This is a genomic window from Acinetobacter sp. YH12027, assembly GCF_013420085.1.
Classification (GTDB): Bacteria; Pseudomonadota; Gammaproteobacteria; order Pseudomonadales; family Moraxellaceae; genus Acinetobacter; species Acinetobacter amyesii.
This window is the reverse complement of the sequence record NZ_VOYW01000018.1, coordinates 1-57,671: the sequence shown is the minus strand read 5'-3', so window position 1 is coordinate 57,671 and position 57,671 is coordinate 1. Positions and strand designations below refer to the sequence as shown.

At 40.3% G+C, this 57,671-nt stretch carries 46 protein-coding genes, 3 tRNA genes and 8 pseudogenes (1 of these 57 running past the window's edge); 25 read left to right on the top strand and 32 right to left on the bottom strand.

The window, feature by feature from the left end; all coding sequences use genetic code 11:
- Positions 1–2,421, bottom strand: partial view of a type VI secretion system Vgr family protein gene (locus FTT94_RS08500; RefSeq protein WP_180170602.1) — the 5' portion only. The gene continues 888 nt to the left of window position 1, outside the view; 2,421 of the gene's 3,309 nt are visible here — the first part of the coding sequence; it begins with the start codon at positions 2,419–2,421; the stop codon falls past the left edge of the window.
- A gap of 230 nt (positions 2,422–2,651) precedes the next feature.
- Between FTT94_RS08500 and FTT94_RS08495 the strand changes: the two genes are divergently transcribed.
- The 4 genes and pseudogenes from FTT94_RS08495 (at position 2,652) to FTT94_RS08480 (ending at position 8,601) form a co-directional block, all read left to right on the top strand.
- Positions 2,652–3,806, top strand: coding sequence for a methionine aminotransferase (locus FTT94_RS08495; protein WP_180170601.1), 1,155 nt, complete (start codon positions 2,652–2,654; stop codon positions 3,804–3,806).
- Between the two features lie 147 nt (positions 3,807–3,953).
- The gene (locus FTT94_RS08490; protein ID WP_180170600.1) at positions 3,954–5,321 is read left to right on the top strand and encodes an MATE family efflux transporter; all 1,368 of its coding nucleotides are present in this window, start codon (positions 3,954–3,956) and stop codon (positions 5,319–5,321) included.
- A 254-nt stretch (positions 5,322–5,575) separates the two neighbouring features.
- Positions 5,576–6,937: pseudogene (locus FTT94_RS08485) on the top strand (LLM class flavin-dependent oxidoreductase).
- Between the two features lie 296 nt (positions 6,938–7,233).
- On the top strand, positions 7,234–8,601 hold the full coding sequence (locus FTT94_RS08480; protein ID WP_180109306.1) for an LLM class flavin-dependent oxidoreductase: 1,368 nt from the start codon (positions 7,234–7,236) through the stop codon (positions 8,599–8,601).
- 162 nt (positions 8,602–8,763) lie between these two features.
- On the opposite strand, the gene FTT94_RS08475 is transcribed toward FTT94_RS08480, so the two are convergent.
- Both FTT94_RS08475 and FTT94_RS08470 read right to left on the bottom strand, forming a co-directional pair.
- Positions 8,764–9,588, bottom strand: coding sequence for an ABC transporter ATP-binding protein (locus FTT94_RS08475; RefSeq protein WP_180170599.1), 825 nt, complete (start codon positions 9,586–9,588; stop codon positions 8,764–8,766).
- A gap of 45 nt (positions 9,589–9,633) precedes the next feature.
- A complete protein-coding gene (locus FTT94_RS08470; protein ID WP_067765474.1) occupies positions 9,634–9,849 on the bottom strand; it encodes a molybdopterin-binding protein in 216 nt (71 codons plus the stop codon).
- A 230-nt stretch (positions 9,850–10,079) separates the two neighbouring features.
- On the opposite strand from FTT94_RS08470, the gene FTT94_RS08465 reads away from it, so the two are divergent.
- The gene (locus tag FTT94_RS08465; RefSeq protein ID WP_180124155.1) at positions 10,080–11,174 is read left to right on the top strand and encodes a sigma-54-dependent Fis family transcriptional regulator; all 1,095 of its coding nucleotides are present in this window, start codon (positions 10,080–10,082) and stop codon (positions 11,172–11,174) included.
- A 173-nt stretch (positions 11,175–11,347) separates the two neighbouring features.
- Here FTT94_RS08465 and FTT94_RS08460 read toward each other — a convergent pair whose 3' ends face one another.
- From FTT94_RS08460 to FTT94_RS08420, 9 genes are all read right to left on the bottom strand, one after another.
- Positions 11,348–12,178 (bottom strand): ABC transporter permease, encoded by an 831-nt coding sequence (locus FTT94_RS08460; protein ID WP_078194039.1) that lies wholly within the window; start codon positions 12,176–12,178, stop codon positions 11,348–11,350.
- A gap of 20 nt (positions 12,179–12,198) precedes the next feature.
- Positions 12,199–13,032, bottom strand: a complete 834-nt coding sequence (locus FTT94_RS08455) for an ABC transporter ATP-binding protein (RefSeq protein WP_180170598.1) — start codon at positions 13,030–13,032, stop codon at positions 12,199–12,201.
- Between the two features lie 2 nt (positions 13,033–13,034).
- Positions 13,035–14,090, bottom strand: coding sequence for an ABC transporter substrate-binding protein (locus FTT94_RS08450; RefSeq protein ID WP_257231344.1), 1,056 nt, complete (start codon positions 14,088–14,090; stop codon positions 13,035–13,037).
- A gap of 12 nt (positions 14,091–14,102) precedes the next feature.
- On the bottom strand, positions 14,103–14,897 hold the full coding sequence (locus FTT94_RS08445; protein ID WP_180170597.1) for an ABC transporter permease: 795 nt from the start codon (positions 14,895–14,897) through the stop codon (positions 14,103–14,105).
- Positions 14,894–15,742, bottom strand: coding sequence for an ABC transporter permease (locus FTT94_RS08440; protein ID WP_180170596.1), 849 nt, complete (start codon positions 15,740–15,742; stop codon positions 14,894–14,896). The genes FTT94_RS08445 and FTT94_RS08440 overlap by 4 nt, the downstream gene beginning before the upstream one ends.
- Positions 15,739–16,992 carry an MFS transporter gene (locus FTT94_RS08435; RefSeq protein ID WP_180007968.1) on the bottom strand — a complete coding sequence of 418 codons (1,254 nt, stop codon included), beginning with the start codon at positions 16,990–16,992 and terminating at the stop codon, positions 15,739–15,741. The genes FTT94_RS08440 and FTT94_RS08435 overlap by 4 nt, the downstream gene beginning before the upstream one ends.
- A 9-nt stretch (positions 16,993–17,001) precedes the next feature.
- The gene (locus FTT94_RS08430; protein WP_180157269.1) at positions 17,002–18,057 is read right to left on the bottom strand and encodes an ABC transporter substrate-binding protein; all 1,056 of its coding nucleotides are present in this window, start codon (positions 18,055–18,057) and stop codon (positions 17,002–17,004) included.
- A gap of 33 nt (positions 18,058–18,090) precedes the next feature.
- Positions 18,091–19,572 (bottom strand): carbohydrate porin, encoded by a 1,482-nt coding sequence (locus tag FTT94_RS08425; RefSeq protein WP_180170595.1) that lies wholly within the window; start codon positions 19,570–19,572, stop codon positions 18,091–18,093.
- Positions 19,573–20,452: 880 nt separating this feature from the next.
- Positions 20,453–21,283: an SDR family oxidoreductase gene (locus FTT94_RS08420; protein ID WP_180007971.1), complete on the bottom strand. Its 831-nt coding sequence runs from the start codon at positions 21,281–21,283 to the stop codon at positions 20,453–20,455.
- A gap of 224 nt (positions 21,284–21,507) precedes the next feature.
- Between FTT94_RS08420 and FTT94_RS08415 the strand changes: the two genes are divergently transcribed.
- The 3 genes from FTT94_RS08415 (at position 21,508) to phoR (ending at position 24,513) form a co-directional block, all read left to right on the top strand.
- The gene (locus FTT94_RS08415; protein ID WP_180105963.1) at positions 21,508–22,191 is read left to right on the top strand and encodes a TetR/AcrR family transcriptional regulator; all 684 of its coding nucleotides are present in this window, start codon (positions 21,508–21,510) and stop codon (positions 22,189–22,191) included.
- Positions 22,192–22,420: 229 nt separating this feature from the next.
- Positions 22,421–23,131: a phosphate regulon transcriptional regulator PhoB gene (phoB, locus tag FTT94_RS08410; RefSeq protein WP_078191504.1), complete on the top strand. Its 711-nt coding sequence runs from the start codon at positions 22,421–22,423 to the stop codon at positions 23,129–23,131.
- Positions 23,132–23,154: 23 nt separating this feature from the next.
- Positions 23,155–24,513, top strand: a complete 1,359-nt coding sequence (phoR, locus tag FTT94_RS08405) for a phosphate regulon sensor histidine kinase PhoR (RefSeq protein WP_180170594.1) — start codon at positions 23,155–23,157, stop codon at positions 24,511–24,513.
- On the opposite strand, the gene FTT94_RS08400 is transcribed toward phoR, so the two are convergent.
- The 3 genes from FTT94_RS08400 to FTT94_RS08390 all read right to left on the bottom strand — a co-directional run bounded on the left by FTT94_RS08400 (position 24,510) and on the right by FTT94_RS08390 (position 26,753).
- Positions 24,510–25,187: a glutathione S-transferase family protein gene (locus FTT94_RS08400; protein ID WP_180003539.1), complete on the bottom strand. Its 678-nt coding sequence runs from the start codon at positions 25,185–25,187 to the stop codon at positions 24,510–24,512. The genes phoR and FTT94_RS08400 overlap by 4 nt on opposite strands.
- Before the next feature lie 151 nt (positions 25,188–25,338).
- Positions 25,339–25,737 (bottom strand): OsmC family protein, encoded by a 399-nt coding sequence (locus FTT94_RS08395; protein WP_180133304.1) that lies wholly within the window; start codon positions 25,735–25,737, stop codon positions 25,339–25,341.
- Positions 25,738–25,805: 68 nt separating this feature from the next.
- Positions 25,806–26,753 carry a pirin family protein gene (locus FTT94_RS08390; protein ID WP_180118179.1) on the bottom strand — a complete coding sequence of 316 codons (948 nt, stop codon included), beginning with the start codon at positions 26,751–26,753 and terminating at the stop codon, positions 25,806–25,808.
- A 393-nt stretch (positions 26,754–27,146) separates the two neighbouring features.
- On the opposite strand from FTT94_RS08390, the gene FTT94_RS08385 reads away from it, so the two are divergent.
- A complete protein-coding gene (locus FTT94_RS08385; protein WP_180170593.1) occupies positions 27,147–28,322 on the top strand; it encodes a diguanylate cyclase in 1,176 nt (391 codons plus the stop codon).
- Positions 28,323–28,466: 144 nt separating this feature from the next.
- Positions 28,467–29,801 (top strand): GGDEF domain-containing protein, encoded by a 1,335-nt coding sequence (locus FTT94_RS08380; RefSeq protein ID WP_180170608.1) that lies wholly within the window; start codon positions 28,467–28,469, stop codon positions 29,799–29,801.
- Between the two features lie 47 nt (positions 29,802–29,848).
- Here FTT94_RS08380 and FTT94_RS08375 read toward each other — a convergent pair whose 3' ends face one another.
- The 3 genes from FTT94_RS08375 to FTT94_RS08365 all read right to left on the bottom strand — a co-directional run bounded on the left by FTT94_RS08375 (position 29,849) and on the right by FTT94_RS08365 (position 33,214).
- Positions 29,849–30,784, bottom strand: coding sequence for a restriction endonuclease (locus FTT94_RS08375; protein WP_180114380.1), 936 nt, complete (start codon positions 30,782–30,784; stop codon positions 29,849–29,851).
- Positions 30,785–31,009: 225 nt separating this feature from the next.
- Positions 31,010–32,578, bottom strand: coding sequence for a glutamine-hydrolyzing GMP synthase (gene guaA / locus FTT94_RS08370; protein ID WP_180085648.1), 1,569 nt, complete (start codon positions 32,576–32,578; stop codon positions 31,010–31,012).
- Positions 32,579–32,791: 213 nt separating this feature from the next.
- Positions 32,792–33,214 carry a DoxX family protein gene (locus tag FTT94_RS08365; protein ID WP_078191513.1) on the bottom strand — a complete coding sequence of 141 codons (423 nt, stop codon included), beginning with the start codon at positions 33,212–33,214 and terminating at the stop codon, positions 32,792–32,794.
- A 194-nt stretch (positions 33,215–33,408) separates the two neighbouring features.
- Between FTT94_RS08365 and FTT94_RS08360 the strand changes: the two genes are divergently transcribed.
- A complete protein-coding gene (locus tag FTT94_RS08360) occupies positions 33,409–34,035 on the top strand; it encodes a DedA family protein (protein WP_078191514.1) in 627 nt (208 codons plus the stop codon).
- A gap of 19 nt (positions 34,036–34,054) precedes the next feature.
- Here FTT94_RS08360 and FTT94_RS08355 read toward each other — a convergent pair whose 3' ends face one another.
- From FTT94_RS08355 to FTT94_RS08335, 5 genes are all read right to left on the bottom strand, one after another.
- Positions 34,055–34,648, bottom strand: coding sequence for a LysE family translocator (locus FTT94_RS08355; RefSeq protein WP_168378830.1), 594 nt, complete (start codon positions 34,646–34,648; stop codon positions 34,055–34,057).
- Between the two features lie 307 nt (positions 34,649–34,955).
- Positions 34,956–35,360 carry a hypothetical protein gene (locus tag FTT94_RS08350; RefSeq protein WP_180170592.1) on the bottom strand — a complete coding sequence of 135 codons (405 nt, stop codon included), beginning with the start codon at positions 35,358–35,360 and terminating at the stop codon, positions 34,956–34,958.
- A 13-nt stretch (positions 35,361–35,373) separates the two neighbouring features.
- Positions 35,374–36,210, bottom strand: a complete 837-nt coding sequence (locus tag FTT94_RS08345) for a ParA family protein (RefSeq protein WP_180003554.1) — start codon at positions 36,208–36,210, stop codon at positions 35,374–35,376.
- A gap of 63 nt (positions 36,211–36,273) precedes the next feature.
- Complete coding sequence (locus tag FTT94_RS08340) at positions 36,274–36,666, bottom strand: SirB2 family protein (protein WP_180163216.1); 393 nt, start codon at positions 36,664–36,666, stop codon at positions 36,274–36,276.
- An 8-nt stretch (positions 36,667–36,674) separates the two neighbouring features.
- Positions 36,675–36,986, bottom strand: coding sequence for a BolA family transcriptional regulator (locus tag FTT94_RS08335; RefSeq protein WP_078191519.1), 312 nt, complete (start codon positions 36,984–36,986; stop codon positions 36,675–36,677).
- A gap of 242 nt (positions 36,987–37,228) precedes the next feature.
- Between FTT94_RS08335 and FTT94_RS08330 the strand changes: the two genes are divergently transcribed.
- The 8 genes and pseudogenes from FTT94_RS08330 (at position 37,229) to FTT94_RS08295 (ending at position 44,356) form a co-directional block, all read left to right on the top strand.
- Positions 37,229–37,301: transfer RNA gene (locus FTT94_RS08330), tRNA-Gly, on the top strand.
- Positions 37,302–37,348: 47 nt separating this feature from the next.
- Positions 37,349–37,424 (top strand) — tRNA-Gly (locus tag FTT94_RS08325).
- A gap of 46 nt (positions 37,425–37,470) precedes the next feature.
- Positions 37,471–37,546, top strand: a tRNA-Gly gene (locus FTT94_RS08320).
- Positions 37,547–37,824: 278 nt separating this feature from the next.
- Positions 37,825–39,498, top strand: a pseudogene (locus tag FTT94_RS08315) (site-specific integrase); the annotation flags it as partial.
- Between the two features lie 130 nt (positions 39,499–39,628).
- Positions 39,629–39,991: an antitoxin Xre/MbcA/ParS toxin-binding domain-containing protein gene (locus FTT94_RS08310; RefSeq protein ID WP_180164531.1), complete on the top strand. Its 363-nt coding sequence runs from the start codon at positions 39,629–39,631 to the stop codon at positions 39,989–39,991.
- A 123-nt stretch (positions 39,992–40,114) separates the two neighbouring features.
- Positions 40,115–42,475 (top strand): DEAD/DEAH box helicase family protein, encoded by a 2,361-nt coding sequence (locus tag FTT94_RS16655; protein WP_001060549.1) that lies wholly within the window; start codon positions 40,115–40,117, stop codon positions 42,473–42,475.
- A 286-nt stretch (positions 42,476–42,761) separates the two neighbouring features.
- Positions 42,762–43,070: a helix-turn-helix transcriptional regulator gene (locus FTT94_RS08300; RefSeq protein WP_034582588.1), complete on the top strand. Its 309-nt coding sequence runs from the start codon at positions 42,762–42,764 to the stop codon at positions 43,068–43,070.
- Complete coding sequence (locus tag FTT94_RS08295) at positions 43,067–44,356, top strand: type II toxin-antitoxin system HipA family toxin (protein WP_180170591.1); 1,290 nt, start codon at positions 43,067–43,069, stop codon at positions 44,354–44,356. The genes FTT94_RS08300 and FTT94_RS08295 overlap by 4 nt, the downstream gene beginning before the upstream one ends.
- A 17-nt stretch (positions 44,357–44,373) precedes the next feature.
- Here FTT94_RS08295 and FTT94_RS08290 read toward each other — a convergent pair whose 3' ends face one another.
- Positions 44,374–47,721: a DEAD/DEAH box helicase gene (locus FTT94_RS08290; RefSeq protein ID WP_180170590.1), complete on the bottom strand. Its 3,348-nt coding sequence runs from the start codon at positions 47,719–47,721 to the stop codon at positions 44,374–44,376.
- Positions 47,722–47,968: 247 nt separating this feature from the next.
- Here FTT94_RS08290 and FTT94_RS08285 point away from each other — a divergent pair.
- Positions 47,969–48,205: pseudogene (locus tag FTT94_RS08285) on the top strand (hypothetical protein); the annotation flags it as partial.
- A 29-nt stretch (positions 48,206–48,234) separates the two neighbouring features.
- Here the strand turns inward: FTT94_RS08285 and FTT94_RS08280 are convergent.
- A pseudogene (locus tag FTT94_RS08280) lies at positions 48,235–49,584 on the bottom strand (fructose-specific PTS transporter subunit EIIC); the annotation flags it as partial.
- A 12-nt stretch (positions 49,585–49,596) separates the two neighbouring features.
- Here FTT94_RS08280 and FTT94_RS08275 point away from each other — a divergent pair.
- Positions 49,597–49,740, top strand: a pseudogene (locus FTT94_RS08275) (IS4 family transposase); the annotation flags it as partial.
- 420 nt (positions 49,741–50,160) lie between these two features.
- Here the strand turns inward: FTT94_RS08275 and FTT94_RS08270 are convergent.
- Entirely contained in the window at positions 50,161–51,780 is a 1,620-nt protein-coding gene (locus tag FTT94_RS08270) for an oleate hydratase (RefSeq protein ID WP_180164537.1), read from the bottom strand.
- Positions 51,781–52,163: 383 nt separating this feature from the next.
- Here FTT94_RS08270 and FTT94_RS08265 point away from each other — a divergent pair.
- Together FTT94_RS08265 and FTT94_RS08260 are read left to right on the top strand one after the other, a co-directional pair.
- Positions 52,164–53,254 (top strand): annotated as a pseudogene (locus FTT94_RS08265) (IS4-like element ISAba33 family transposase).
- A gap of 119 nt (positions 53,255–53,373) precedes the next feature.
- A pseudogene (locus tag FTT94_RS08260) lies at positions 53,374–53,508 on the top strand (IS3 family transposase); the annotation flags it as partial.
- A gap of 108 nt (positions 53,509–53,616) precedes the next feature.
- On the opposite strand, the gene FTT94_RS08255 reads toward FTT94_RS08260, so the two are convergent.
- Positions 53,617–54,153, bottom strand: coding sequence for a hypothetical protein (locus FTT94_RS08255; protein WP_180166167.1), 537 nt, complete (start codon positions 54,151–54,153; stop codon positions 53,617–53,619).
- A 143-nt stretch (positions 54,154–54,296) separates the two neighbouring features.
- On the opposite strand from FTT94_RS08255, the gene FTT94_RS08250 reads away from it, so the two are divergent.
- Both FTT94_RS08250 and FTT94_RS08245 read left to right on the top strand, forming a co-directional pair.
- Positions 54,297–54,554 (top strand): helix-turn-helix domain-containing protein, encoded by a 258-nt coding sequence (locus tag FTT94_RS08250; protein WP_120368469.1) that lies wholly within the window; start codon positions 54,297–54,299, stop codon positions 54,552–54,554.
- A 225-nt stretch (positions 54,555–54,779) separates the two neighbouring features.
- A complete protein-coding gene (locus FTT94_RS08245; protein WP_180170589.1) occupies positions 54,780–55,058 on the top strand; it encodes an antitoxin Xre-like helix-turn-helix domain-containing protein in 279 nt (92 codons plus the stop codon).
- A 419-nt stretch (positions 55,059–55,477) separates the two neighbouring features.
- On the opposite strand, the gene FTT94_RS08240 is transcribed toward FTT94_RS08245, so the two are convergent.
- The 5 genes and pseudogenes from FTT94_RS08240 to FTT94_RS08220 form a co-directional block, all read right to left on the bottom strand.
- On the bottom strand, positions 55,478–55,981 hold the full coding sequence (locus FTT94_RS08240; protein WP_180109898.1) for a hypothetical protein: 504 nt from the start codon (positions 55,979–55,981) through the stop codon (positions 55,478–55,480).
- Between the two features lie 152 nt (positions 55,982–56,133).
- A complete protein-coding gene (locus tag FTT94_RS08235) occupies positions 56,134–56,694 on the bottom strand; it encodes a hypothetical protein (RefSeq protein ID WP_257230146.1) in 561 nt (186 codons plus the stop codon).
- Positions 56,685–57,110, bottom strand: a complete 426-nt coding sequence (locus FTT94_RS08230) for a hypothetical protein (RefSeq protein WP_180116212.1) — start codon at positions 57,108–57,110, stop codon at positions 56,685–56,687. Before FTT94_RS08230 ends, FTT94_RS08235 begins: the two co-directional genes overlap by 10 nt.
- 1 nt (position 57,111) lies before the next feature.
- Complete coding sequence (locus tag FTT94_RS08225; protein WP_373685334.1) at positions 57,112–57,408, bottom strand: DUF4123 domain-containing protein; 297 nt, start codon at positions 57,406–57,408, stop codon at positions 57,112–57,114.
- Positions 57,409–57,447: 39 nt separating this feature from the next.
- Positions 57,448–57,671: pseudogene (locus FTT94_RS08220) on the bottom strand (IS5/IS1182 family transposase); the annotation flags it as partial.

Below are 57,671 nucleotides of genomic sequence, written 5' to 3'. Positions count from 1 at the left end.
ACCACCATTATTCAATAAATCATCAGGGTTAAATTTGATGTCTTCGATCAATTTGCCCACATCTTTTAATGCTTTTAATGGATCTTCTTTTAGGTTGCTTTTCAGACTTGCGACCCGCCCTTGAATCACATCTTTACCATTTTCTTCAATATGATCTATGACAGACTTTAAGTTATCAAAGGCATCTTCAGCATCATTAAAAAATGCTTTAAATTCTTTTACTGTACTTTTGACATCATGTGCGATTGAGCCCATTTCTTTGACAAAACTTTTGCAGTTTTTTAACGCTGCCAATGGGTCTCGACTTAAATCCTCTTTGAACAAATTTAAAGTCGCTTTGACACCTTCGGCAGTACTTTTGATTTCTAAAGAGTTTATTAACTTCGGCAAACGATTAATCACATTTAATGCATCGGTCTGCTGCTTTACGGCTACGCCGCTCAGCATATTCATGCTCTGATGCCCTTGATTTAAAAGCGACTGAGCTTCAGCAGCAGCAAGATGATCGGCAACTGCTTTATCCTGCGCATAGGTACTAATGAGTAAACCTTTACCTGCACGCATTGCCCCCCACGCATCCGTTCGCAGCTCAAACCCCTCACCACGGCCATGGCTACTGTCTTGTTCTTTAGGATGGCTGAGATTACCTAAATTCAGCTGTGTCGCCGCATGACTACTTTGTAATTGGGTACTGATCTGCCCCGTCGTGTCATCAAAGCGCAGTTGGTTAAAGCCTGCTCCTGCAACTTCTTGCGAGCGGATACCACTGAGTTTTTTGGTTTCAGGAAGCTGACCTTTGAGGTCAAACATGGTCTGAGATCGCTCAGCCTCATGTATACGTCCTACTACAAAGGGACGATCCACATCTCCCTCAAAAAAGTCGATCACCACAATTTCGCCAATACGAGGATGGAAACGTGCCCCATAACCTTCACCCGCCCATGGAGTCAGTACATCGACCCAAGCCGAGTCACTGTCATTATCATTACTCCCTGCTCCACCATCATGACTATGGTCATCGCTGCGGGTGAACGTAAACCTAACTTTGATACGCCCCCAAGCATCGACATAAATACTTTCACCTTCTGGACCGACCACTTTAGCCCGCTGTGGAAACGCAGGTGGCCGGTGTAATAAAGGATCATATTCAGGCACCACAGAAATTTGCCGACGGACCACATAGAGCTCATTGGCCTGCCGTTCATCCCCTAAAGATAGCCAACGGCTCGCGGCAAGTAACTTTTCTAATTGAACCAAAATATCTTTGGGTAAATTATTTTGGTTATAAAATGCTTTGCCCAATATGAGAAATTCACGATCTGTCGTTTGATGTTGATCGATTTCAGGATGATTTTCTAATTCAAACCAATACCCAACTTGTGCATCCCTTACGCTACTGCTGGCGGTAAAATATTTGGCTTGTAATTCCTGATATTGATTGAGTTGCCGATTCAACTGATCCAATTGCTGTGTATTTGAAGTGGTCGCCTGATCTGCACCTTTAAGGTCAGTTGTCCAAGCCGAACTTACGGTCCAAGCCTGCTCTAAACTTAAGGTTTCATTGTGCTGTTGCTCACTCTGTGCATGGGCGCTTAAGAGCGGATTACTTTGGTCTTGTGCCAAATGTTGAGCTTGCCAACGCTGCGTTTGAATGGTGGTCGATTGTAAAAAGCGTTCTGCCACAAAACTGGTGATCGTGTCTAAACGTTCCGTGGCATGACTCCGATGAAAGCGAATTTTTTTCCGCTCTAAAGCACTATAAGCCTGATTGGTATCAATTAAACGCAGCTGCTGTGCTTGCATCGGTGCAGCCGAAAATGCGACAAATAACTCCGCTTCATCAATTAACCAATTGATCCCTTCACTGCGCCAAAGGCGGGTCAAAAATGCATAATCACTTTCATTCGCCTGCATGGTGAATGGACGCACATCATAGGTACGTGCCAGTCCCTCTAAGTTCAAGCTTAAACTGGCAGCAAACAGCGCACTTTTTTTCTGCCATTCACTAAAAATAATCTCGGTCATCTCCCCTACCGATTTATTCATAAAGACACGGCTGTTACGACGCTTATGCCAGAGTGCTGTGGCATCCTCAATCACCAGTTTATAAACGGTCAGTGCACCATCACTTTGACCTTGGCTAGCCCCAGTAATCACACCAGTCAGGCGACTGAGTTGTCCCAAATCTGTCACTTGATCGACAGCCACTCGGCCACCGATAAACTGCTTTAAAGCAAGATGAGCATTGGTCGAGAGACAAATAATTTCCGCACGAAAGCCTTGATTGATACGGTGTTGACCTTCAATCCGTTGAATAAAAACTTCAGAATTTAGGTGTTCATTTGAGAAATGAATGTGTAGCGCACGTTTCTGTACGCTAAAGCCAAAGTTTTCCACCATGGCGTGAATATTTTTAAGCATTGTTATTATGTATTTAATTTTTTTAATGACGGCATTTTAGGAAATGATTGTTTTTTCGTCTACCCCATTTTGCAAATAATTTGTTGAATTCTTCTTTTTGGCTTTTGCAACACTTTAGTATTCAAGTGAATAGGATCATCAATGCAGGATCAATTTTACGGATCTAACTTTTCGCAGCCGCTGAGATGCTGCTACACTCAAAATGCAATCTATAAAAAATTTTAAGCTCCATGATCACAATTGAATCAAAACTCCCTGCGCAAGGCGTGACTATTTTTAGCGTCATGAGTGCAATGGCTCAGCGTCTAAATGCACTGAATTTATCTCAAGGTTTTCCTGATTTTCCAGCACCTCCAGCGCTGTTAAATGCGCTAAGTGATGCAACGCAACAGGGTTTTAACCAATATGCGCCCGGCGATGGACTGATGCATTTGCGTGAGCAATTGGTCCAACTGTTTGCCCAACGCGACCAATTAAATATTGACCCTCACACCGAAGTGACCATTACCCCGGGTGCAACCATTGGTATTTTTAGTGCCATTCAAGCCGTGGTTCATGCGGATGATGAAGTGATTATTTTTGATCCGAGCTATGACAGTTATGCGCCCAGTGTAAAATTGGTTGGGGCTCATCCCATTCACATTGCCTTAGAGACGCCACATTTTACTGTGGATTGGAATCGTGTTGCCGCTGTGATTAACGATAAAACCCGGATGATTATTGTCAATACACCGCATAATCCAACAGGTGCTGTTTGGGGGCGTGAGGACTGGCTCAACTTGATCGAACTGATTCGAGATAAAAATATTATTGTGCTATCGGATGAGGTCTATGAGCATTTAATTTTTGATGGTCGTCAGCATCTATCTGCTTTGTCATTTCCTGAGCTGCGTGAACGCAGTTTTGTCGTGGGCTCATTTGGTAAAACCTTTCACGTCACAGGTTGGAAAACCGGTTATTGCATTGCAGCGCCAGCCTTGATGCAAGTGTTTCGCCAAATCTATCAATTTGCAAATTTCTGCGGTGTTACGCCCGTACAAATGGCATTGGCTAACTTTATGGCAGAACATCCTGAGCACATTGCTGAATTGGCCGATTTTTACCAAGCCAAGCGTGACCGTTTCAATGCGGGCTTAAGCCACTCTAGATTTGAGTTGATTCCATCGGCAGGTACCTATTTCCAAAACCTTGATTACAGTGCCATACGCCCAGATTTAAGCGATGTGGAAATGTGTCAGTTGTTGGCAGAACAACATAAAATCGTGGCGATTCCTGTCTCGGCATTCTATCAAAAACCGCCGGAAAATTTACGATTATTACGTTTCTGTTTTGCCAAACAAGATGCCACCTTAGATCGAGCTGCAGAGATTCTCTCCGCGGTTTAAAGCCGTATCTGCCCAAACGTTTTTTTAAAACAGACATGTAGAAATAATGAAGCCTTGGTTACTCAAAAACTAAGGCTTTTTTGAATGCCAACATGATAGTGTTATCAGTAACTTAAAATCATAAAAAGCCGCGTCTAGGACCTGAGCATGTCAAAACAACAGTCCCTCGTTACTCAGCAAAATTTATGGAAAACGTTTTTAGTTTTTCTGGTGCCTTTGATCGCCACCAATATTTTGCAGAATTTATCTGGGACCATTAACACCGTTTTTGTCGGTCAGATGCTTGGGGTGCATGCCATTGCAGCGGTTGCGGTATTTTTCCCGATCTTGTTCTGTTTAATGGCTTTTGTGATTGGACTCTCGGCAGGTGCAACCGTGTTGATAGGGCAAGCTTGGGGCGCGCAGAATCTTGAAAAAGTTCGTACTGTGGTGGGTTCCACTCTGTTTATGACCTTGATTGGTGGCAGCATCATTGCCTTTTTAGGGGTGATATTTGCCAAGCCCATTTTATTGGCCTTAGGCACAGCCCCAGACGTGATGCATTTATCTTTGCCTTATGTGCAATGGATGCTTGCCGGTAGCCCACTGCTCTTTATTTATATTATTTATACCTCGATTTTGCGTGGGGTCGGTGACAGTACAACACCGCTGATTGCATCGGGTATGACCATTGGTTCAGGGCTGATCATTACACCAGTACTAATTGCAGGAAAATTTGGATTTCCAAGTTTAGGTATTATTGCCCCTGCCATTGCCAGTCATATCGGCTTTTTAATTGCCTTGGTGTTTTTATATTTCTATTTAAAAAGGAAAGATCACCCGCTCAAACTCGACTTCGAGTTGATTCGTCATATTCGCCATCAACATGATCTCAGCAAAATTATCTTAAGACTGGGGATTCCAACGGGTATTCAGATGGTCACGACCTCTGTGGCTGGTCTCGTGATTGTCGGTTTAGTTAACCGCCATGGTGCTGATGCTACTGCTGCATATGGCGCGGTCAATCAGGTTTTGAACTATATCCAATTCCCGGCCTTGTCCATCGCGATTGCAGCTTCTATTTTTGCCGCGCAAGCCATCGGTTCGGGTCAATCTGAACTAATTAATCGCGTGAAACGTACGGCCATCGGGATGAATTTCATTATTACTGGTATTTTGGTGGCATTGGGCTATTTGTTCTCTAAATATTTAATGGCGCTGTTTATTACAGATCCTGAAGTTGTGGTTCTCGGTCAAGAATTGCTGTTCATTGTGCTTTGGTCGATTTTATTTTTTGGTGCCAGTGCGATTTTTGCTTCCATTATGCGGGCTAGTGGAACGGTGACCGTGCCGATGATTATTAATATTATGGCGATTATTTGCATTGAAGTGCCGTGTGCCTACCTATTCAGTGAATGGTGGGGCTTAAAAGGCATTTGGTATGCCTATGCTTTGGCTTTTGTCAGCTTATGTATTTTACAAGGGCTGTATTACCAACTGGTATGGAGACGAAAAGCCATCAAAGTATTGCTATAAAATTTGCTAATAGCGTTCAATGCCAATCCACAGATTTGCATTTCAATATGAAAAATCTTGTGCGGACTCATGCATATAGTTTGCCGTTAAACTGCTGTTTAATTTTCAACATTTTGTTTTATATCCTGTTGATTTATCTACACTTAAAACACAATAGATTTAAAAGTTACATATTTTCAAACAATTATGGTTTGGCATAGATTTTGTTCTTATTCCTTTTATCTTTTAAGAATAATTGGGATGAGAAATTTTTTATGTCTAAACGTCAAATAAAGCTTGGGGCTTTTATTCCAACCACCTCACAGCATGTCGCGGGTTGGCGTCACCCCGAATCGCGCCCACAAGATCATCTCAATATTGATTATGCAATTGAACTGGCAAAAACCGCAGAGCGTGGTCTATTCGATGCCTACTTTCTTGCCGATGGTCTGTCTGTCCGTTGGAGTTCTGCTGTCGAAGGTGAAAAAGGTTTGGGCGATAAAGGCGTCGGCTTTGAACCTGTCACATTGTTTGCTGCCCTTTCGGCAGTGACGCAAAATATTGGCTTTATTGCCACAGCATCCACGACTTATGAAGACCCTTATATTTTGGCGCGTAAATTTGCCTCTTTAGATCATATTTCTAAAGGTCGTGCTGCGTGGAATGTGGTAACGACAGCCTCTGCCGATGCCGCAAAAAACTTTAACATTCAGCAGCACCCTGAACCCAAAGAGCGTTATGAACGTGCCGATGAATTTATTGAGGTGACTCAAAAACTTTGAGACTCATGGGAGGATGATACCTTCCATTACAACAAAGAAACCGGGCAATTTTTTGATGCCCGCAAACAACATCAGCCCAATCATCAAGGTCAATATTATCAAGTACTGGGTGCACTCAACGTCTCTCGCCCACCGCAAGGCTATCCGGTGATTGTTCAAGCAGGACAATCTGAAGATGGTCGTGAACTGGCCAGTAAATATGCCGAAGTGATCTTTACTGCACAACAGAATTTAGCAGATGCGCAAGCCTTTTATCGTGATGTCAAAAACCGCTTAGTGAAATATGGCCGCCATGCAGATGACCTGAAAATTATGCCGGGCGTTTCGATTTTTGTTGCCAAGACAACTCAAGAAGCCCAAGAAAAATATGACTTTTTAAATAGTTTAATTCACCCAGAAGTGGGTTTAAGTTTATTGTCTGCTTTGGCAGGTGGCATTAATCTGGCCAAATTTGATCTAGATGCCCCTTTCCCGAAAATAGAAGATGCAGACATTAATTTCTCCAGTCGTCAGCAGATGATGATTGATATTGCCCGGAAGCACAATTTTAGTATTCGTCAGCTCTATCAATATATCGCTTCAGCCCGTGGACATTGGACCTTGATCGGCACGCCGGAACAAGTCGTAGACCAACTGCAGGAATGGTTTGAGAATGACGCTGCCGATGGTTTTAATGTCCTACCGCCAACAACACCTGCGGGGTTAAATGACTTTGTCGATCTCATCGTTCCTGAACTGCAACGTCGCGGTCTATTCCGAACAGCCTACGAAGGCACGACTTTACGTGAAAACCTCGGTCTAAAACGCCCTGAGAATCAATATGTGCTGAAGAATCAACAGGTGCAGGCCTCTTAGTAAATTTTTACAGTGTTTTTATTAACCCATCTCTAAAATGCCTCTTCCGAGGCATTTTTTCTATCTGAGTTAGGCCATCTGCATAAAATCCCTTAATTTTATTATGTGTTTATATATAAACAGATAAGTTCTGCAAGATTTTGGATGATGCATCCACAACAAGCGATTAATTTCTCTGTTGATTTTAAAACAGTAAAAACTTCACAATAAAATAATATCTTGTTTTATAACAATATTTTTATTGGCATAAACATTGTAATACTCCTAGTGAACAATAACATTTACAGAGTTTATTTATGTCAAAACGTCAAATTCGCTTAGGGGCATTCGTACCAGGGACTTCGCAACATGTGGCAGGTTGGCGCCATCCTCAGGCTCGCCCACAGGATAGTCACAATTTAAAATACTTTATTGAACTGGCAAAGACCGCAGAGCGTGGCTTATTTGATGCCTATTTCCTTGCGGATGTTCCCGTCACCGTCGATCCTGATACAACACCTGATTTGGGTCTCAATGGCACCTTCTCTGCCGGGCTCGAACCGGTATCCCTATTTTCTGCACTTGCAGCGGTAACCGAACATATAGGCTTTATTGCCACAGCGTCGACCACCTATGAAGCACCTTATAATTTGGCGCGAAAATTTGCCTCTTTAGATCATCTGTCTGAAGGTCGGGCGGCATGGAATGTGGTGACCACTTCTGGCAGTGTGGTTTCAAAAAACTATGGCATCAATGATGCGCTGCTCCCCAAAGAACGCTATGAACGTGCGGATGAGTTTATTGAAGTGGCACAAAAGCTTTGGGACTCTTGGGAAGATGATGCCTTTGAATACAATAAACAGACTGGGCAATTTTTTACGGGCGATAAACTGCATCCACCTCGCTTTAAGGGTAAACATCTTGCGGTACATGGTGCATTAAATATTGCTCGTCCACCACAGGGCTATCCCGTGATTGTACAAGCGGGACAGTCTGAAGATGGTCGTGAACTGGCCGCCAAATATGCCGAAGTCATTTTCACCGCACAGCAAAAATTAGAAGATGCCCAAGCCTTTTATCGTGATGTGAAGTCGCGTCTTATCAAATATGGTCGCCATGCCGATGACTTAAAAATCATGCCGGGTGTATCGATCTTTGTTGCACAAACTGAAGCCGAAGCTCGGGCAAAATACGATGAATTAAATGCATATATTCATCCGACTTTGGGACTGAACTTACTCAAACAATTGGGTGGTTTTACTGAAGACCTGTCGCAATTTGACCTCGACCAAACGCTACCAGAACATTTAACACAGGCGCAAAATGGCGCAAGCCGTCAACAACTGATTTTAGAGATTGCGCGTAAAAATAATTTTACCATTCGACAACTTTACCAATGGGTTGCAAGCGCACGTGGGCACTGGACGCTGATTGGAACACCCGAACAAATAGTCGATCAACTACAAGCTTGGTTTGAAAATGAAGCGGCGGATGGTTTCAATATTTTGCCACCAACCACACCTGCAAGCTTAGATGATTTTGTAGATTTGGTTGTCCCTGAACTGCAACGTCGTGGTCTATTCCGCACGGCTTATGAAGGCAAGACCTTACGGGAAAACTTAGGTTTAAAACGACCTGAAAACCAATATGTTTTAGAAAAAAGACATACCTCCCAAGCCTCATAAACCAACGCTTGATAAAACTTAAAAACAAATGCCCCAACTGGGGCATTTTTATGGACTGATATTGATCCAACTTAAGCGATGATCATACTGATATATCTGATAAGCCTAAAAAAGCCCTGAATTCAGGGCTTTTACATTGTCTAGGAGATGGTCAATCCAGACTTACCATGCAAATTTATAATCGGCAAATCGGTGAGATAAAGGTTCAAGCAACTGATCTTTTACTGGATCACTAAAGTCAGTCAAAATGTCATTTTTAATATTGGTCAGACGGACATCTTCGCGTTTACGCGGATGGGCTAAATGAATATCTACAATACGTTTAATTCGTCCCGGATGTGGCTGCATGACCACAACCCGATCACCCAAAAATATCGCCTCTTCGACATCATGGGTGACAATGATCATGGTGATTTTTTCACTTTGCCAGATTCGCTGCAATTCATCCTGTAAATTTTGACGTGTCAATGCATCAAGTGCACCAAAGGGTTCATCGAGTAATAAAATCTGTGGTCGATTCACCAAACTACGGGCAATCGCTACACGTTGATTCATCCCACCAGACAACTGCGAAGGATAAGCATCTTTAAATTGGGTTAATTTGACCAACTCTAAATGTTCATCAATCAATACATCTTCTTCTGCACGGCTAAACTGGCTTTTATGCAATGCAATCCGTACATTTTCCCGTACCGTCAACCATGGAAACAGGCGATGATCTTGAAACACGATACCACGTTCCAAACTCGTGCCCTGTATAGGCTGACCATCAAGCAAAATCTGGCCCTGAAACTGACGCTCTAGACCAACCAACAACCGTAATAATGTGGATTTTCCGCAGCCACTACTTCCCACAATACTAATGAACTCACCCGGCTGAATATTCAGGTTAATGTCCTTAAGTACGGTTAAGTCTTCTTGCTTTTGTGTGGGATAATGTTTCGTTAGCTGCTGAATAGAAACCGAACCAGCTTGTTCTACGCTCATATCATTATTCTCTATTTGTGCTGACAAACTTTGCTGGACTAAACCTTAAAGTTTAGCCAGTGACACTTCCGTCGATTTAATTAACACCACCACCTCTGAACCTACTTTTAAATCTAAATCCTTCACCGAACGCGTCGTGATCACGGACGTAAAAAAGCCCGCTTTGGTTTCCACATCAATTTCTGAAACCACTGGACCTTCTACGATTTCATTAATCACGCCTTTGAATTGGTTTCGCACATTTACTGAAGTAATCGCCATTTTAATTATGCCTTTTGTTATTTAGAGAGCTTTACTATAAAACAGTTCAATCACTTGCTATATCTTGATTTATCCTTTAGTTATCCCGATTTTATTTATCTTAAAATCAGATAAATAATCCACGCATGAATTTATCGGTGAAACTGATATTTAAATATCGAATTATTATTTATCTTTTATTTTTAAATCTTTCATCATGATCTGCATTTTCAACAACTATAAGAAACGATATGTCTATTTTGACCCACCCTGCAGTGCCCTCTGCACTGAAACATAAACGGGCAACAGCGACCGTCTTTGCAGACCCGTTATCGCAAGCGTTGTTGTCTCGAATTGAACAAATTGCACCAAGTGAGGCCAATGCACTCATCATTGGTGATACAGGCACAGGTAAAGAATTGGTTGCACGCCAAATCCACCAATTGAGCCATCGTGCCAAAGGTCCATTTATCGCGGTGAACTGTGGTGCCTTTACCGAATCCTTGGTCGAAAGCGAATTATTTGGACATGAAAAAGGAGCATTTACAGGGGCAATTAACAGCCGTGTCGGTTGGTTTGAGGCAGCCCATAATGGCACCTTATTTTTAGATGAAATTGGTGATCTGTCCTTGCCGATGCAAGTCAAATTACTCCGTGTTTTACAAGAAAGAGAGATCGTTCGAGTCGGCTCCCTCAAATCCATTCCGATTAATGTTCGGATCATTGCCGCAACCAATGTCGATTTGGAGCATGCCGTACAGGACGGGCGTTTCAGGGAAGATTTATTCTACCGCTTACATGTGGCGTTGCTACGTATTCCACGTCTCGCAGAGCGTCGTGGTGACATTTTGCCTTTGGTTAAACACTTCATTCAGGTCTATCAAACCAATCCACATGACACACCATTACGCCTCAGCCAACTGGCTCTCAAAAAACTCAGTTTACATAGCTGGCCGGGCAATATTCGCGAATTAGAAAATACCATTCAACATGCGATTTTAGTCAGTGAAAAAGGTGTGATTGAACCAGAAGATATTAGTTTTTCGAGTATTCAAAGTGCATCGTCGTTTTCGCGTGCAGAACCTTTTAACTTACAAAATGCCACCTCTGCTGTAGCCAACATCAAAGATATTCAAGATGCTGGACAGTTACTTGAGCAGACCTTTTTACAAATTTTTCAAGCCGCAAATCAACTTAAGCAAGACAATATTAATGAGCTGATTGAAGAAAAATTTATCCGTAGTGCATATCAACACTGTCAATACAATCAAGTGCATACGGCTCGTTTGCTTGGAGTGACACGCAACGTGATTCGTACTCGCCTGATTAAATATGGCTTATTATAAATAAGTCATATTTTTATTTTCTCCACATTAAAATAATAATCCAGAAAAAAACTTCCAATTAAATATTCATCCACATCATTCTTTATTCATTGCATTATTTTAAATATAAAAAATCAGCAATAAAAAACCTCGGTATATCCCGAGGTTTTTATTTAATTTCCATTTCGTCTAGATTATTCCACAGGGTTACGTTTCCATGCTGTAAAGTATTTTTCTAGTCCAATCAAGAAGTAGTTAAAGGATAAACCCACGAGGGTAATGACTAATATGCCCACAAACATTTGTGGAATTTCAAAGCTAAATTGCGAATAAATAATCAGATATCCCAGACCTGCTTTGGCACCAAACATTTCTACTGCAACTAAGGCCAAAATAGAAATTGCCCCTGCCAGACGGATACCGACAAAAATCGTGGGTACGGATGCAGGTAGAATCACTTTTCGGAACAATTGATAGGGTTTTAGGCCCATGGTTCGTGCCGATTTAATCAGTAAAGGATCGACCGTTTGTACGCCTGTAATGGTGTTCAATAAAATCGGCCATGTGCACGCGTAGACCAACAGACTGATTTTTGAGGTTTCACCAATGCCTAAAAATAAGATAAACAGCGGCATCAACGCCAATGCTGTGGTATTTCGAAACAATTCTAACAAGGGATTTAAGGTTTCAGCCACGAGCTTGTACCAACCAATGATGAGACCCAAAGGAATGGCGATCGCTAGGGCCAAAATGAAACCAATAATGGAACGCTTTATACTGGCCAAGAAATGGATGCCTAATTGACCGCTTTGATATAGCTGCCATGTGGTTTCCAATACTACAGATAACGGCGGTAAAAAAGCCGGATTGACCACACCACTCCGCGGCAGAATCTCCCACAGCAAGAAAAAAGCTACAATAGCAATGGTGCGTTTAAAGACCGTGTTTAACCAAGTGAATTGTAGTCTGGGTTTAATGTCATTATACGATTGCGTATAACTGATGGCTTGTTTAGTCGATGACATAAATAAATCCTCTGAATATTTTAGTTATGTGCAAGCTGTTTATGTTTTTCGAGGGCTTGCGCTTTAATCACTTCTTCACTGAGCAATGACCAAATTTTATGGCGAATTCGACCATATTCAGGCAATGAACGGACATCTTCACTGGAGCTGCGCAGGCTTTGAGGAATTTCTATCACTTCCTTAATTCGCCCCGGTCTTGAGGTCATAATCGCCACGCGCTGACTCAGATAAATTGCTTCATCAATACTGTGAGTAATAAAAACAATGGTTTTTTTCGAGCTTTTCCAGATATTGATCAGCTCGGCTTGTAAGGTTTCTCGGGTTTGCGCATCTAGGGCAGCAAAGGGCTCATCCATTAACAAAATTTCTGGTTCATAAGCCAAACTTCGGGCAATCGCAACCCGCTGTTTCATCCCACCTGAAAGCTCATTTGGATAATGCTTTTCAAAGCCACTGAGGCCCACAAGCTGCAAATAGTATTCGGCTTTTTCACGGCGTTCTTTTTTTGCTACGCCTTTGGCTTCTAGACCAAATTCGATATTTTCCAGTGCGGTTAACCATGGATAGAGCGCATATTGCTGGAACACAATGCCACGGTCTAAACCCGGTTGAGTAATCTGCTTGCCACTCAGTAAAATCTGCCCTGCCGACGGTTTGGTTAAACCCGCAATTAAGTCTAATAATGTAGATTTTCCACAGCCACTTGGCCCCACGATTGAAACAAATTCACCCGGTTGAATATCCAAAGTGACATTTTCTACAGCAACAAACTCAGGCTTATAATTTTTACTGCCGACATAGTTCTGTGCAGGAAAAACCTTACGCACGTGATCTAAATGTAATGCACTGGTCATTGTTATGTTCCTTTTGATTTTTGGTCTTGCGCATAGGGATTAAATTCATTGCTATAGATGCGACTGACCTCAATTTGATTCGGTTTTAATTTGTGTTCTTTTTCTAAGGCACTCACCCATGGGGCAAAATCCTGATCTTTTTGCACGCCACCGACTTCGTGAACACCTGTACCTGTGTAATATGGAATCAGTGCTGTATTTTCATTGCGTTGACGTTTTTCAATAATGCTTTCCATACGGGCAATGATTTGCTCTTTCGGCGTGTTGTGTAGCCATTCCTGAGCTTTGGCCACGCCACTGACAAAAGTACGAGCCAACTCAGGATGCGCTTGAATAAACTCTCCACGCATCGAAAAACTGCCTGCGGTAAAGGGCCCGTATAAATCAATATCTTTAAAGATGCTGCGTACACCACCATTTTTTAAGGCACGTTTTTCCAAAATGCCAGAGAACACTGCAATATCAATTTGCCCATTCCTTAAGGCTTGTTCTGAGCTCACCGGTGGCAACATAATCAGCTCAACTTGACGGATTTCATTATCGGTTAATCCATGGCGAGCCAAATAATCTTTCACCACAAAGTCATAATGTGCCCCATAGGCATTCACTGCGACTTTCTTGCCAATAAAGTCTCGTGGGCTACGGATAGAACTATTTTCTAGCACATAAAAACCCACGTTTTGTTCAGCATCACTGCCATAAGAAGCCACTACGGGAACGACATCTAGACCCGCAGCGATGACTTTCACCACAGCACCATTAAAGGCGCCAGCAAAATCAACATCACCGGCCACCAAAGTGAGTAAATCTTGTGGCCCACCTTGTACTGTGCCGACATAACTGAGTTTAATGTCGCCTAAATAGCCCAAGTCTTGTGCCAACTCAGGCAAAGACACCAGTCCCGGATAACTTTGATAGCGTAGTTCTTTTAAAGCCACTTGCTGAGGTTCATCCACTCGCTGCGTGCTGCAACCAACCAAGACTGTGCCACCGACCAATGCTGCAAGGAACATATTGCGCCAAAGTTGAGGAATGTTATGGATTGTCATTTTTTTCATTGTTATGTTCTCCTATCCAACCTGCTGCCAAACTAAAACTTTACGCTCAACCCAAGTCAGTACCGTATTGAGCAACACGCCCACAATTCCTATCAGCAACATGCCAAAAATAATCAGTTCGACATCAAAAGCCTGACGCCCTTGAATCACGATATTGCCCAGACCATTGCCATAGTTCGCCAATAAAAATTCAGAGCCAATGGTGGCAAGCCATGCGAAAATCAGCCCAAGTTGTAAACCAACAAAGATCTGTGCCGAAGCGCCAGGCAAAATCAATTTACGAAACGCGTATGTCTTGGGAAATTGGTAGACTTCGGCCACTTCACGATATTTATGCGAAATACTGCTCACGCCTTCAAAGGTATGTAGCGCCACGGGGTAAAACACCGACAAAGTAATAAACAGCACTTTGGCGCCATGTCCCTCACCTAAAAAAGTCGAAATGAGTGGCAACCATGCAAACAGCGAAATTTGACGCAATACATGAAAGCTCGGTGCAAATAACCAATTCGAAAGGCGTGAACTCGCGATCAAGATGCCAAATAACACACCCGCTATCGCACCTATGCCATAGCCAATAAAATTACGTGCCAAACTTTCGGCAAAGCCTGTCAAAAAGCTCGGTTGTTGGAGCACGGTCACAGCTTTTTGCAGCACGAGCCATGGACTAGGAATCAACTTCGGATCGACCCAATTTTGCTGTGAGGCCACTGCCCACAGTGCGATAAATGCCACAGGTAGAACGAGTGCTTTTGCTGCTTTAACTAAGACTTGGCGCGCTGCCCCGTGTAATGAAAGAATGCTCATGAGTTGCCTCCTACTCGGGTTGCGTGAAAGCGTGCCGTTTTTTCTAACCAAGCCAGCAAGGTATCTAAGACATAGCCCGTAATACCAATCATGATGATCGCCATGAAGATCAAGTCCATCTGCATTAGCTGACGTCCCCACACCATGAGATAACCAATTCCTTCACTACTCGCTAATAATTCGACAAAAACCAATGCCAACCACGCCTGCATAATGCCTTGACGTAAACCACTGATCACACTGGGTAGTGCAGCTGGGAAAATCACTTCTTTGAGTTTCTGCCAATTGCTGTATTGGTAAACCTCTGCCACTTCCATCAAACTATTCGGCACATGAGTAATGCCCTTATAGGTTGCAATCAACACCGGTGGTAAAACAGCCAATGAAATAGCGGCAATCTTCAAAGCCTCATCGATGCCTAAGAAAATCATCAATAATGGAATCCAGCCAACTATGGGAAATTGCGCAACAAGATTCACCGTCGGAAAGATAAAGTCCCGACTACGTTTTGCCAGTCCCAACACTGTACCAAGCAAAATCCCGACACTGGCACCAAGCAAGACACTCCATAAAATACGTTTGGCACTGATGGCAAAATGAAAACTCAATTCACCGCTTTGCCATAATTCGACTGTGCTTTGCCACACCAAACTCGGTGCAGGTAAAATTTGCTCAGGCAACCACTGTTTAAGTGTTGCCACATACCATAGACCGAACAACAAAACTGGCATCAGGAGTCCACACGCCACTTGCAAAGTTAGTTTTAAATAGGTCTTAAAAAAATCCAACGCACTTCGGTCACTTTGCAAGGGAACCGAATGTGCAGATACATCCGTAAGGCTCATAATTCTTGTCCTTTTACGCTCTGTTCTGAGACATCAGGTTTTAAAAATTGAATAAATTCCTGATCTTTGCTGATCAAAATAATCAGACCAATAAACACCAGCCCGATCGGTAAAAATAAATTTTGTAGTCCAACCTGTGCGCCAAATACGGCGCCTATCAAGCCACCCAACAGTCCACCCGAAGGTCCAACGAGGGCTAAAATTGGAGAAATCTTTGCCATCGCGGTTTGCTCACCCACTCGGGCGAAAGACATAAAATTGGCGATATGCAACATACCGAGTCCAAGTCCAAACATGACCGAAGCAGGCCACATCAACAGCGTGATTTTGGTTAAGGCTAAAATCAGTAATGCCGTTGCCATCAGGCTTAGGCCAATCAAATAAAACTTTTGATAACCCATCAGCTCAGCCAAACCGCCCATGCTAAATAGCGATCCCACAAAGACAATGCCTTGTACGGTCAGCAGCATCACTGCCATTGGCTCTGAAAGTGCAAAACTTTGGATAGCAATCACCACAATGAAAAAGCCAAAGTAGTTATTTGCCACGCTGCTCAAAAATTCCAATATGCAAACAATCCGCAGCGAGGCATGGGTTTTGATGAGTGCCAAAGGCGCCACAATATCTCGCCATTGAAAATGCGGGCGATTCGTCGCTTGTGGAGTGCTACGTTGAAAGCACCACGGAGCCAACAGCAAGGTGCCTAAAAAAAGCAAAGACACCACATAAAAACTTCCGCCATAGCCGAAATGCTCGATCAACAACACGCTCAATGCAGGCGCAATCAGGAAATATCCCATCATGTGCGAACCGCGAAACCAACCCGCACGGGCTGGACCTAAACGCTTTAAGTTGCTCAAAAAAACGGTATTGATCGAAACAAAACGCATGGGTAAGACAAAACTCACCAAGGCTGTCACCGCAAAGAGATACCATGCACCGGCTTTGAGTGGCGTTAAGCTATAGATCACAGCGCCCAACACACTGCCGATGCAGAATATTTTCAAAGACCCAAAGCGCTGTACCAACACGCCAATCGGCAATGCCATGATCAAAATGCCAAAATTTTGCGCTGCTGAAATTAACCCCAATTGCAATTCGGTGGCTTCTAAATGCACGGCATACAAGGAAATTAATACCCGTGCGACACCCACACCCAGTCCAGCCAAAATCGTGAGCAGTACAAAACTGCTCATAAATTTGGTGGTTAATGGACTGGCAATTACATTGCTTTCAATCGGACGACTCATGGCTGCGACTTACTTCGGTTGACCTTGAGCATTAAATTGGCGCCAGTAACCCTCTAACTTCAGCTCTTTCAAGGCATTATTTAGATACTTCGGCTCATACCATGTTTTGGTATCTACATCACGACGGATTAAGCGAGCGTCTTTGGCAATTTTTAAAGCACTATCAATTTGTGAACGATGGAATTCATCGAGCAGCGGTGTAGTACGGTCCTTTAAATTCCAGCCATCCCAAGTTTTTTGATAATCCACCAATGGAATGCCACTTTGTGCCCAAAGTTTATATTGCGCACTACGATTAGCTTCTTGAGAACTCCACTGCGCTTGTTTAATCAGTGTCGTCACGACACGTTGCACCACCTCTGGATATTGTTTTTCAAAGCTTTCGGTCACCCAAAAGTGTGCAATCGGTGATACTTTCGGATCTTTAATTTCTAGTAAAGTTTTTGCCACACCACGTGCTTGCAAACTAAACGGCGAAGTAATCGTGGCATCAATATCTCCCGTCGCTAACGCAGTACGTGCCGAATAGGCATCTTGCGAAATCACCCGTAAATCACGCTCTGTTAAGTTGTATTTTGCTAACACGCGGTTAAATACGATCTGACCATTGGTCCCTTTGAAGACGGAGAATTTTTTGCCTTTTAGATCTGCAAAGGATTTGGCATTAGAGCCGGCAGGCACCACCACATAAGTTGGGCCAAAACGCCCTGTCGAGAACAACACTTTGGTTTTTAATCCCGTCGAACGTCCAACCAATGAGGGCAAATCGCCATGCAATGCAAAGTCAACTTTGCCATTGGCTAAAGCTTCATTGGTTGCAGGGCCTGCTCCTGGGAAGAACAGCCAATTCACCTTAATGCCATCTTTTTTAAATTCTTGTTCGAGCACACCTCGTAAATGTGCTGTAGCTACAAAACTACCGCCCACTTTGGGTTTACCCCCCTCACCCGCGCCTGATACAGAAATACGAATTTCTTTGGGATTGGCAGCATGCAATTGAACACTTAAACCAAGTGCTGAAAGTGCCAAGAATGTAGCTGCGATTTTTTTAGAGATAATTTTCATTTTAAATGTTCCTTAATGGTTTAAATATTTGAATTAAAAGGTGTACTGAACTTGAGCTTGCAGCTCATTGGTGTCTTTTTGATTTGCCGTTTCGACATCAAACAGGTAGTGATTCAGCTGTAATTGGAATTTTGTGGTTTGCGCAAAAAACAGATTTAAGCCCAAAGAGTGAATGTCATATTCACCAATACGACCGCTCGCGGTGTCGAGATAGCTTGCGTTGTTTTTATTCGGGTTATAGCAGTCAAAACGGTAATAGCCTTGGACTGACTTTGGCCAGAAATCATCAAATTTGGCATTGGATTTAATACTGTTGTAGAACTGATCGCCCAAGGTGTAGAAAGCGGTAAAAGTATGCCCTTCCGCTTTGGCTTCTTTGATGTCTTGGGCTACGGTGTCGACATAATCGGTCTTGCCTTGCAGATATTCATAGGTCACACCAAATGGAGCGTGGTTATAATAAATATCGAAACCCAAACGATCGCGTTTTGCAGCATTATCAGTGATTCCGCCGGCTGAAATTTTCGATTCGCCTTTGATATAAGAAGCCCCAAACTTTAACTCACGGAAAATGCTGGCGTAGTCCACTGGCAATGTAAAAGCCACACGACCGATATAATCTTTGCCGTTGTTGTCATCCGCCTTATTACTGGCATTCCCATTGGTTACCCCTAAGGCATACTCAAACAGCGGCGCACGGTAGTTCGATGCAAAGTCGACAAAAGGTTTGGCATCACCACGGACGATAAATCCATTTTGACGGTTAAACAGTCCTAAAAAGGTCGAAGCTGCAGCGGTACTAATGGTCGGACGCAAATCTTCAGGAGACTGCACATCTAGACCAAAGGGCAATAACTGCTGACCGAGCGTAAAGTTGAGTTTGGCTGTTTCGGGGCCCGCATTGGTGGCAAAAGCGTTATAGCGAACAAAGGCATCTAGTAAGTTAAAGTTACTGTTATTGGTGCCATCATTGCGTTTGCCATAACCAAAGGACAATTGATAATCGAGGTTTTTGCCTTCGTTATAATCACGAAATAAATTCCCGCGCACACCAATTAGCGCAGTCCCAATATCAAATGTCGATTTGGTTGCCCCCAACACACCCGTTTCATCGAGCGCACTGGCACGTAGTTGAACCGTGCCATACAGGGTTGTGTCACGGGTCGATTTGGTGGTTTGACGTTCATATTGACGTGACTGATCGTACTTATAGTTTTCAATATCTGTACGTAAGCCGTCGATATCTTCGGATGTTGCTGTGGTTACTTCTGCAACCTGCGTTTCACCTTCAACATCAGCGGCGTTGGTCGTACCGTCTGTCGTCACAGCGGCCGTTTCGACGACTTGGCTTTTCGTCGCACCAGATTCCACTGCATTTAAGCGTTTTTGCAAACTCTCAATTTGTTGTTTTAAGCTACTCAGTTCTTGCTGAAGTGCTTCATCCGATGCAAAACTCAGCTGACTGGTTGCGGATAAAATCAGTCCGACCGCAACGGTTAATGTGGTTTTTTTCATGATTTGGTTTCACTAACATTTTTCCCAAAGCGCAAAATCCCCCAACCCCATGCAAGGTGCATGAAGTGAATGTACTGCGTGGGTTTTTTAAAAATTAATCTGAGTGGTCGTAGGTTTTATTCAACTTATGCACGACCGAAACTCGAAGACAGCTTTTAGAATTTAAGCGCGCATCATCGCGGGTGTCATAGCACAACAACATGCCTGTTGTAGGACACGAAAAGCAGAAAGATATCGATGCGTAAAAGTACTCATAAATGTTCCATACAGTGGTGAGTTTTGTTCACTCTAATATGGCAACAACTGTGCCAACATTTTAAGTATTTATTTTTTAAAGTTTTATTATTTAAATCTGATAAATTCTGTTGGTTTTAACGCCAAAAAACTGTTGGTTATTCAACAGTTGCTTATTTCAAATCATCAGATATCTCCATTTTTATATCTCATTTTATGAAATAAGAAATACGCTTTGGGCTTTTAATAACTAATGTTACGCCTATCAAAGTAATTTCGGATTTTTAAAATGATTTTTAAATCTATTCGATGGAGTCTTACATCTAGGGATTGAATAACGGGATTAGCCTTCGGCTGGAGGTACTCTTACGAAACGTTGTTTCTCATTCGACAAAATGAGAAGCGTGCTTCGCAAGGAAACCATCTTGCGGTGCAATACACCTCACCGACAAAACTCGTTCAATACCATCAAATGATTCAAAGGATCGTAAAAACATTTTTGATTAAAAGTCGTCTTGTCTCAAACAATTGCGGATGACACTACCGCGTATCGTTCTTTTATTTGGATCAAATTGCGCTTCTGATATTACTAGAGCATAAAAAAATCCACTGACGTGGGCTCTTTTCAATCGATTTTAATTACCGTTTATTGACCAAATTTAGTCGCCATCGCTGTTAATTTTTGATAACCCGTCGGTAGCAAACGTTGAATTAAATCAATCGCTTTTGCATCATTACCAATCAATAAACGGCGCTTATCTTTTTGTACTGCTTCAATGATTTGACGAGCCGCTTCTTCAGGTGGACAACGCAAGAATTTATTAAACGACTGTGCCGATTTTTGCGGGTTCATGCCTAAACTTTTCAGGCTATCATTCATTTTTGCGGCATTGGCAATATTGGTACGAATCCCGCCCGGATGTACACATAGCGCACTCACGCCACAGTTTTCAATATCCAATTCTTGGCGTAAAGATTCGGTAAAGCCACGTACTGCAAATTTAGTGGCATTATATGCCGACTGTGTTGGCTGTGCAGTTAAGCCAAACAAGCTGGAAATATTGATGATATGGCCTTCACCACTTTGCTTGATATACGGTAAAAATTCTTTGGTGCCATAAACCACACCCCAGAAGTTAATATTGACAATCCACTCCAGTTCTTCGTAGCTTGCCCCTTCAACGGTCGTACCCAATGCCACACCCGCATTGTTAAAAATCATATTCACCGAACCATGATCTTTAACGGTCTGTGCTGCCCATGCTTTCATTGCCGCAAGGTCTGACACATCGAGTTTTTGCGTGGTTACACGTACATTGCTGGCTTTCACTAAGTCTACGGTTGCCGCAAGACCCTGTTCATTCACATCGCTTAAAGACAGATGGCAGCCTTGTTTCGCCAAAAGCACTGCCAATTGCTGACCAATACCTGAACCTGCACCTGTAATGGCAGCCACTTTATTTTTGAAGTTTTTCATTGTGATTCCTTATTCCTTTATGCTGCCGCTTGGCTTTATCACAGCGTGATCTCATTTGCCAATGTGTGCAGTTCGTCGACTTAATATAGTTTTGACAATACATATTGTCAATGTCATCTTAGGACGTGCTAAGCTGTTGAAATCGCCAATGCTTAAACATAGGTTTAAACTGAAATTATTGCTAAAATAAGATAAAATTCTGCTTTAGTTCAGCGTATATTTTCATGACAGATGCAACAAATCACACAGAACAACAACAGGCAAAAAATGTGAAGGAACGTCAATTTAAAGGGCTTTCTCTCAGTGAACGTAAGCAAGCGCGACGTGAAAAACTGATTGAAGCCGGTATAGAAGCCTATGGTACACATGGCTTTTTTTCAGTGACTGTGAAAGATATTTGTTTGGAAGCCAAGCTGACCGAACGCTATTTTTATGAATCATTTAAGAAAAGTGAGCAACTGTTCCAGACCATCTTTTTAAAATTAATCGATGAACTGCAACAAAACGTGATGCAAGCCATCATGCAAGCATCAACCGATTCTAAAAAAATGATTGAAGCGGGTTTAACCGCCTTACTGTTAACCTTAAAAAATAATCCACGTATGGCGCGCATCATTTACATCGATGCCATGTTGGTACAAGAGCTACATAACCAAGCCACGATTAATGAAACCATGATGCGCTTTGACCGTATGATTCATGCCTTTGTCATGCTCATGATGCCGAATATTGATCGTTCAGAACGCGAAATTTCAATGGTCGCAACAGGTCTCAATGGTTATGTCACCCAAATCGCGATTCGCTGGGTCATGAGTGGTTATAAACAACCGATTGACGAAGTTTTATCGTCATGTAGCGTGGTCTTTTTGGCCTTGTTGGATGCTTTTTCTGAAAAACCCAGGAAATAAATTCTGAGCTCAACACTGATCTTTACAATTTTTTGAATGATTTTTTTGTGACAACAACATGATGCAAAGCCCATGTTGTTGAATATTTCAGGATTTAAATTGTCACAATTTCTTTCTAAACCCCAATGAAAGATCATTTTTGCAATGATACTGTCATAATTAATCTTTGTAATAAGCCTGTCATAAATATAAAACGGTCTACCGTTTACATAAAATAGGGTATTGCGCTGTGAAAGATGACTATATTTTAATCGTCGACGACGAACTCCCGATTCGGGAAATGATCCATACTTCACTGGATATGGCTGGTTTTCAATGTCAGCAAGCTGAAGATGCCAAACAAGCGCACCAAATGATTGTGGATCAGCGTCCTGCACTGGTTTTATTGGATTGGATGATGCCTGGTGGCGTGAGTGGTGTAGACCTATGTCGTCGTTTAAAACGCGATGAAAATTTGTCAGAAATTCCAGTCATCATGCTCACTGCGCGCGGTGAAGAAGACCATAAAGTCCAAGGTCTAGACGCAGGCGCAGATGACTACATGACCAAACCCTTTTCCACCCGTGAGTTAGTGTCACGCATTAAAGCGGTGCTGCGTCGCTCAAATGCCTTGGGTGGTGAAAAAACCATTGATGCCAATGGTTTAATCCTCGATCCAGTCAGCCAACGTGTCAGCTTTGGTAACACCATTTTAGATATGGGACCGACTGAATATCGTTTACTGGCCTTCTTCATGACTCATCCTGAACGTGCCTATACCCGTGCTCAATTATTAGATCAGGTTTGGGGTGGAAACGTGTATATTGAGGACCGTACCATTGACGTGCATATTCGTCGTTTGCGTAAAGTTCTTGAACCTTTCCAAGCCGATCGTTATGTCCAAACTGTTCGTGGTACAGGTTACCGTTTCTCTACCCGTGCAGACGCTGTGATGGGTTAGTCATTTTAGGTCTTTAATTTTCTATGTACGAACCGTATCCCGTCCCTGAACTTGCCAGTAAACATAAAAAATTCCGTTACAGCAGTTTATGGACTTTTGCCAAGCAGGATTTAAGACTGCTGGCATTTTTCCTACTCATTGCTGCACTCATCGGCTTTGGTATCGGGTACTTATGGATCTGCATCTTAATTGCCTTTGCAGTGTTCTTTGCATTGCAAATGCGTTCGCTGTACTTGGTCAACGAATGGATTTCAAACCGTCCCTATGATGTCCCGCCGAATTTAGACGGTATTTGGGGGGCTTTGCTCTTTAATGTATACCGTGCGCAGCGTCAAGAACGCATTGTACAAGCTGAAATGGTTGGTCTGATCGACCGCGCTCAATCTTCCTTAGTGGCACTTGCTGAAGCTGTGGTATTGATTGATGAATTACACCAAATCGAATGGTGGAACCCTGCCGCAGAAAAGCTTTTGGGGATTCAACAGCTCGATCAAGGGCGCAATATTTTAAGTATTTTAAGACAGCCCAGTTTTATCGAATACTTTACCAATATCGATTTAGCCCCCGATGGTTTGAAAATGAAATCATCGGTGCTTGAAGACCATTATGTGCAAGTGAAATTGACCCGTTTTGGTCGCGAAAGTCGTTTACTGGTGGCCTATGACGTCACACGCATGCATAACCTTGAGCAGATGCGTAAAGACTTTGTCGATAATATTTCACATGAGTTACGCACACCGCTCACGGTTTTAAGTGGTTATATCGAAACCTTTACCGATCAGGAAGATTTAAATCCACGCTGGAAACGCGCATTCGATCAAATGCAGTCTCAAACCCGCCGTATGAATGCTTTGGTTAATGACTTGTTATTATTATCTCGTCTGGAAAATGATAAAAAAGTTGCTAAAAATCAAATCATTGAAATGCCCAGCCTAATGAACCAACTATATGACGATGCACATGCTTACAATGTGGATTATGGACATACACTGAATCTCGAGATTGATAGTCACTGTGACCTAATCGGATCAGATATGGAATTGGCGAGTGCCTTTAGTAACCTCATCACCAATGCAATTAAATACACCCCCAAAGGCGGTACTGTGACCATTGGATGGCATGATGATGGTACGCATGGTTATTTTACCGTTGAAGATACGGGTATCGGGATTGACCCGAAACACTTACCCCGTTTAACGGAACGGTTTTACCGTGTGGACAGCGCACGTAGTCGCCAAACGGGAGGAACTGGTTTAGGTCTTGCCATCGTGAAACACGTTTTGATGCAACATCAGGCACACCTTGAAATTGAGTCCAAAGAAAACCGTGGTTCGCTGTTTAAAGTCGTCTTCCCTAAAGAACGCTTGTATCATGTGAGCTAAGCAGAATCATCCCGCCGGTCTTGCTGTGCTTCCAACTGTTGTTCTTGTTGTTTGGCACGGCGATATGCAGGACGCTGTTGCATCCGTTGTAAGAAAGCCTGAATTTGTGGATATCGCCCTTGCGTTCGGGTCATGACGGCTTCTAATGGAAACGTCATCTGAATATCCGCAAAGCTAAACGGTCCCGCAAAATATTCATTTTCCGCTAAATGGTTTTCTAAAAACTCGATATGTTCTTTTAAGCGAGGTCGTACAAAACCTTTTTTGACCCCATCACAAATGCGATTAGCTACGGGTTTGATGACCCAAGGTACATGGCGTGGCACATTGCTCATGACCAACTGCATCACCAATAACGGCATTAGAGAACCTTCGGCATAATGCATCCAAAAGCGATATTGTTGTTTTGAATGTTCCGCCTTGGCTGCAAAAAAATCATGCCGATCGTACTTCTCTTGTAAATACTCCAAGATCGCTGCAGATTCTACCAAGACCAGTCCATCATCCTGCAATATGGGCGACTTTCCTAAAGGATGGATGACTTTAAGCTCAGGGGGAGCAGACAAATTTGGCTGGCGCAGATAAAACTGAACCTGATAATCCAGTCCTAATTCCTGCATTGCCCATAAAATACGAAATGAACGAGATTTTTCTAGATGATGTAGCACCCGCATGGGTTCATCTCCTATATGAAGTCTAAAATTTTCTTATTTCTGGCAAGCCATTACTATTTTGAAGTACTTAAATCATAAAAAGTGTCAGATCACTGCTTAGGGCTATATCAAAACTAAATTTTGCACAGTACAGCAGCAACCTGCTTTTAAATTAAACTAGAGTAGTTTTAATGTCTACACTGCGCAATAAAGTTTTTGTCACTGGGGTTTTTTCACAAATGGACAAGATTTTTTGCTCTAATTCTGCATCCAAGGACGTTTGAAAATGCAGGCGTCGCTCAACCCATTCAGCTCCTTCACGGTTCGCACAAAAGTCTGCCTCGACACGAAACTCACCCAATTGGATTTGTTTATGTGCTGCATACATGCGCAAGGTAATCATTGTGCATGAGATTAAAGATGCGCACAGTAAATCATACGGTGCTAAACCTAAGTCCCCGCCGCCAAATGATTCGGGCTTATCGGTAATAAGTTGATGTTTTCCACTCTGAATTTCACCTGACCACGGTGCTTGTAAGGTGTTTACTGTTGCCGTTGCGACGATACCCATAATGACTCCCTCATGGTTATGCCGCACCATTTTCACCACAGGTACGGCTGTTCACTTTTATTTTTAAGTTAACGTGATGGACGTATTTTATCAGGGAAAGCCGGTGCTTCTAGTCGTGGACCATCATAGTCTGGAATAGAGCCAAAGCGTTCGTCCTGATTAATCCACTGCTCACGGGCAATATTCAATTCTTCTTGTGTGCGCCCCACAAAATTCCACCACAGCAAAATCGGTGATTCAAAAGGTTCACCTCCTAATAATAAAACACGGCCACCTGCATGTAGGTCAATTTTGACTTGGGTTAAGCCCGGCTCAAGTACCACCATATTGTCTTCATTTAGCTCGTGACCATTGATACTGGCAGTCCCTTCGAGGGCCATAAAGCCATATTCAAATTTTGGATTGAGCGGCAGGACGGTACTTTGACTTTCCGAACTACGCAGATCGACACCCAATAATTCACTATGTACTTTTACCGGCGATTTAGTCTGTAAAAATTCACCCACCAATACCGTCAATTCAATACCGTCTTGTGTCACCACAGGCAACTCTGGGTAATGGTCAAACTGGGGCGCCATATTGATTTTGTCATCTGGCAATGCAATCCAAAGCTGCGCAGCATGCATTTGCGTTTCAGACTCTGGAGCAACCTCAGTATGCGAAATACCATAACCCGCTGTCATGAGATTGACTTGTTTGGGCTGAATTAACTGATGTGTGCCCAAACTGTCGGTATGCATCATGGTGCCATCAATCATCCAGGTGAACGTTTGCAAACCAATATGTGGATGTGGACCGACATCTAAGCCATCACCTTGAGGGAAATGCACTGGACCGGCATGGTCAAGGAAACACCATGCACCAATCATCCGTTTATGCCGACTCGGTAAAGCACGTTTAATCACTGTGCCTTGACCAATTTCAGCACGGCGCAGTGGAAATTCTTGAATGAACTGATTGACGTATTTTTCACAATCGTCGGAATGAGATATTTCTGTGTAATTGGTATTGGTCATATTCTTACCCTAAATTTGGCTAAGCCGATGCAAGGACTATCGGCTAGAGCTATGCATTTTTTTCCATTATATCTGCATTAACTCAATCTTCTTCAGCTGTCATTAATACGCTGAATCACAGAGATAGGACAATCGTTTTTTTGTTGCCTAATATGACATACAGCATAACAGTTATTGATGCTTATTTAGACAACATCCAATGCGAAATTACTTGTTCAGATCACGTGAAATGTAAATTTAAGTAACACAAATTAACACTCATTTTTGACCAAACAATACCAAATAATTCACAAATCCTTGAAATAACGTGTTTAATTTTAAATAAAAATGGTATAGATTATTTGAGTTACATAAAATTACATACAAACCATGCTCACCCGTCGGTAATCTTGCATGATCAATGAGTATAAGAAAGAATCACGTGCACTGATCCAAAAAGCCTTGAAAGGAACCGTTGTTCGCGTTCCTGCTCAATTTCGTCAAGAATTTTTCCACTACCATCGTCGTCAACTTTTTAAATTCTTTTTCCAAGTCAACATCGTTGCACAATTGGCCTATCTCTCTTATGCCATAGCGGATTGGTTTATGTTGCCCGATGTGGGCTTGCTCGCGATAGGCTTAAAAACGGCCTATACCTTACTGATGATGGGCATCACATGGGTCATTTATACATATAGCAAGAGCATTTTACTCTTTGACTTGATGCTTCCCCTATCGATCGTTGGTGCTTCTGCGCTGTGGTTTAGTCTACTCAATTTATCCAATAGTCCCGATGTGCCGATCTATTTATATGCATCTTTGGTTTTTATTGTACTAGCCAATTTATGTGTACAAATCCGCTTTAAAGCTGCTGTGCTCATTTCTCTGTGTATCAGTCTAATCTTGCTGATTGGGGTGTATTTCGCCGTTTCTGGCGATATCCATCAACTGCAACTGTTTATCTTGATCTATTCTCCCGTGTTGTTATTTAGTTTGTATATCAGTTGGAATTCAACACAAAAATCCAGAATTGTTTTTTTACACAGTAAACTCGATCAGTTGAACCGTGAAGCGCTCAATATTATGGCGCATACCGATGTGCTGACTGGCTTAAACAATCGACGTCAATTTATTCAACTTGCCAATTATCATATTCATCATCAGTCCAAACCGTTGCAGCCACTTTCATTACTGATTTTTGATGTCGACAAATTTAAAAATATTAATGATCAGTTTGGGCACTATATTGGTGACCATGTTTTACAACAAATTGCAGAAACGTGCCGACATACCTTACGTAGCCAAGACATCATTGCCCGCTTCGGCGGTGAAGAATTTATTATTCTTTTACCGCAGACACACCTGCGTCAGGCTCAAGATATTGCCGAACGCCTACGACGGGCAATAGCCGATGATTATTTAGAACTTGATACACTACAAAAACTTAAATTTACCGTTTCAATTGGTGTTGCCGAATTTGGTCAAAAGAACCGAGATTTACAAAGTGTCATTCGCATGGCCGACCAGGCACTTTATCAAGCAAAATCTGCAGGACGCAATCAAATTTCAACTTATAAAACAGCAAGTTAATAATATATTTTGTAACATTCATCAGACGATTTTTTATCATTCATTCGAAAAATCCCTAGTTTCAGGTAGATATTTTTGTGTGTTTTTTGTTCATAATTTGTCCTAAGCCATTTATGGAGAAGGGACATGTCTGTTGATGTACGAATGAGTTCTCGGACTAATTCGTCTGCTCAGGAAGTTCGTAAAAATCATACTCATACTTTGAAACTTTCTGAGTGTGATCTTGCCAATCGTGCCGAGATTGAACAAGCCATTGCAGATCCTTTTGCACGTATTCCTACGCAGTTTAGAAACTATTTTCTACAACATCAGTATGCCCATCAGTTACCTTATTTACGTCAAGTGAACTATATGGCGCAGATTACGTTTCTTCTTTATTTTTTTGCTGACATTTTTATTATCCCTGACATGTTCTTTTGGTCAGGTCTTTCTCGAGTGGCCATGATTATTGCTGCCCTATTAGTTAGCTTCTATCTGTTTAAATACAAAAAAGATATTCGTGTGCTCGACATGATCTTACCGATTGGGACGGTCTGTAGCACCGCGATTTGGATTGGCTTATTATTGGCTTCAGATAGCCCAATGGTCTCGTCCTATATCTATGGTGCAGCGATCTTTATCTTGATTGCCAATGTCTGCGTACAAACACAATTTAAGCCCGCCTTGTATTGTTCGGGCCTCATTTCGCTATTGGTATATTTTGCGGTGAGTCAGCTTTTATCATGGCAAGAAGCACTGATTTTTGTGGTGGTGTCTATTCCTGTTTGGATGATCAGCATTCATATGAGCTGGAACAATACGCTCAATGCACGACGTCATTTTTTACGCACCCTGCTTGACGATTGGAATATGCATACGCTGAAAAATCTAGCGCATACAGATGAGCTCACCCAGTTATATAACCGTCGTCAGTTTGTTCAACTGGCTGAACATCGCATCCATGAATGGCCAACGCCTGCAAGCACTTGCTTATTGATGTTTGATGTCGATCATTTTAAACATATTAATGATAATTACGGGCATGATGTTGGTGATCAGGTACTGCAATGTATCGCTGAAACCACCCGCAAAGAAATGCGCCAAAAAGATGTCTTGGCTCGTTTTGGTGGTGAAGAATTTATTGTGCTGCTGTCTGAAACGCAAATACAGGATGCAATGTTGATCGCGGAACGTATTCGTCTAACGCTTCAAAATCAATCATTGCTGAATGTCGCAAATCACCCAATCCAATTTACCGTTTCCATTGGTGTTTCACAGCTTAAATCACATAAGCAAAATTTAACTGAACTCATTAAGCAAGCGGATATTGCGCTGTATCAGGCAAAAGAAAATGGCCGTAACCGTGTAGAGCGCTATGATTCAAGCATGAAACCCGAACGTAAATCGACGAAGTCTTGGCAAAGCTTTACTCATAAAGCGAAGCCTAAAGCTGAACCGAATAATGAAAGCGATAGTAGTTGGTCAATTGTTTATAAATAGAATGTTGAGATATAAAAAAAGGACGCTGAAGCGTCCTTTAAGTTTATTTAAAAACTATCTTCATCAAAACGGTCTTGATCTATTTTATAAATATGGAAACTTCTTTCAATTTGAATACCCAAGCCAAATTCAATCATGAGAGATGTAAGCTTGTCACCATCAATTAAAACAATGCCTGATTTCTTTGCTGACTCAATTGCTTCTTTACTAAAACAAGAAGTAGTAATAAATACGCCCTTTTTCGCCACTTGATCAGCCAAAGCTCCCTTAAACTGTTGAATGTCAGGGCGCCCCACCGTATTTTCCCAACGTTTAGCTTGAATATATATTTTATCTAAACCTAAACGATCTTCACTGATAATACCGTCAATGCCACCATCACTGGTTTTACCTATTGCTTGGGCTGCGTCTTGATGTGAACCGCCATAACCCATTATTACCAACAAATCGACAACTAATTGCTCAAAGAATTTGGGTGAATTACTTTTAATTTTATTTAATAGCTCATCTTTAATTGTTTGATTAAGCTCCTTTGATGATTGTTCGATTATTTCTGCAGGCGTCAAATGTTCTGTTTGAATAGATGTAGCATGCTCTTCTATTAGAACTAGATTTTGAATATTTTTATTATGGTTAGAACCAATTTTATAATCAGAAAACCCTTCAAACTGCATCAAATACTGATTAGTTATATTGGATAAGCTGGACAACTCAATAGACCAACCTAACGTACTTAATTCGCAAAGACCACGTGATGGTTGTTGTATCAAACCTGCTTTAACCAAATATGTTTTCGCCCAGCCAACACGATCATAAAATACTGTTTTTGTACCACTAGATAGCCTTAAATTTAAATCAGCTTCAGATAACCCAGATCTTTCAGCTAAAATTTTTGTGGCAGAACTTAATTTTATTGCCTCTTTTTGTTCTGCTAAAAGTTTCATTAATGGAAGCATCAACTGATCGTATGTAGGCAATGACATTTAACTTGCTCTTTTTAAAATAGTATTTTTCATAATTATAAACAAAAAAAAGGACGCTGAAGCGTCCTTTTTTTATTAGAAATATTTAGGTTTCCCTAAATAGCCGCGAGCATAGCTCTTGGCGTAAAACTGGCACGAAGCAGTGCTTCGTGAAACCCCAGTCTGGCGCAGGCATAGCCTTTGCCGTAATTTAGGCAAGAAACGTTGTTTCTTGAAATCCCTAAATTACTCCCACTCAATCGTAGCAGGTGGTTTAGACGATACGTCATAAACAACACGAGAAACTTCAGCAATCTCGTTCATGATACGTGTAGAAATCTTGTCTACTAAGTCGTATGGAAGATGTGCAAAACGTGCAGTCATAAAGTCCACAGTTTCTACAGCACGAAGCGCGATCACCCATGCATAACGACGGCCATCACCTACGACACCCACAGATTTCACAGGTTGGAATACAGCAAATGCTTGTGCAGTTTTGTCATACCAGCCGCTTGCGCGAAGTTCTTGCATGAAGATGTCATCTGCTAGACGAAGGATATCTGCATATTCTTTTTTCACTTCACCAAGAATACGTACACCTAGACCTGGGCCTGGGAATGGATGACGGTAAAGCATTTCAAATGGAAGACCAAGAGTTGTACCTAAACGGCGTACTTCGTCTTTGAACAAATCACGGATTGGCTCAACCAATTCGAATGCTAAATCTTCTGGTAAACCACCCACGTTGTGGTGTGATTTAATCACGTGTGCTTTACCTTGTTTGCTTGCTGCAGATTCAATTACGTCTGGGTAAATGGTACCTTGAGCAAGGAAGTTCACACCGTCAAGCTTACGTGCTTCTTCAGCAAACACCTCAATGAATTCACGGCCGATGATTTTACGTTTTTTCTCTGGATCAACTTCACCAGCAAGAGCTGTTAAGAAGCGATTTTCAGCGTCGGCACGAATCACGCGGATACCCATGTTTTTCGCAAACATGTCCATCACTTGTTCGCCTTCGTTCAAACGAAGTAAACCGTTATCTACAAATACGCAAGTCAATTGGTCACCAATCGCACGGTGTAAAAGTGCAGCTACAACAGATGAATCGACACCGCCTGAAAGACCCAATAGAACTTTTTGATCACCAATTTGCTCACGAAGTTGTTCTACGCGAAGATCGATGATGTTTTCTGAGTTCCACAAGTTACGGCAACCACATACGCCATGTACGAAGTTAGACAATAACTCAGCACCTTTCGCAGTATGAGTTACTTCTGGGTGGAATTGGATACCGTAGAAACGACGTTTTTCATCAGAAACCATCGCCACTGGGCAGCTTGGTGTGCTTGCAGTGACTTGGAAACCTTCAGGAATTTGAGTCACTTTATCGCCATGACTCATCCATACTTTTAATTGGTCTTTGGTATCTTCAAGATCACCAATTAAAGCATCACGGACTTTAATATCAACTTCTGCATAACCAAATTCATGCACAGTACCTGGCTCAACTTTACCGCCAAGCTGTTCTGACATGGTTTGTAGACCATAGCAAATACCTAAAACAGGTACACCAAGTTCAAATACAACTTGTGGTGCGCGCGGACTACCTTCTTCATGAACACTTTCTGGACCACCTGAAAGAATGATCCCGTTTGGGTTAAATGCACGAATGTCTTCTTCAGACATATCAAATGCGTACATTTCTGAATAAACACCAGCTTCACGTACACGACGTGCAATAAGCTGACTATATTGAGAACCGAAATCCAAAATCAGGATACGGTCTTCAGTAATTTGGGTATTGGTAGTCATGGCAAACAACTATGCAGGCAACGAATATAAGCGCCGTATTCTAACATTTTTCTTGGACTTTCGCACACTATTCGGACAGGGACAAAAACCACAAGCCAAACGATGTTTTTTACAACACATTTCAGGGCTTTATTGATTTACTTTAAATCAAGCCATAGACATGAAAAAAGCGGCAGAACGCCGCTTTGATAGATGCTCGGACTCATAACCGCTTTATTTTGATTTTTCAATCCAATGATCAAAACTAAATTTACCAGCACCATGTAACATGAGAAATAATAAACCGCCTGACATCGCCAAATTTTTCATAAAGTTAATACCATCTTCTGCACCGCCATGGAATAAAAATGCAGTGATTAAACTAAATACGGTTAGACCCAATGCCGCAAAACGCGCTTGAAAACCAAACAATAAAGCTAAGCCACCACCCAACTCGACTAAAATGGTGATTGGAAGTAGCCCTGCCGGTACACCCATTGACTCCATATAACCTGCAGTTGCAGTGTAAGCGGTAATTTTGCCCCAACCTGCCACAATAAAAATATAAGCCATCAAAATACGTGCAACGAGACTGATTACCGCATTGATTTGCGGCTGTTGACTCAGATTTTTCACCACTAGATTTGGATTAAACATACTGAAACCTATTTTTAATACTGTTCAAAAGATGTGCTTAGATTAGGTCGTTTCTTATTCTCTTTAAATATGCTTTTATAATACTCATCATTCCATATATAGAACGATTTTACTGATAATTAATTACGTTTTAATACTGACTTTGCTGCCCCAGACTGATAGCATCAGACCACTATTTTACGCATATAAGCCCCATGGAACTGATTGATTTTATACTACATGTTGATGACCATTTACTCGAGTTCATTACCAATTATGGCGTATGGATTTATGCAATTCTGTTCCTGATTATTTTTGTTGAAACCGGTTTAGTGGTCATGCCCTTTTTACCGGGTGACAGTCTTCTGTTTGCAGCAGGCGCGCTCGCTGCGTCAACAGGTGCCATGGATCCATGGGTTTTGGTGATTTTGCTGTTTATCGCTGCGGTCTTGGGCGACACGCTGAATTACCATATTGGTAAATATATTGGCCCACGTGTCTTTGAAATTGAATCACGCTTCATTAACCGCCAACATTTGGTCAATACGCAAAAATTCTTTGAAAAACACGGTGGTAAAACCATTATTTTTGCCCGCTTTATTCCTTTTGCACGAACCTTCGCGCCTTTTGTCGCAGGTGCAGGCAGCATGAACTACAAGTACTTCCTGACTTTTAACATGATTGGTGCGATTTGTTGGGTCGGTTCATTTATCACTTTGGGCTATTTATTTGGCAATATGCCCATCGTGAAAGATAACTTCACCCATCTGATCTTTGGCATCATTATTATTAGTGTTTTACCGGGTGTAATTGGTTTTATTCGAGCAAAATTAAAGAAATAAACCGATGTGGTGAACACCTTTAAGCAAAAAAGCGCAAAACCACGGGAAACATACATAAAATCAGCATCAGGGCCGATCCTTTATACAGAAGATCGGCCTTAATTTTTTGGGTCTTACCGGCCAAAATCGTCCGTCCAAATGACATCCAAAACAACGCAACAGGCAACAAAACTACACTAAATACAGCGAAAACCAAAATAAAATTTAATGGGCTTGCCCAAGTTTCTATCGGGAAAATACCTGCAGCAAAAAGCAAGGCTTTCGGATTTTTTAATGAGGAAATGAATAATTCACGTGGTTGAATTGAAGGATGTTTTTGATTGTACTGGTGTAAATGCGTCGATTTCCACAAATGAAAAGCCAACCATAAAACATAGGCAATACTGAGAAAATGTAGCAAGTGAATTAAATTCGGCCACACTGGAGCGCTTAAATGAATAATCAACGCCCACAAATTAATGGCATAGAAATAGCCCAATAATTCTGCAGGAATCAGCATGCACGTCTTTGCAATGCCTTGTTGATGTGCAGAGCTTGCCATTAGTGCATTGCTAGGTCCCGGCGTCATCATCACCGCAATCATTGCCAATACAAAAAGCCAACTCTCAATCATAAATACCCAGACAATGTTTCAAAGCGCACACCTTAGCCGAAATGAATTTAAAAAAACAAGTACGCGCTAGGTCAGTTTTATCCTTGTACAAGTCAATGCACTCACGCTGAATGTTCAAGACCAGAAGGAAGTATTGAAATACACCAATAATATTTAATTTAATTTTTTCATAGATTTAAATATTTTATTGGCTCTAAACAGTGCAGTTTATTTGGCTCAAAAAAAATGCCAGTAGACGCCTCACCTACTGACAAATTTTATTACACTTTTCTCATAGCACAGGCCTAAGCCTCAGCTCATGATCCGCTTATGATTTTGCTGCGGTAGCCGAATTTGCGCGAACGATAATCGGACAACCTTTAAATTTTGCTGCCTGTACAATCGCTTCTTGCTCACCTAGAACGCGTGAAAGTTCGGTACGTTTGGTATTTGAAGATTGTCCCATATTGACCGAAATACTCGGACCAATGCCCCAACCTCCACGGCTGCCCCAGCCACCACCAAGGCCTACACCCACACCAACGCCTGTACGCTTCGGTGTTTCTACACCATTTTGAATATAGTCGTGGATTCGGTTGTATTCGCTTTGCAATTGTTGGCAACTCAAAGACTGATACTGTATAGGTGAAACATAGCTTGGTTTTGGCGTACTTGCACATGCACCCAATACAACAGCAGTGAAAGCAACTAGACCACATTTAAGTGCATTCATACTTTTCTCGATACTACTTTTGCTCAATTTCATTGAACAATGATTGATAGGCTTGCGTCAATTTATGATCTGCAGCCAAATGGATTAAAGGTTGATTTTTATGATGAGATTCTTTCATCAGCACCGAAGGCGGTAACATGCTGTCCAATACAGGAAGTCCTTCATCTTTGAGTTGTTGTACAACTTCGCGCGGCAACTTCGCCTGTGCCTGAAATTGATTGACCACAATGCCTTCAATTTCTAAATGATCATTATGATCATCCTGCGTTTCTAACACATTTTCGATCAGGGTCTGTAAGGCACGTTTTGAAAACACATCGCAGTCAAATGGAATCAGCACGCGATCTGCCGCAATCAACGCAGATAAGGTAAAAAAGTTAAAGGCCGGCGGTGTATCAATAAACACTCGATCATATTGACCGCTCATCTGCTGCAAAGCATCGCGGAGTTTGTAAATTTTATGCTTAGATTCTAAGGCATGTGCCAACGCGCCTAAATTTGGACTGGCAGGAATCACATCTAAGCGTGGATAAGGTGATGCATGCACATAGCTTTCCAAACCTTTGGCACGACCTTTCAAAATCGAACCGATGGCATTTCCCAACAAACCTTTACTTTGTTGTGTCCCCAAGACTTCTTCAAAATAATTTTCAATATTGGGTTCAAGTGCAGGCTTATCTGCCGAATACGTCGCATCATCCCCCAACAAATATTGACTTGAATTGGCTTGAGGGTCGAGGTCAATCACCAAAGTTTTTAAACCTTGGTGCGCGCTTATCGCAGCTAAATTGACCGTAATACTCGATTTTCCTACTCCACCTTTTTGGTTAAATACCACACGCGTACGCATTCAAAACCCTCTAATCTTTGTTTTTCTACTCAAGCCTTGAAATCGGCCATGTGGATAAGCCATTTATCCAAAAACTGGTTTGATTATAACCAATGTAATGATGAAAATAAGTGCAATAGCTGCAATAAATAAGCCTGCACGGCGCTGAACCAATAAAACACTGTCATCTTTCTTATACGCTTTAGATAAAGAAGACAGAAGCGCCAAAAACAGTACAACTTTGGCATAGAACCATGGCTGCACATCAAAGTTTTTCATAAACAATAAGATAATTCCTGTTACGGCAATTAATGTCATTGAGCCATGTTGCAAAGCAACAAAAAACTTCCGGCCTGCTGGATTGGGTAAATTGCCCTGCGTCCCTTTAAACAGCGTAAAAGCACGAATGAAAATGGCAGCACAGCCTAAAGCCACGCCACACATATGAATGATTTTAATGATTAATTGCGTTTCCATGGCTCACCTTAAGATGACTTTGGTGCATGCGCACATTCAGGGCTAGTGGTGTCTTGACCTTTCCATTCTTCGGGTAAAAACGCATGAATGGCCAAGGCATGAATTTGCCCCGGACTAAGTAAATCACCTGCTGCGGCATAGACTTTTTGATGACGTTGCACCAAACGCAAACCTGCAAATGCCTCACTCACGATCACTGCTTTAAAATGCGACTCTTTACCTGGGAAATAACCACCATGACCTGCGGACTCATTCACCACTTCAAGATGTGTAGGCGCTAATGTCTGTAGACGCTCAATTAATTGCTGTTCTAAACTCAAAACGGCTCTCCCAAATTCAAAAAAAGGTTTAACTGGTCTTAGTATAGCCTGTATTTGTTCAAGTTCTTGTGTCGCAAACTTGCTGAAACCATCTGAATTGCATGATTTCATCAAAATGGAAGCCTTTGACCTACAAAAATCTTCCGAATTTCAAACAAATTGTTTTTATTTTATGCAAACGATGCACAGATTTTCATAAAGTTATTGACCTGAAAAATCCTTAATGTATTATACGTGGCTATGCGGGAATAGCTCAGTTGGTAGAGCATAACCTTGCCAAGGTTGGGGTCGGGAGTTCGAGTCTCCTTTCCCGCTCAAAATTTTTTCATTCGGTTTTTTATTTAAAAAATTGGATAGACTCCGCGGGAATAGCTCAGTTGGTAGAGCATAACCTTGCCAAGGTTGGGGTCGGGAGTTCGAGTCTCCTTTCCCGCTCCAAATTTTTTTCGATTCAGTTTTTTAGTAAAAAAACAGGATAGACTCCGCGGGAATAGCTCAGTTGGTAGAGCATAACCTTGCCAAGGTTGGGGTCGGGAGTTCGAGTCTCCTTTCCCGCTCCAAATTCAAAAAGCCCTCATCGAAAGATGGGGGCTTTTTTATTGTTGATTTTATTATATTTTTTAAAATAAGAAAGCTTTTTAGACTGCTTTCAAATAACGTCTATCCCAACGTCTTCAATTTGCAGGTGACCATAAGTGACCAAAAAGTGCCTTCAATAAATCAAAAAGATAAGAACCCCTTTCTAAAACTGCTTAAAAAATTATTCCACCGAAAATTCTATGTCATTAGACTTCTATTATTTTCAATTCAATATTTTTACAAGATCAAATAGGATCGTGACCATATTGCATCGCAAAGTAGACCTCGTGCACGCATCATTGGTCATACAGCCTTCCAGGTCATATTAAAGAAGTTAAATCAGCTCTTACATGACCAATCCATCTCAGACCATCACTATAAATTATTAAAAATTATTTATATTTTGGCTTACCGTACTGGTATGCGTATTAACGAAATACTCGGGTTACGTGTAAAAGATATCGAGGGTTTAAATCAATTTTCTATCTGGGTTCAACCTTATGGTTCAAAAAAACAAGGGAATCAACATCTGCTCAAAACGGATAGTGCGGAACGGATTGTGCCTGCCTACGCTTTGCTTAAAGATGATGAGTACCAATTCTTTAGCGATTTTGTTGTTGAAAAACGTTTAGAGAATAAGAAAAGTTTATATTTATTCAGCAACTTGAATGAAAATAAAAAACTGAATAAACACACTGTCACCGTACCCCTAAAACTGATATTAAATCAGGTCTTTAAAGTGCATCATTACTCCTTTCACTCTTTTCGTCACACTGCAGCGAATCACTTATCGCTTTTACTGAACTGTGAATATGCACCACTTGTGCAAAAGCTAACCGACTATAGCGAAAACGAATATCAAAAAATTCGAGCTGAGCTACTTCAAAATCAACATGGACAAAACCATTGGTTTGTTATTGCACATCTCTTAGGACATATAGAGCCAGTTGAAACATTCAAAAGCTATATTCATTTAAGTTATCTCATTGCTGGTCAAAAACTACTGAAACATCATCCAGATATGCCAAATGAATTGGCTAAAAAAATCATGGGCTACAATGTAACGTTTAAAAATTTGAAAATAACAAATGATGAAAAAGACTTTAATTTTGAAAAAAATCAGGCCGCTCTAGCAACGATATTATTGAACGATCAAACAAACTGGCTCCAGAGTAATGCGACTGACATTCTTAACGAACTGTCAGTACAAACAAATCAACCCCATGACTTTTTTGCTTTCTTCGCCGGCACAGAAGACTCTAAAATTTCACTTCAACGCTTTTATGAAACCTTAAATCAATTAGAGATTCACAACGATCCTCAAGCTGTATCTCAAAAAATGTGTTTACCAGAAGAACTCGTCAATTATTGATATGAAAATGCTCTAAATTTAGCTGCTATCAAATCACAAAAAAGCAATCCACGTTTATTTAGTATTGATAGCTCAACTCACTTAAAGCCAGCGATGCTTGATACTGATGCAGAGCTTCATGCTGTGACTTATTTTTTTGAACATCTACAGAAAATAGCTCGTAAAAATCCAGCACAAATTGAATCCGTTCTGAATATATTTTTGAATCGAGTGACCGCATCACACACAGGTATCCATTATCGCTGGAAGGATATCGATCAACTCGAACATTTTTACTCCCAAGTTAAGGCTTTATTTCCTGCCAAATTTTGGCACTTACTTGGACAAGATTTGCAAACAAAGTTAGATGCTAAACAACAGCCTCAACTTTTCAAATTAGCAAAAGCATCAACAGATAAACATCCATCAACTCAGGAAGAGTTTCCTCGTCTACAACTCTATTCAGTAAAAGATGGTCATGCTCTTGCTGCATTTAAATTTTGCTTACATCTAGCCTGTATTGGCAGACCTCGATCTCTTGAACTGCAAGTTGAAGCTCTAAAAATCACTACATGCGGTTAAATAATTTAACCGTTGCTTCCTTATCTAAAGCCAAACTTAATATATCTTTAGTAAAAATTGAGTGTCTGATCAACGATAATTAAATAGTATAAACTCTATGAATTAGCAGCGTCTGAAACAGGGATCGGTCATGCATACAACATCAGAAAAAACTGCAAAACAGAAAATGATATTAGCTAAGGCAGTTTTAGCTGCTGCTGAACGACTTGGTCTTGCACAGGATCAACTAGCCTTAATACTCAGTATAGATTCGGTGAAAACTTTAACCTCTCTTGAATTAGATCCCACTTCAAAACAGGGAGAAATCGCCCTCACTTTAATCCGTATTACCACATCACTAGATGCTCTGGCGGGTGGAGATACTACCTGGATGCAGCATTTCATGAAGTCATCAAATAAATTAACTAATGGCATTCCGGTAGAACAGATTCAAAATGCTCAGGGATTGTTCTCTGTTTTACAATTGCTAGAGGGTCTTCGAGCAGAACTTTAAAGAAATTAATGCATATAAATAATTTTGTATAATATTTTGAAAATTAATTGATTTATTATATTGTAATTCTTTAATTTAAGATTTGATATTAGGACAGTAATAGCTGTGTTTTAGGAAAAATCAGTGAATAATAAGTTAAAAGAAATTGCAGTTAGATTACAGCAAATTTTAGACCAAATCACATTATTACAAAATGAATATCAAAGCCTTTATCAAGAAAAAGAAAAACTTATATCGCTTGAAGAAAAAAATAAGAATTATTTATCAGCAGAAGAAAGACTTTTATTATTTTCTCAAAGGTTTATTGGACGAACTGATACCTTTGCTTATCGTTGGGAAAATAGCAGTGGAAAATCTGGTTATTCTGTTGCTTGTGCAAATGAGTGGAAACATGGCATTTGTTACAAACCTCAAATTAAATGTTCAGACTGTAAAAGCCGTCAACTATTACCCATCACACAAGAAGTTCTTTATTCTCATTTAACTGGACAGAAAGTTATAGGCATTTACCCACTATTAGCAACAGATCAATGTAGGTTACTCGCAGTAGATTTTGATAAATCAGATTGGAAAAATTGTGTAACTGCATTTTCTGAAGCGTGCTTATCTTTAAATATACCATTTTTGGTTGAGCGCTCTCGTTCAGGTAATGGCGCACATGTTTGGATATTTTTCTCTGAACCAATTGCAGCTAAGCAAGCTCGCTTAATGGGTGCAGGTATTCTAGATAAGGCCATGGAACTTTATCCAGCTCTAGATTTTGAATCTTATGATCGTATGTTTCCAAATCAAGATCACATGCCAGCAGGCGGATTTGGAAATTTAATAGCATTACCCTTACAAAAGCACGCAAGAGCGCTAGGAAATAGTACCTTTATTGACAGTAACTTTAATGCCTTTACTGACCCATGGACTGTTTTACAACAAACTGAATTAATGAGTTCTTCTGAAGTTAATAATATTGTGAATGAACTAGGCTACAATTTCATCGAACAGAATCAAACAGATGTTGACCATGAGGCTCCATGGGTAAAAAATATTCCTAAAAAAAATCAAAAGATCGCGGGATGTCCAGACGCTATTGAATTGGTATTCGCAAATATGATTCACATTCCAATTCAGACATTACCCTCTCAATTGATAGCTCAATTAAAAAGATTAGCCACTTTCTCCAACCCTCGTTTTTTTAAAGCACAAGCAATGCGTTTTTCAACGACAGGAATTCCAAGACACATATGCTGTGCCCGCCTTGAAGGACAATATCTCAGTTTACCACGAGGATGCCTAACAGATATAATTCACTTGCTTAATCAACAAGATACTAAAATAAAACTAAAAGATCAACGTACTAAAGGCAACATATTAGTCAATATAAATCTACTTACCGAATTATCCTCTGAACAGGAAATGGCATGTAAAAAAATCCTTGAACACGATGTTGGAGTTCTACATGCACCAACGGCTTTTGGAAAAACTGTTACTGCAATCTCTATCATTGCCAAACGCCAAACAAATACACTCATTATTGTTCATAACAAAGAACTTGTTTCTCAATGGAAAGAACGATTACATTCATTTTTAGCCGATGTCGAAATTGGTACAATACAAGGTGGAAAAGCCAAACCATCTAATCAAATTGACATTGCAACATATCAAAGTCTAATCAACCGTGTAAATAATTCAATCAAACCTATCGCCTTTAATTACGGACAAATTATCGTAGATGAATGCCACCATTTATCCGCACCAAGCTATGAATTTCTTCTCAGTGAAGTCAGTCCCTACTACATTCTCGGGTTAACTGCTACACCAGAACGTCAAGATGGGCATCAACCCATTATTTTCATGCAAGCTGGTTCTATTGTATACAAAGCAAAATCCAACAATCACACCCAGCTTAAAAAATTATTAATAAAAGTAAATTATGAAGGTGAATTCCCAGAAATTTTCTTTGGTACCGAAAATAAACCACATATTTCAAAGCTGATGCAACATCTTACTGAAGATACAGAACGTAATAATGCCATTATTAAAGATGTCTCTCATTGTATTCAAAATGGTCAGATCCCGTTAATTTTAACTGAACGTAGAAAACATGCCGAAAATCTTAGAAATAAGTTGAATGATTTAGGGTATAAAACATCTATTTTACAGGGAGGTATGAGCCATACAAAAAACATAAAAGAAAAACAAAATTTAGATGATGCTCATGTTGTGATTGCCACGGGAAAATACATTGGTGAAGGTTTTGATCTTCCTCGTTTAGATACCTTGTTCTTGGCATTCCCGATTTCATGGAAAGGCACTTTGGCTCAATATGTTGGGCGTATTCATAGATCAAATGAAGGTAAATTTGAAGTTCAGGTATATGATTATGTTGATGTTAACCATCCGATATTTGTCAAAATGTTTCAGAGAAGGAGTAAAAGTTATAAAGCTCTAGGCTATATTGTAGAACAATCACACAATAATATCGTTTTATAATTTTAGATCTATTGACACTACCCCAATTTTCAATCCATAAGATAATTAAACGTAAAGCCGCTTTTAAAATTCTAAATGTGTGGGTCTCCTTGGCATCAAAATAACTGGCCATCACAAAGGATGCGGGTCCGAATGCAAATTTTAACTGTATTTTCAGAGTCATTTCAGATCACTACGTAGCTAAGGCTGTTTTGCAGATCGAAATGATAAAATCATAAATTGCTTTTCAAGAAAAAAGAAACTAATATGTTTCTTATAACACTAAAAAGCAATAAATGTGTCTACAATGAATGAGTCTTTACTTCAGCAAATCAAAAAAAGACGAACCCAATTGGGCTTAAAGCAAGTTGATATGCAATCCCGTACAGGCATTTCAAGACAGCAATACCAAAAGCTGGAAAGTCAGGGTAACCCTCGATTAGAGACCTTAGAAATTATCGCGGCAGGATTAAATGCTCAACTGATGCTCATCCCTGATGATAAGGTTCATTTGATTAGACAATTATTGAATGATGAAATTGAAGTCACTATTGAAGATCAGGATGACTTAATGACTAACCCATGGAAGGGTCTTCTCGGAGGAGAGGAACCATGAATACTGTTGCCGTCCTGAAATTAACATTACATCACGCTGTCGTTGGATACTTGGCAGGATTTCAGAGCGGAAAAAATATTCTGGTTTTTACAGATTCTTTCCGCTCTGATCAGCAACGCCCAACCTTGAGCCTGCTGACTTCCCCCTTGTATCCTCAAGTGGATAAGATTTTAGAAAAGACCTATGTTACACATCAGCGTTTACATCCCTTGCTATCAAACTTGCTACCAGAAGGTGCATTACGCGAACTGATTGCACAAAGCCTCAAAGTACATATAGACAATGAATTTCAGTTATTGGCAGCTTTAGGTCATGATTTACCTGGAGCACTCATTGCGACTCCATTAGATCCAGAAGAAATTCCAGATGAAATAAAATTCAAACTGCAGATCTCTAATCCAGATCAGATCTTAAAGCAAGAGATTCGAACAGATAATAAGTTTTCCTTGGCCGGCGTCCAAATGAAGTTTTCCATGAAAGCCAAAGATGGGCGTTTTACACTAGTCCAGGCAACGGAATCGTCTCTACTCGGGGACTGGATTATCAAAACTCCTTCTTCCAGACATGCTTTTGTTCCGCTAAATGAATATTCTATGATGAGCCTTGCCAAAATGGTCGGAATAGATGTCCCTGAGATTCGCTTGGTGGATATGGCACTCTTACAAAACCTTCCACCATTAAATTTACCCCAAGAGCAATATGCTTTTGCAATCAAAAGATTCGATAGGCAGAGTACTGCTAATACTACAGAGCTTATTCATATTGAAGATTTTGCTCAGATCTTTGGTTCATATCCACAGCAGAAATACAGCACCACAAATTATGAGCAGATCGGTAAGATCATTTATCACTATTCAGATAACAAAATTTTTGATATTCAGCAATTTGCCAGCCGTTTACTCGTCAATATTTTACTCGCCAATGGAGATGCACACTTAAAGAACTGGAGTATGATTTATCACGATAAAACAACGCCAAGATTATCCCCTGCATACGATATATTGATGACAAGTGTATATATTGAAAATGAGCGTCATTTCGCCTTAAATCTTGCCAAAAATAAAGATTGGTATTTAGCTGAGATGAAACACTTTGAACAATGGGCTGAAAAAGTCGGTGTTCCATGGCGTGTTATAGAAAAACAACTTCGTGAGATCATCGATAAAGCACGGTCAGTATGGCCAGCGCTATTACTAGACTTACCTATGATTTCTGTTCATAAAGAAAAATTAAGAGAACATTGGAAAAAATTGCATCCAGACTTTCAGATACTTACAGATGATTAGGGTAACCTGAAACCAAACTAAAATTTCTCAAACAAGTTCATCACGTCATTTTCCGTCAGTTTCGCTTCTCCCTCATGATCTGTGCTTAGAATAGACTGTGCCAGTTCTGCTTTATTCTGCTGCAAGGCAATAATTTTTTCTTCTATGCTTTTATTGGTAATCAGCTTATACACAAATACCGGCTTGTCCTGTCCAATCCGCCATGCACGATCTGAAGCTTGATCTTCAGCAGCAGGGTTCCACCATGGATCATAGTGAATGACCGTATCTGCGGCAGTTAGATTCAGACCGACCCCTCCTGCTTTCAGACTGATTAAAAATACCGGCACTTGTCCAGACTGAAATGCTGTAATGACTTCATCTCGCTTTTTGGTCTTTCCAGTCAGCTTCACATAGCCAATTTCTGCGTGATAGAGCTGTTGTTCAATCAGTTCCAACATTGAGGTAAACTGAGAGAAAATAAGAATTTTTCGTCCCTCTTCCACCATTGGAACAACCATATCCATCAACTGTTCAAGTTTGGCAGAATACGCCTGCCCGGTTTTAACTGAATCCAGTTTCAGCAAGCTAGGATGACAACAGACCTGACGCAGCTTCAGCAAGGCATCTAAAATTTGGATTTGACTACGCTTAAAGCCTTTTTCTGCCACAATTTTCTGAATATTTGCCTGCATCGTGGCGCGAACAGCCTCGTATAGCTTGGATTGCTGCTCATTCATGTCAATATTGACTTCAATCGTGGTTTTTTCAGGCAATTCCTTGGCAACGTCAGTTTTCAAGCGACGTAAAATAAAGGGTTTAATGCGGTTTACCAACTTTTGCCTTAACTGCTGATCACCGCGTTTTTCAATAGGATAGCGGTACTTTTTATTAAAGATTTCTTGTGAATATAAAAATCCTGGCATTAGAAAATAAAATAGTGCCCACAGCTCACCCAAATGATTTTCCATAGGTGTACCGGTTAGACATAGACGATGTCGCGCTGTTAATTGCCGTACTACCTGTGCAGCTTTGGCACGCGGATTTTTAATATTCTGCGCTTCATCCAGAATGAGTTGATGATATTCATATTGCTTTAGTTGCTCTTCATCTCTCGCCAAGAGCGGGTAGGTGGTTAACACAATGTCATAGTGTGAAATCTGCTCAAAATACTGATGGCGGTCGGGGCCTTGTAGCAGCAGTACCTTGAGCTCAGGGGTAAATTTTTCCGCTTCTTTGAACCAGTTATGCATCAGCGATGTGGGTGCAACAATTAAGGCGGGTCTGTCCTGCAAATGACCAGCCTGCTTTTCCATGAGTAAGTGGGCTAAAGTTTGTGCTGTTTTACCCAAACCCATATCATCTGCCAGAATCCCGCCATGCTGGGTTTCCCTTAAAAACTGTAACCAGCCTAAGCCCTGCTGCTGGTATAGACGCAACTCCCCCTGAAAACCTTGTGGTGTTGGCAGTTGTTGCTGATAGCCTTGTTTGAATTTATGTACAAATTTCTGCAGGCGATCACTGACCTGCCATGTCATCCCAAGATTATGCTGCAATTCTAATAATTGACTCGCATCATAGCGATCAATACTGCGCTCTTCTTGCTGTAAAATGCTCTGCAGATGCAATAATACCGGCTTAATATCCCTAGCGGATAGCGCCAAATCAGGTTGATCAACTGCAGTTTTCACGGTGAAAATTTGACTGTCATTCAGATGACCAAAAATCCGTGGATCAAGTAAATCAGGCTGTTCTTTCACCAAAGCCACAAGTGCATCGAGTAAATCATAGCTATTGCCTGCACTGTCCTGAACGGTCGCCCCGATATTGAACCAGTCTTGTTGGCTTTCAGATTCAGTGATGGAAATATTTAAATTTTCAACATATTGCAGCTTAAATGGGCTGTGTTCCAGATGCTCTATCTGCCATCCAATCAATTCAATTTGATTGATGGGCATCAGCTGTTTGATCCAGTCTCCATAGAACGCAAAAACCATAGAATCAAGACGTTGTTTATCCAGTTTTAATTGCTGGTAATAATTAAGATCTTTTACCCACTTCAGTGATTCGACCAATAGCTGTAAACGCTGGATTGACTGTTGTTCCTGAACTAAGTCCCGAAGCTGTCGCACCATTTTGCCATGCTGCTCACCAATAAAACTGTCACCTGATGTACCTGCTTTTATTCGCCCGCCTGCATAGGAGAATTCAATTTCGGCACAAACAGACTCTTCCCATTTCCAATGAAGTTTATCTACAACACCAAAGCGTAAAATGGGCTGGGGACTACCCTCAAGAACCTCAATATGCTGAATAGACTCGGGCTGAGGCAGATTTTTCACGTCTGAATATTGATGGCTAAGCTGCTCAAACTCTGGCAAGAGCGTAGATGGAAGATCAGGCATCTGTAAAAAATGGTACAGAAGATTTGCCGTATATTCACCATATAACTGGCCCACCGTATTCTGTTGAATATCCACATAACATGGTGGATGGCTCGCGAGAATCTGAATATGTGGATTTGATTTCAAATCGAGTCGAATATCACCATTGACCAATTCAATGTTTAAATGCTCTGTCTGTTTGTTTACACCTTGTTGCCAGATCAGTTCGATGTGATAGCCTTGTTCTGACCATTGAAGTGCAGTATGGCTCTTTTTTTGCCAGTACACATCGCCACTTTGAATAAAAGATTTGAAATGCTCCAATAAAATTCCGGAGATATCAAGATTGCTCTGATAAAAGCGCTCGTCGCTGTTTATTTTGGCGTAATAATAAATCTGGTTAAATAATTGTCGTTTTTGTTCAGGTAAAGTCAGATGCTTTCTGGTGATATTTTCATATTGGGTATAATAACTTTCCCCTGCAATTGAGCCATTTTTATTGCGTCTGGCTTTCTGCACATCAACTGTCAATTTCTTTAAGCTGACAGACTGATCTAGCAGGTAAATTAAATAATTGTTTGTTTTGACAGATTGCTCTGGTTCAGTCTGTTGTAAATACCGTTTAAAATCATTCAACCAGCGCTGCGCCTGATCATCCTCCCGTTGGCGTTTTGCGATTCCCTGCGGGGATTGAGAGTCAGCATAACGCTGCTGAAATTCCTGGCGATATTCCTGAAAGAATAACCGTGCTAAAGCAGCAGCATGTTTACAGTTATATCCAACCGGACAAGTGCAGTCGTCATCGATTAAACGGTCTTTTTGTGGATTATAGGTAATTGCAGTATCGTAATAATCTGTCCCTTCAATTTGGGCATACATCGTAACCCCGTCTTTTTCCTCAAAGAACTCAATCGTTTCCCTATCAATGTGTTTAGCATAGCTCAGACTGCGCTGAAGAGTTGCTGTACTAAAGCGAGATAGAAAATTGATCAATGAGGACATAATTACCAGAAACCAAAAATGTTTATACAATTATAACGGACAAAGCTGTCATTTCAGAACAGTACTGCTCGCCAACGTATCAAAAGGAAATAAATCCATGCTCAAAAACTTAATGTTTACTACAATGGATGGGGTGAATATTGGCTTTGGGGTACATTGGTCTCCTCAACCGCAATCACAGGTCGGCCATTAATCGCCTTTGAATACAGTGCAGAAGCGATCAGTAAAGGTTTAGAACTTTCCTCCACATCAAATGGATATCATGGGTGAGGCACTGAATATTCCTCGACAAGCTCTTGTGAAACTTGGTACTCAGGAAGCGGAACTTTGTGTCCAAGAAGTTGATGAAATTATTGGCTCGATTTGTAAGGTTACAATCTGATTCAGCAATATCGCTCATGACCTATTACCTGGACAAATTCAAGCAGAGACTCTCCAACTGATCCAAAATAGGATTGAGCATAATATTCATTTATTGCACTAAATAGCTTTCACAAAGCTTCTATGAAGGGCTTATTCTAACCGTTGTTTTATTACGGCATAAGCTACACCAGTCACCACACTTCCAATCGCAATCGCCAATAAATATTTTAATGGATAATTCATCGCATTCGGAATGATCAGTACCATTACACCGCCATGAGGAGTGACTAGTTCACATTTAAATAATGCAACCAAAGCCCCAGTTACAGCACCACCTGCGATCGCACATGGAAGCACTCGAATCGGGTCTTTGGCAGCAAACGGAATAGCCCCTTCCGAAATGAAACATAGGCCCAGAACTACAGCAGCCTTCCCTGCATCTTGCTCAGGTTTGGCAAATTTATGCTTTGCTAGAAAAGTTGCAATTGCCATACCCAATGGCGGTACCATACCCGCAGCCATGGTAATCGCCATCGGTCCGTATGTTTGTGACGTAAGTAAGCCCACCGTAAAGGCATAAGCCGCTTTGTTTATTGGGCCCCCAACATCAATACACATCATACTCCCAAGGATAACCCCCATGATCATGGCATTGGTCGTCCCCATATTGGCAAGGAAGTGTGTGAGTAATTCAAACAATTGTGCAACAGGCTGTCCAACCACATAAATCATGATTAAACCAACAGCTAAACTGGCCAATAGTGGAATAATCAATATTGGTTTTAATGCTTCTAGGCTACTCGGGAGTTTAAGCTGTTTCGATAAAAATAACGCAATATAACCTGCAATAAAACCTGCAACTAATCCACCGAGAAAGCCTGCCTCTAATTGTGTGGCAAGTAAACCGCCAATCAAACCTGGAGTTAAACCCGGACGATCCGCAATAGAATAAGCAATGTAACCTGCCAGCATAGGTACCATAAGAGTAAATGCTGCAGCACCTATTTGCTTTAAGGATGCGGCAAAGCTTCCTTCAACAGGATTGAGGCCAAACATAAACGAGATGGCAATGATCAAACCGCCCGCCACCACCATCGGCAGCATGAAAGACACCCCTGTTAAAAGGTGTTTATAAATTCCTGTTTTTTCTTTGTTTTCATTTCCTGTCTTAGTGGCTATTTGCTTACCCGTTTCAAGCACTTTGGCCTCAGCAATTGCATTTGCAAAAGTCTTATCCGTTTGCTTAAGGGCAAATCCTGTACTGCAGCGATATACACGTTTGCCTACAAAGCGATCTGTATTGACCTCAATATCCGTTGCTAAGATCACCACATCTGCTTTGGCAATACTTTCTGCCGATAAAATATTTTTAGCCCCAACCGATCCTTGGGTTTCAACATCAATCTGATAACCGTGCTTTACTGCACCTTGTTGTAAGGCTTCGGCCGCCATAAACGTATGCGCAACACCAGTTGGACATGCTGTAATGGCGACAAACCGTGTAACCCCTACATTTCAGTAAGTTTATTTCGCTACGGTTTGGACTATGTTCAAATGGCTATTCTACGTTTGATTGGTTTTGGAAAAAAAGAAGAATTTAAGAAAGTGCTAGCAATTTTAAGAAAGAAAAAGCCTGATAGGGCAAGGATCCTATGAAATTTGTCGTGTACAGAGGTAATTTTTATGAAATCTAAAATCATGAGAAAAAGATAGAAAAGCACTTAGTCAGTTTCGGAGTATTATTTAAAACGTGGAGATGTTTTTCCTATGTTGATTAGTCAATTTATTTACGAATGAGGTATAAAGTTTTATCTAATTTTTCTTTTTATCCAATTTAAAATTAGGTGCGTACACGGCCTCAACTTTCAATAAAGTATAAAAGGTGTTTGTGTAGGCAATACCCTTACTTTTGATAAGCCAAAAGAAAGCAAAAGCCTTTGTTACCCATACATAACATCCCTATTATGATGGATAACGTGTGGCATCCCTGCCACACTCGTGTATCCAAACGTTGCTTAAATTAAACTATGTAATAGTGGCGACATAAAGGTGCTCTTATCGCTATATATTAAAAACTTAGTGGAACACTGTTTCTAAAGCTTTTAAACCCACTTTGGGATCAAGTAGACCGTTGTAAATTTCAGGGATTTCACGTTCCACCCCAAAAAATTCATAAATGGCAAGCATCGCCCCACGAACTGAATATTCCACAGTAAAGACCACGTCATCTTCAATTTCCACAAACTGTCCAAGGAAAGCAAAGTTTTGTGAGCCTTGTGGAATTACCTGTGGACGATCCCCCGGTTTACGGCAGGCGAATAGGGCAGAGGCGTATGGCATCATGGCGGTAGTAACATCAGTCGTTGCCAAAACATGATCTAAAATGTCGTCAAAACCGAGCTGTTTAATCAGTTCTGTTAGGATTTCTTGCCCCGTGGCTTCGGACATTGGTTTTTTGATGTAATCGCCTATATGGTCAATTTGGAAACCGTAGCCCCATAAGGTATATAAACCTTCAGGTAAGTCGGCAAAGTGTGGCTGTGCAGGAACCACGATGGATAAATGCCAACCCGACTCATACCAAGTCATGAGTGCGCCTGTGCCTGGTTCATTGTCTGTATAGTCAATAATACGTTTAAGTAGCACGTCATCTTTCATGGTCAGAGTGAAAGACTCCCACTTATGTTCATCGACATTGCCATAAAAAGTCATTGGACGGCCAAAGTCTGGGGCTTTTTGTGCCAGCGTTTCCCAAAGCGTCCAGCCATGATCTTCTCGATGACGAATAAGAGCAGGCACGTCATGATTACCGCCATAACGTGAGTCTGCTGTAATAGAGCCTAAAGTGAAAATAGCTAAATCATTGGCTTTCAGATTAATTTGCTCTGAGCCTTCAGGCAATTGTACATATAGGCGTGAAGCGTAGCGTTCTTGAGTTTCAGCATTGGTAATGAAGTCTGCATCTGTGACATAGTGTCCAAAACGCACATCGACGCCTTGTGCGACTAACCAACGCTGTAGGGGCAGAATCATCGAGTCATATTGGTTGTACTTGGTACGTTTCACACCCGCTAAGGTATGAATGCGTGGCAATTCTTGAATAAAACGCAAGAAATAGCGTCTTAACTCTGCTGCACTGTGCCATTTTTGAAAAGCGAAAGTCGTGCGCCACATGCGCCAGAAATTGGTTTCAAAAAAGGTTTCATCAAAAAACTCATCAATGCGGCGACTGCCAATTTTTTCTTCTTTTGAAGCTAATAGGCGCAGCATCTGTGCACGATGTAGCGTATTCAGACCAAGCTTTGCTGCATCCGCAATGACATGTTCGGCATCAATCAACCGTGCATTGGCGTGGGTTTTCACTTTTTCATTAAACTCACGACATTCTTCACGCACCGAAATGTCTGGATTTTCCAAAGATGGAATACTGGAAAATAAGTCCCATAGGCACAAATAAGTTTCATCGGTCAGCATTCGCCCACCACGTGTTACCCAAGCTTGCGCGGCATGCGGTGTATGTCCACCATCCATCGAACCACCTGAAATATCGAGTTCTTCTAAAATATGGATATTTTTGGCAGGGACTTTGGCATCACGGATTGCAAATGCAGCAGCAGCCATACCTGCGATACCACCACCAATAATCCAAAGATGGGACTGTTGCGCGTCTAATGGGGTGCGCTTCTTATTTTGCATGGTTCACCTTTAATTATGATGTTAAAAATTATGAAGTAAAAAAATTGGTTTAGAAAAACCTTAAAAATAGTATGTCTTTTTATATATGAAAAATGTATGAAATGGGAAGCAATCCCCTCATTATATTTTGTAATCAAAAATAGACGTATGATGGCTATTTTTAATACACATTTGTCTTTTTATTAAAATTGAATATGATCTAAATAATTGATGTTAATGTTTATTGTTGAGTAATTGCTCTATTGTTGTTTTCACTATGCCGTATGCTAAATTTCTTTAAAAATAGGCTTTTTATTTATCATTAAAAAATATCTTTGTACACGACAAAAAAAGATAACTCATTGAAATAATGGCATAATACTTGTTTTCTGACGACGAATATGATGACACATTTCAATGAGTTACATCTCATCTTAAACAAATATCTAAAGTGGAACAAGTCACATGCAAAATGTTTTACACTGATTATGCTTGCATTAATTGTAAAACAGACATGTAATCTTTCTTCTGCATCTAAAGCCTTACCCATCAAGTGATTACCACAATCATTTTATCGACGTATACAACGCTTCTTTGCAGATCAGTATTTCGATTATCGTCAAATTTCTCAGTTAATTTTCAATATATTTTCATTCGATAAAGTCCAATTAACTTTGGATAGAACTAATTGGAAATGGGGAAAACGAGATATTAATATCTTGATGTTAGCCATCGTCTATCGTGGAATAGCGATACCTATTGTTTGGACATTGCTCAATAAACGTGGAAATTCAGATACAAAAGAGCGTATTGCTTTGATTCAACGCTTTATCTCCATTTTTGGTAAAGATCGTATTGTGAATGTGTTTGCAGACAGAGAATTTATCGGTGAGAAATGGTTTACATGGTTAATTGAAAATGACATTAACTTCTGTATACGTGTTAAAAAAACTTTATTGTGACCAATCACTTAGCCAAGAATCATAAAATTAGTGATTTATTTCGTCATCTTCAAGTTGGTCAAACTGAATGTCGTAAACGACGTATTTGGGTTGGTCGAGTGAAACTGTATATTAGTGCGCTACGATTAGAAGATGGAGAACTTTTACTTGTTGTTTCTCCTATGTTTAATGCTTCTGCTATTCGTGATTATGCATTACGCTGGGAAATCGAAACGTTATTTAGTTGTCTCAAAGGACGTGGATTCAATCTTGAAAATACTCGTTTAACAGACCCTAGACGAGTCAAGAAATTGATAGCAGTGCTAGCTATCGGTTTCTGTTGGTGCTATTTAACAGGTGAATGGCAACATGATCGGAAAAAAGCGATAAAAATAAAGAAGCATGGACGACTTTCAGTAAGTTTATTTCGCTACGGTTTGGACTATGTTCAAATGGCTATTCTACGTTTGATTGGTTTTGGAAAAAAAGAAGAATTTAAGAAAGTGCTAGCAATTTTAAGAAAGAAAAAGCCTGATAGGACAAGGATCCTATGAAATTTGTCGTGTACAGAGTCTGTGTTATAGCGTTTTAAAACATCAGACTGCCTATCAAAGAGATTATTTATTAGCCGAATAATCTCAAAACCTGATTGACTACCAAGACGGTATCTCAGGTCGCTGACTTCACATATATTAAAACTCATTCAGATTGGGTCTAAACCACATTTATTATTGATGTTTTTTCATGTGCAATTGTTGGCTGGAAAGTATCAACACGTAAGAATACAGATATGGTGCTTGATGCGCTGAGTTATGTATCGTCTTTTGAGCTTGAAGCAATGTACGATTATAAGATTAACCCGTTAGGTCAGGTGGCCTAACTTAAATAAAAAAGTCTCCGACAAACCCGGTACGGTTCATTCATTTCTTTCCTGAATATCTCCATATACACCATAACTACATTTTTTATTGCCAATCCCTCTGTCCGTTATAATTACAGTGAGTTCATTGATATTTGGAACAGCAAAAACTTGTGCTCTTATGTCCTTTTCGTTGGATACTGTTTCAAGTAAAACAGACCAACTATCATCATTATCTCCTGGCGGCTCAGTGATCTCAGCAGGAGATTCTATATCAAAGAAACGTCCATCAAATGGAGACGCTTTAAATGCCTTAATAACTCTATCCCTGAAAAACTGATCATGAGCATATAGTTCACTAAATGAAAAATTACATCCTGAAGGAAGACTCATATTTCCATCATCACTAATAATTAAATTATCTAAACATTTCTTAGAAACCATTTTTTTCAGACTACTTGTCTTGTTTTTACTAGGCTTTACTTCAGGTGCTATGCCTGCATAAGCATTACCACTTACATGAAGTGCCAAAGTCATACTAGATAGCAACAGTAAATTTTTAACGCCCTGTTTCCCTTTATTAAATTTCCCCATTTCAGCCCTCTTTTTTTGATATATGAATTTATTTCCTTAAATAAAATTATCTGTATTAAGGATAAAAATTACATATTATTAATGTATTAGTGAAGTTTGCACCCAAAACAGGTGCATCCTAACACGCACCTATTATAGGTGCAATGAATAATATTACTTTATCAATTCACTCAGATGAGTATGTTTGGCTGCGTAAGCTTTTCATTCAAAAGAGAAATGAACTCGGACTTTCCCAAAGGGCGCTGGCAGAGCGTTTAGGCATCATTTATTCATTTGTTGGGAAAGTGGAAACAGGTGATCGAAAATTAGATATTTTTGAATTTATTCATTATTGTGAAGCTTTAGAATTAGATGCGAATGAAATTGTCAGCCAACTCATTTTATTAAAAAATAAAAGCTAAAATTATTTCATTTTTTTATATGACCCCCTATAACTTGCCGTTAATCCTATAATTCTTAACACCCCCTGCACTCTCCCAACCTAATCATATATTCTTTTTAAACAAATTAAAAAATGGAGATTTGCAATTCAATTACAAATACCACGCTCAAAATTTTTCACTACCGTCAGTACGAATTATGTAGTAGAACCTAAAGAGCGCTTTGTAATACGGATAATCGAACAAATGACTAATAGCGAAAAGGTCTTAGCTAAAGCTGTTTTAGCAACAGCCAAAAAAATGGGGCTAACATATGATCAGCTTGCCATGATTCTTGGTATAGATTTATCAAGAACCAATATAGATTGCAGCAAACTTTCATTATTACAAAAAGAAATTGCTCTAAAACTTATACGTATAACAGTTGCTCTAGATTCTCTTATAGGTGGAGATATATCAATGATGCAACACTTTATGAAATCTCCAAATAAAATAACAAAAGGCATTCCATTGGATCAAATCTAGAATATTTCTGAGCTTGAGATTGTTTTACAATTTGTAGAAGGCCTCCAAGCTAAACCATAATATATGCAAGGCTTCATTACTTATAAACTTGAGTTATGGCCCGATCTAATTATTCAAGTGCAAGATATAAGAAACATCCTTTCTCAAGATAAGTATTCTAAAAGCGGTCATTTCAATTTTGGGCTTACAATTGAATGAATTTCGTATAAGAGATTTTATGTTAAAGACTTTCAATAGAGAGTACAGTGATAAAGCGATCATTTGGCTATTAAAATATAGTTAAATAATCGCTTTTTTATCGTTTACCTATAGGCTAGTGATAAAATTATTTCCGATCTAACCAAGATAAAAAACTAGGGCTAAGATTCAATTTAACTGCTGGAGTTAATAGTGAATAAAAAATGATTTACGAACAAGTTTTAATCAGTTTGCAGTATATAAAGCTCATTAAAATTTAATTTTTTCTTAAAATATAAATTAAGTAACTGATCAAGTTTCGCATAATCTATTATTTTTTTAAGATTTAAGGTAATTTGAAATATACTATACCAATCATCCATAGGTGAATTATCTCTCCATTTATCACCATATGAATCATCTCTTTCAACATTAATCACGATGTCCTTATAATCTGAAGATTCTTCTCGATCATCAACTATCGCAAAGAAAAATACCTGTTCTTTATTATGATTCACACATGATAATAGAGAATAAAAAGCATCTGGATCATTCCGTCTTGCATCATAATAATCTGATGAAAATTCCCAATTATTTATTTCATCTTTAGGAATATAAGCTTTCACAATATTTAAGATCATTAATCTAGCAGCACAATATTCATCATAATTAACATAATAATTATTAAAAGGATACTTTGGATGTTTTTTAAAAAAACTAATTATTTCTTCTGTTTTATATTTCATTTAAGCACTCTTTAGAATTAATCCTGTTCTGATATCAATATCAATTCGCCTTGAATCACCCATAACTCGATCTTGCTTATGAGTTCCATCAAAACTAAAACTCCATTTACTAACACCTACCCCACCTGGAGTATTTTTTGTCATCCAAGAAACTAAATTATTATATGCCGTTGTCGCCCCCCTTTCTCATAATCAACTTTCTGCCCTTTTTTCTTATCCGGACTATGACCTTTTAAACCTATCATTTGTACCCGAACTGATTTTGCATATAATTTACATAAAGTTAACGAAGGTGGAGCAGGTAAATCTACCCATGCTGAATTAGCCTCAGTTGCTGTAACAATCATCTGGTTTGTTTTTGCACCATTTTGTGCTTGAATTCGACCATTATGCTTTTGTTTATTACAATTAGAATTATTAGGATTACAAGTTCTATTTAACTTATCTCTTTCATCTTTAATATTTTGTAATGCTAGTGCTTTTTGATAATCAGAAATATTTCCTTTCTCTCTTTGTATTTGTTCCTCTGCTGTTTCTAATGCACTATTTAAAGCACCTGTAATAGTACTATCACCCAATGTAGATGGAGTTAATATACCGATCAATACTGCACCAACCGGATTAGTTCTCGCTCCAACTCTAGCAGCTTCACCCGCTTTTTCTATGGCTGTTCCCCATCCACCTAGACTACCAATATCTGCTGCTACTGCCATGTTTCTTTCTCCAAAGCAGCATAAAATTTTTGAGATTCAGAATTATTTAAGCAACTTTCTACAATTCCTGCTAAAACATCAATTCTTAAATACGGAGGCCATAATTTTTCTTCTAAAATACCTCTATTCCAATTATCATCATCTATATTGTTCTTATTTAAAATAAAACAAATTTCTCCATATACCGCACACCACTTATTATAGTCAGCATCTTCTTCCATTCCATTTAAATATTTCTTTACACGCCCCTGTGCAATAAATAAAAAATCAACACCTCTTTTTTCATCATTATTAAAATATTTTTCAGAAAAAAAAGGAAATTTCATTTTCAATCTATTCCAATTCCATAGAGCTAAATCTTCTTCACGGCTATTTGAAAATATATCAATCTGCTCTTGAGTAAACTTTATTGTCATATCAAAGACTCACTATATTATGCAAAGTACTATCGAATTCTTGATACCACCAATTACTAATTGGTTTTAATAAAACCATATAACTTTCATCATCTAACATTTTGTTAAGTATTTTAATAATTGCTGGATCATAAAATCTAAATAAAGCTAGCTCCTCACTAGGTAGCTCTGCCTGTAAAAAAGGCTGTAAATGTTGAATTAGTTGTTGTTTAGATAAAGAAGTTTCAATAATTGAAAACATCCCTATTGTTTCACCAACAACAAGTTTTTTTTGTAATAACTCACGGCTTTGTTGCACAAAGATTTGAAATACAAAGCCCCCCTAATTGAGCCAAATTTAAGGCGTAACTTGGGTAAGTGGTCGACCTAATTCCGTAAATCTGTTGAGGACTGCTACACGTGCATGAATTTCATTCACTTGGCTATCAAAACTCCTTGCACTGAGTTTATCCCCCAATAATTTGATGCAATGCATCTTAGTTTCGACCAAACTTCGGCAATGATAGCCGGACCATTTTTTCCATAATGTCCTGCCTAAACGTTTAACTGTTCGAAGTAATT

Bases quoted from the DNA above. Each gene is read 5' to 3' on its own strand.
- FTT94_RS08495 (WP_180170601.1), top strand. From the start codon at position 2,652: ATGATCACAATTGAATCAAAACTCCCTGCGCAAGGCGTGACTATTTTT.
- FTT94_RS08490 (WP_180170600.1), top strand. From the start codon at position 3,954: ATGTCAAAACAACAGTCCCTCGTTACTCAGCAAAATTTATGGAAAACG.
- FTT94_RS08480 (WP_180109306.1), top strand. From the start codon at position 7,234: ATGTCAAAACGTCAAATTCGCTTAGGGGCATTCGTACCAGGGACTTCG.
- FTT94_RS08475 (WP_180170599.1), bottom strand. From the start codon at position 9,588: ATGAGCGTAGAACAAGCTGGTTCGGTTTCTATTCAGCAGCTAACGAAA.
- FTT94_RS08470 (WP_067765474.1), bottom strand. From the start codon at position 9,849: ATGGCGATTACTTCAGTAAATGTGCGAAACCAATTCAAAGGCGTGATT.
- FTT94_RS08465 (WP_180124155.1), top strand. From the start codon at position 10,080: ATGTCTATTTTGACCCACCCTGCAGTGCCCTCTGCACTGAAACATAAA.
- FTT94_RS08460 (WP_078194039.1), bottom strand. From the start codon at position 12,178: ATGTCATCGACTAAACAAGCCATCAGTTATACGCAATCGTATAATGAC.
- FTT94_RS08455 (WP_180170598.1), bottom strand. From the start codon at position 13,032: ATGACCAGTGCATTACATTTAGATCACGTGCGTAAGGTTTTTCCTGCA.
- FTT94_RS08450 (WP_257231344.1), bottom strand. From the start codon at position 14,090: ATGAAAAAAATGACAATCCATAACATTCCTCAACTTTGGCGCAATATG.
- FTT94_RS08445 (WP_180170597.1), bottom strand. From the start codon at position 14,897: ATGAGCATTCTTTCATTACACGGGGCAGCGCGCCAAGTCTTAGTTAAA.
- FTT94_RS08440 (WP_180170596.1), bottom strand. From the start codon at position 15,742: ATGAGCCTTACGGATGTATCTGCACATTCGGTTCCCTTGCAAAGTGAC.
- FTT94_RS08435 (WP_180007968.1), bottom strand. From the start codon at position 16,992: ATGAGTCGTCCGATTGAAAGCAATGTAATTGCCAGTCCATTAACCACC.
- FTT94_RS08430 (WP_180157269.1), bottom strand. From the start codon at position 18,057: ATGAAAATTATCTCTAAAAAAATCGCAGCTACATTCTTGGCACTTTCA.
- FTT94_RS08425 (WP_180170595.1), bottom strand. From the start codon at position 19,572: ATGAAAAAAACCACATTAACCGTTGCGGTCGGACTGATTTTATCCGCA.
- FTT94_RS08420 (WP_180007971.1), bottom strand. From the start codon at position 21,283: ATGAAAAACTTCAAAAATAAAGTGGCTGCCATTACAGGTGCAGGTTCA.
- FTT94_RS08415 (WP_180105963.1), top strand. From the start codon at position 21,508: ATGACAGATGCAACAAATCACACAGAACAACAACAGGCAAAAAATGTG.
- phoR (WP_180170594.1), top strand. From the start codon at position 23,155: ATGTACGAACCGTATCCCGTCCCTGAACTTGCCAGTAAACATAAAAAA.
- FTT94_RS08400 (WP_180003539.1), bottom strand. From the start codon at position 25,187: ATGCGGGTGCTACATCATCTAGAAAAATCTCGTTCATTTCGTATTTTA.
- FTT94_RS08395 (WP_180133304.1), bottom strand. From the start codon at position 25,737: ATGGGTATCGTCGCAACGGCAACAGTAAACACCTTACAAGCACCGTGG.
- FTT94_RS08390 (WP_180118179.1), bottom strand. From the start codon at position 26,753: ATGACCAATACCAATTACACAGAAATATCTCATTCCGACGATTGTGAA.
- FTT94_RS08385 (WP_180170593.1), top strand. From the start codon at position 27,147: ATGATCAATGAGTATAAGAAAGAATCACGTGCACTGATCCAAAAAGCC.
- FTT94_RS08380 (WP_180170608.1), top strand. From the start codon at position 28,467: ATGAGTTCTCGGACTAATTCGTCTGCTCAGGAAGTTCGTAAAAATCAT.
- FTT94_RS08375 (WP_180114380.1), bottom strand. From the start codon at position 30,784: ATGTCATTGCCTACATACGATCAGTTGATGCTTCCATTAATGAAACTT.
- guaA (WP_180085648.1), bottom strand. From the start codon at position 32,578: ATGACTACCAATACCCAAATTACTGAAGACCGTATCCTGATTTTGGAT.
- FTT94_RS08365 (WP_078191513.1), bottom strand. From the start codon at position 33,214: ATGTTTAATCCAAATCTAGTGGTGAAAAATCTGAGTCAACAGCCGCAA.
- FTT94_RS08360 (WP_078191514.1), top strand. From the start codon at position 33,409: ATGGAACTGATTGATTTTATACTACATGTTGATGACCATTTACTCGAG.
- FTT94_RS08355 (WP_168378830.1), bottom strand. From the start codon at position 34,648: ATGATTGAGAGTTGGCTTTTTGTATTGGCAATGATTGCGGTGATGATG.
- FTT94_RS08350 (WP_180170592.1), bottom strand. From the start codon at position 35,360: ATGAATGCACTTAAATGTGGTCTAGTTGCTTTCACTGCTGTTGTATTG.
- FTT94_RS08345 (WP_180003554.1), bottom strand. From the start codon at position 36,210: ATGCGTACGCGTGTGGTATTTAACCAAAAAGGTGGAGTAGGAAAATCG.
- FTT94_RS08340 (WP_180163216.1), bottom strand. From the start codon at position 36,666: ATGGAAACGCAATTAATCATTAAAATCATTCATATGTGTGGCGTGGCT.
- FTT94_RS08310 (WP_180164531.1), top strand. From the start codon at position 39,629: ATGCATACAACATCAGAAAAAACTGCAAAACAGAAAATGATATTAGCT.
- FTT94_RS08300 (WP_034582588.1), top strand. From the start codon at position 42,762: ATGAATGAGTCTTTACTTCAGCAAATCAAAAAAAGACGAACCCAATTG.
- FTT94_RS08295 (WP_180170591.1), top strand. From the start codon at position 43,067: ATGAATACTGTTGCCGTCCTGAAATTAACATTACATCACGCTGTCGTT.
- FTT94_RS08290 (WP_180170590.1), bottom strand. From the start codon at position 47,721: ATGTCCTCATTGATCAATTTTCTATCTCGCTTTAGTACAGCAACTCTT.
- FTT94_RS08270 (WP_180164537.1), bottom strand. From the start codon at position 51,780: ATGCAAAATAAGAAGCGCACCCCATTAGACGCGCAACAGTCCCATCTT.
- FTT94_RS08255 (WP_180166167.1), bottom strand. From the start codon at position 54,153: ATGGGGAAATTTAATAAAGGGAAACAGGGCGTTAAAAATTTACTGTTG.
- FTT94_RS08250 (WP_120368469.1), top strand. From the start codon at position 54,297: ATGAATAATATTACTTTATCAATTCACTCAGATGAGTATGTTTGGCTG.
- FTT94_RS08245 (WP_180170589.1), top strand. From the start codon at position 54,780: ATGACTAATAGCGAAAAGGTCTTAGCTAAAGCTGTTTTAGCAACAGCC.
- FTT94_RS08240 (WP_180109898.1), bottom strand. From the start codon at position 55,981: ATGAAATATAAAACAGAAGAAATAATTAGTTTTTTTAAAAAACATCCA.
- FTT94_RS08235 (WP_257230146.1), bottom strand. From the start codon at position 56,694: ATGGCAGTAGCAGCAGATATTGGTAGTCTAGGTGGATGGGGAACAGCC.
- FTT94_RS08230 (WP_180116212.1), bottom strand. From the start codon at position 57,110: ATGACAATAAAGTTTACTCAAGAGCAGATTGATATATTTTCAAATAGC.